Here is a 57,293-nt window from a genome sequence, read left to right as displayed (position 1 = left end):
GACGTATAGCTGGGGTCGAGCGCCGGGATCTGGTTGTCGGCCAACCCTTTCGCGTACGAGCTCTGCGGATTGCCGAACAGGGCGAGCGCCGCGACGTGGGTGGCGTCCTGCGCCGACAGCTGGTGGCTGGTCAGATCGGCCACCCCGGCGCCCTGTGAATACCCACCGATCACCACCTTGGTCTTGGGGCAGTTGGCAATCGTCGCGCGGACGTGGGCGACCTCGTCGGCGGCGCCGGCCTTCGCGCTGTTGGCGTAGTCGGTGGTCGACGGGTAGTCGACCGGGTACAGCGTGATGTTCTTGCCGGGCAGTTGCGCCGTCAGCGAGTCGAAGAAGGCCTGGCCGGGACCACCCGGGCCGACCGGCTCACCGGTGCCGCGGGCGAACACCACTTCGGCGTCCGGGCATCCGTCGGCCGTTGCGACCGGGATGCCCGCTGGAACGGCGAGGAATGCGAAAACCATCAGTGGCGCACCGGCGACGATGCGGGCCATGCTGCGACGTGTCATGGGAGGGAATGTTGCCATCCCCGCTGCGGCGGTGTGTGCGCTACCGGTCTTCGAGCAGGCGGAGCGGATGTAATCCGTCGACCGCCCCGACGAACGGCGGGTGGATGCTGTAGCCGAGCATTCGCTGGATGTCGTCGGACACCGTGCGCGCGATGTCGCGCGAGATCGACAGGGTGAATGCTTCCATCGGACGCAGCCACGGTTGGCAGTACTGCGCGGTGACGGCCAACCGGTCGGCCGCCGTGGTGTTGGCGCCGCCGCCATGCCAGAGCGTGCCGACGAAAAAGACACACGATCCGGCCGGCATCACCACGGGCATCGCCTCGTCGTCCGGGCCCGGCCGGCGTTTGCCCCAGGTGTGGCTGCCCGGGTACAGCACCGTCGCGCCGTTGTCGGCGGTGAAGTCGTCGATCGCCCAGATCGTCGCCGCGGCTAGTGCCTCTCGGGGCCGCGGTACCGGATAGAAACCGTCGTCGTGGTGAGCCAGTTGAGCGGCCTCGCCAGGCTGAATGTTGATGGCCTGCAGTGCCGACAGCAGATAGTTGGGCATCAACAGGTGATCCAGCGCCGCCAGCACGCGGGGATTGTCGACCAGCGGATCGCAGACCCGGGTCCGGCTCAATACGGAGTAGACCCGCTGGGTCCGCCGGCCCTCGAAGGAGTTGCGTCCGGTGTGCCCCAGCCAGGGCGTCACCTCGTCACGGATCTGGCTGCACTGCTCTGGGGTGAGGAGGTTTTCCCAGATGACGTAGCCGTCGCGGGCCAGCGCGGCGGCGTCGGCCTCGACCAGTGCCGGGTCCACCGCGGAGCCGCCGCTGGGCGTCCATCGATAGCGCAGCGCCAGATCGCCGCGTAGGTCTTCCAACGTGGTGACGGACTCGTCGTCGAGGTTCATCTGCGCTCGTCCTTCGCTATTAGCTCACAGTAAGCCGAGCGCGCCTGGTCGTCACGCATTCAGCGGATAGTTCAGTTATTGGCTATAAATAGGAACGTGGCCACCACCTTTGCCGACGTCATCACCTCGAAGTACCTCCTGTTGACCACCTTCACCAAAGACGGTCGCCCGAAGCCGACACCGATCTGGGGTGTGCCGGAAGACGGCAAGCTCCTGGTGATCACCGACGACGGATCGTGGAAGACCAAGCGGATCAAAAACACCCCGCGGGTAACGCTCGCCAAGAGCGGATCGCTCGGCAAGCCCAAGAGCGACGAGGTCGAGGGTGTGGCGCGAATCCTGCCGAAGTCGGAGACGCGGCGCGTCTACAACGCGGTCTGCAAGCGGTACTGGTACCACGCGCCGTGGTTCTACGTGCATTCGATTGTTCGGGGCGGAATCGACAAGGTCCACATCGGCCTCGAGATCTCGCCAGCGGTTGATTAGCCAGGCTTCACAGCCGTTGCGCGCTGCCGTAATCGGAGCGTTATAGTGGCCGCATGCGTCTTTATCGCCTGAGCCTCGCCGTCCGCGCCGGACTCGCAGCACTTGCGTTGGGTGCCGCGGTCTTCGCCGTACCGACCGCGTTCCCGAGGGTGGCTTCGGCCGATCCAGACTTCCAACCGTGCCCCGGCTGCTCGATGAACGATTCGACCGAGGACTTTCCGATTCCGCGTCGGATGATCTCCACGACGTGTGACGCCGAGCAGATCCTCGCCGCCGCCCGCGATTACTCGCCGGTGTACTACCAGCGCTACATGATCGACTTCAACAACCACCCGAACGTCAACCAGTCGGCGATCGATAAGGCGCACTGGTTCTTCGGGCTGTCGCCCGCAGACCGCAGGGCCTACTCCGCCAACTTCTACGCGCCTCAAGCTGACCCGCTGTGGCTGGCCTGGCCGAACCACATGAAGATCTTCTGGAACAACAAGGGCGTCGTTGCGAAGGAAACCGAGAACTGCCAGAACTACCCCAAGGGTGACATGTCCGTCTGGCACTGGTCCTGACGGTTCAGTCCTGATCAGCCTCGGCCAGTAGGCCGACGCACGTTGCTGTGATCAGCCGCGACAGCGCGGTGGTGAAATCGATTTTCCAATCGGGTGGCACATCGCGTCGCTTGGCGTATTCGTCGGCCAGCCGTTTCGGCGGGTTAGCCATTTGCCATAGTGGTGCCGCCAGCGAGTACGAGGCGAGGAGCACGTCGAACGCGCCCGAGCGTCCGAGGCCGGGCAGTGCACCCTCGATCGCGTCAGTCAGCGACAGCACGGCGGCGTTACTCACTTCCTTGAACTCGAGGACCCGGTCGAGTTCGACCTCGTGCTCGAGGTGTAAATGCAGGTTCGCGAGTAGGTCGCAGAACAGCGGATCGGCGGCCAGGCCGTGGGCCAACGCATCGGCCACCCTGGCGGGCGACATCGGACCGGGCTCGCGCAGGCTCTGGCACACGGTGTCGGAGAACCGGGCCCAGCCCTCCGCGGCCAAGTTCAGCAGCACCTCTTTATGTGAGCTGAAGTAGCGCCGCACCGCGGAGTAGTGCACGCCGGCCCGACGCGCGACATCCGTCAGTGTCACCGATGCGACACCGGATTCCACTGCCAACGAACGCGCGGCCTCGACGAGCGCTGCGGCCCTCTGACGCTTCTTGTCGTCGGTGCGGGCACGCTGGAACGTGAGCGGCGGCACGGCGCGAGGATAGCGCACACGAACGTATTGCGGGCTGCTCTGCGACCCGGTACCGTCCGTTTACGCACGTGCCATGCGTTATGCCTGAACCGCAGTTCGGGTGGGGTGAGGAGTCGACAATCCAGGGGGCGGGCGTGGTTTACTCGTCATGGCCTGGCGGTGCCGTGAGGCCCACGCAAGCGCCCTGAGACGCCCCGTCGATCGGTGAGTGCATATCGTCGAGTGGTCGACCAGGTGAGCGGCAGCGGTAAGGGGTTTTCGATTTTCAGGGTGCTGGAGCGGACGTGGATTCCGCTCGTGATCGCTGTCGTGGTCGGAATCGGTGGGTTCACCGTGTTCCGCATCCACGGCCTCTTCGGATCCGAGAAGCGCCCGTCCTACTCCGACAGCGCGACCGACGACAGCAAGCCGTTCAATCCCAAGCGGATCACCTACGAGGTGTTCGGACCGCCGGGAACGACGGCCGACATCAGTTATTTCGACACCAACGCCGACCCGCAACACGTGGACGGCGCCAAGTTGCCCTGGACTCTCAATATGACCACGAAGGCCGCGTCGGTCGTGGGCAACCTTGTGGCGCAAGGCAACAGCAACACGTTGGGCTGCCGCATCATCGTCGACGACGTGGTCAAGGCCGAACGTGTCTCACATGAGGTGAACGCCTTTACCTATTGCGTTCTCAAGGGCGCATGACCAGCCACCAGACGCCCGTCGGAGAAAGCGCGCCGCCGCGGGGCCCACGCCTGATCCGTCGGTTCGCGATCCCCATCATCCTGGCCTGGATCGGCCTGATCGTACTGATGGCCGTCGCCGTTCCGCCGCTGGAAAAGGTTGCCGAAGAACGCCAGGTTTCGCTGAGCCCCAAGGACGCTCCCTCGGTGCAGGCCATGGAGGAAACCGGCAAGAAGTTCAAGGAGTCCGACTCCGACAACTTCGCGATGCTAGTGCTCGAAAGCGACAGCAAGCTCGGCGACGATGCGCACCGCTACTACGACAGCATCGTCCGGCAACTGCGAGCCGACCCCACCCACGTCCAGCACGTGCAGGATTTCTGGGGCGATCCGATCACCGCGCCCGGGGCTCAAAGTCCGGACGGCAAAGCGGTGTACGTGCAACTCAACCTGGCCGGTAACCAGGGCACGACGCTGGCCGAACAGTCGATCAAGGCCGTCCGCGACATCGTCGACCGCACACCGCCACCCAAAGGCGTCACGACCTATGTGACCGGTCCGTCGGCGCTGGTGTCCGACATGCACCACAGCGGCGACAGCACGCTGGTCAAGATCACCATGATCACGATGCTGGTGATCTTCACCATGCTGCTGCTGGTGTACCGCTCGGTATGGACCGTGGTGCTGCTACTCCTCACCGTCTTCGTCGAATTGACCGCTGCCAGAGGGATCGTCGCGTTTCTCGGCTACCACCAACTCATCGGTCTGTCGACGTTCGCGGTGAATCTGTTGGTCTCGCTGGGGATCGCCGCGGGCACCGACTACGCGATCTTCTTCTTCGGCCGTTATCAAGAGGCGCGCCAGCACGGGGCCACCCGTGAAGAGGCGTTCTACACCACGTATCACGGCGTAGCCCATGTGGTGCTCGCGTCCGGCCTGACGATCGCGGGCGCCACTTTCTGCCTGAGCTTCTGCCGGATGCCGTACTTCCAAACCATCGGTGTCCCGTGCGCGGTCGGCATGGTGGTCGCCGTCGCCGTCGCGCTGACGCTGGTGCCGGCCGTCATCGTGGTCGGCGGTCGGTTCGGGCTGTTCGACCCGCAGCGACGGATCTCGACTCGCGGCTGGCGACGGATCGGTACCGCGATCGTCCGCTGGCCGGTGCCCATTTTGATCGCGGCATGTGCCGTCGCCCTGATCGGTCTGCTGACCCTTCCGGGCTACCAGACCAGCTACAACGACCGGCTCTACATCCCGCACAACATCGCCGCCAACCGGGGATACGACGCCGCCGAGCGGCACTTCTCCCAAGCGCGTCTGATGCCCGAGGTGATGATGGTCGAGGCCGATCACGATCTGCGCGATCCGGCCGACTTCTTGGTGCTCGACAAGCTGGCCAAGGGCATCTTCCGCGTGCCGGGAGTCTCACGTGTGCAATCGATTACGCGTCCCGAGGGCACCGCGATGGAGCACACCTCGATCCCGTTCCAGCTCAGCATGCAAAACGCCGGGCAGGTGCAGACGATGAAATTCCAGAAGGCCCGCATGGACGACATGCTCAAGCAGGCCGATGAGCTCGAAGACACCATGAACCGGATGAGGCACATGTACGGCCTCATGCAGAAACTCACCGGCATAACGCACAAGATGATCGGTGAGACCCGTGAAATGCAGGCTGTCACCGAGGAATTACGCGACGACGTGGCGAACTTCGAGGACACCTGGCGGCCTATTCGTAGCTACTTCTACTGGGAGAAGCACTGCTACGACATCCCGGTCTGTTATTCGTTTCGGTCCATCTTCGATGCTGTCGACGGTATCGACGAGATCGACGACAAGTTCCAGATATTGACCAACGACTTCAGCCAGCTCGATGCGCTGATGCCACAGTTGCTCACCGACTTCCCGCCGATGATCGACAGCATGGAGAACATGCGGACGATGATGCTGACGATGCACAGCACCATGTCCGGCATCTTCAACCAGATGGACGACATGAGCTCCAACGCGAACGCGATGGGTCATGCGTTCGATCAGGCGAAGAACGACGATTCGTTCTATCTGCCGCCAGAAGTGTTCCAGAACAAGGACTTCAAGCGTGCGCTGAACAATTTCTTCTCACCAGACGGTAAGGCGGTGCGGTTGATCATCTCGCACCGCGGCGATCCCGCGTCGCCGGAGGGCATCGCGCGCATCGACAAAATCAGGGAAGCCGCGGAGGAAGCTCTGAAGGGCACGCCGCTGGAGGATGCCAAGATCTACCTGGCCGGCACCGCAGCAACTTTCAAGGACTGGAAAGATGGGGCCAAGTACGACCTGATGATCGCCGGAATCGGTTCGCTCTGCCTGATTTTCATCATCATGCTGCTGATCACGAGAAGTCTGGTCGCGTCCATGGTGATCGTGGGCACAGTGGCGATATCGCTGGGTGCGTCGTTCGGTCTCTCCGTGCTGGTCTGGCAGTACCTGCTGGGCATCAAGTTGCACTGGATGGTGCTGGCGATGTCGGTGATCGTGCTCCTCGCCGTGGGATCCGACTACAACCTGCTGCTGGTGTCCCGCTTGAAGGAGGAGATTCCCGCCGGGTTGAAGACGGGCATCATCCGCGCCATGGGCAGCACCGGCAAGGTGGTGACGTCCGCGGGTCTGGTGTTCGCGTTCACCATGGCTTCAATGGTGGTCAGCGATCTTCGCATCATCGGCCAGGTGGGTACCACCATCGGTCTGGGCCTGCTGTTCGACACGTTGGTAGTCCGCTCGTTCATGACGCCGTCGATCGCCGCGATACTCGGGCGCTGGTTCTGGTGGCCGCTCAAGGTCCGGCCGCGACCGGCCAGCAGCATGCTGAGACCCAGCGGACCTCGTCCCGCGGTGCGCTCGCTACTCGGTACCAGCTTCGGTGAACCCGAAGCGGCGCCGACCGGGCCGTTGCCGAAAAGCACTGCCTGACAATCGATTCGCTGCTCTATATTCCGTGCGGGCCGTCCCTGCCGGTGGGGGAACGCAGGGACGGCCCTCGCACGGCAGCTAATCGCTCGGCTCCACCGGCACCCCGTGGGGTACGCCGACAGGGAGCGCGCGGCAGTTCATGAAGGCAATCGGTTGCGACAGGCTTGGCAACGGACCGGAGACTCGATCAGCGTATACCCGTCACGCTCAGCGAACTACCTTTGTGGGGAAACGGTCGAATCGTCGCCCAACCCGGCACCCCTGTGATAACCGGCGCGATCGATCAGCTACGACGAATAGTCAAGTCGCACAGGGCAACTAGACTTTCTCGACCACTCCGGCTTCCTTTTCGTCGGCCATGTCGCGGTGGATGAGCTCGCGCACCGCCGGCCGCGGGCCGTAGGGACGCAGCATGCTGCTGGCCGGCCGCGGCCGGACGTGCTGCGGCCACCAGAACCAGCGCCCGAGCAGCGTCGCCACCGATGGCGTCATGAACGAGCGCACGATCAGGGTGTCGAACAGCAGACCCAGCGCGATCGTCGTACCGACCTGAGCCATCACCTTCAACGGGCTGAACGCGAACGACGCCATGGTCGCGGCGAAGACCAAACCGGCCGAGGTCACCACCGAGCCGGAGCCGGCCATCGCGCGAATGGTGCCCGTCTTGAGCCCGGCGTGGATTTCTTCCTTGAACCGGGATATCAGCAGCAGGTTGTAGTCCGAGCCAACCGCCAGCAGCAGAATGATCGCCATCGCCAGCACCATCCAGTGCAGCTTCAGCCCGAGGATGTACTGCCACAGCAGCACCGAGAGGCCGAACGAGGCGCCCAGCGACAGCAGCACCGTTCCGACGATCACGAACGCCGCCACCACGCTTCGGGTGATCACCAGCATGATCACGAAAATCAAAGTGGCCGCGGCAATTCCAGCGATCAACAGGTCGATGTTGGAGCCGTCGTGCATGTCCTTGTACGTCGCGGCAGTACCGCCGAGGTAGACCTTGGCGCCTTCCCACGGTGTGCCCTTGATCGCCTCGTGCACCGCCTGCTTGATCGGTGCGATGTGGTTGACGCCTTCGGGCGTCGCAGGGTCACCCTCGTGGGAGATGATCAACCGAACCGCATGGCCGTTGGGCGAGATGAACTGCTTGAGACCACGCGCGAAGTCCGGGCTCTTGAATGCTTCCGGCGGGAGGTAGAAGGTGTCGTCGTTCTTCGCCTTGTCGAACGCGTCACCCTGGGCGGTGGCGTTGTCGGACTGCGCCTTCGCCTGTTCGTTGAGACCGTTGGTAGTGGCGTAATTCGACATGATCGTGTCGAGGTTGTGCTGCTGGCTTTCGATCTGCGGCGGGATCAGCGCCACCAGCTTCGGCTGAATCTGATCCAGCTTGTCCAGATTCGCACTGAGGTTCACGATGTTCTCGCTCACCTGGTCGATGCCGTCGAGCGCGTTGAAGATCGACCGCAGCGTCCAGCAAGCCGGGATGTCGAAGCAGTGCTTCTCCCAGTAAAAGTAGCTGCGGAGAGGCCGGAAGAAATCGTCGAAGTTGGCGATGTCGTCACGCAACGCCTCGGTGATCTTCACCGTTTCTTTGGTGAGCTTGGTGGTTTCGTGCGTGGTGTTGCTGAGGTCCTGGGTCACCTGCATCTGCTCGTGCAGTGTCGCCATCGTCTTGCGCAGCTCGTCGGCCTGCTTCAGCAGATTTTTTGCCTGCTCTTCTTGATAGTGCTGGGTCTGGATGCGGCCCGCGGCTTGCGCACCCATCTGGAAACCGAGCGTGCTGTGGTCGAGCGGCGTGCCCAGCGGACGGGTGATGGTCTGCACCCGGCCGATGCCGGGGATGTGGAAGACCGCTTTGGCGACCTTGTCCAGGACCAGGAAGTCGGCCGGATTACGGAGGTCGTGATCGGTCTCGATCATCAACAGCTCGGGATTCAGCCGGGCCTGGTCGAAGTGCCGGTCGGCCGCGGCATAGCCGACGTTGGCCGGGGTGTCCGGCGGCAGGAAGTGACGGCTGTCGTAATCCGTTTCGTAGCCGGGCAGAGCCAGCAGACCGACGAGCGCGATCGCGATCGTCACCGCCAGAACCGGAGCGGGCCAACGGACGATTGCCGTGCCGATCCGGCGCCAGCCCTGGGTCTGCAATTTACGCTTCGGGTCCAGCAGCTTGAAGAAGGACGCCACCGTCAGCACCGCGGGGCCCAGGGTCAACGCGGCGAAGACCGCGACCAGCATGCCGACGGCACACGGCACCCCCAGCGACTGGAAATAGGGCAGGCGGCAAAAGCTCAGGCAGTACATCGCGCCGGCGATGGTCAGCCCGGAACCCAGCACGACGTGCGCCGTGCTGTGGAACATCGTGTAGAACGCTTCCTCACGCGTCTCGCCCAGCCCGCGGGCCTCGTGATAGCGGCCGACGATGAAGATCGCATAGTCCGTACCGGCGGCGATCGCCAACAGCACCAGCATGTTGTTGGCGAAGGTCGACAGACCCATGACGTTGTAGTAACCCATCGTCGCGACCACACCGCGGGCCGCTGCCAGCTCGATGAACACCATCGCCAGCATGATCAGCACCGTGCTGACCGAGCGGTACACAAACAGCAGCATCACCAGGATCACCAGGATGGTGATCAGCGTGACCTTCGCGACGCCCTTCTCACCCGCGTGTGACTGGTCGGCGATCAGCGGACCCGCACCGGTTACATAGGCCTTTATGCCCGGCGGAGCCGGCACCGAGTCCACGATCTTGCGGACGGCCTCGCTGGATTCGGAGCCCAGACCACTGCCCATGTTGCCGGCCAGGTAGACCTGGACGTACGCGGCTTTCTGGTCGTGGCTCTGAGAGCCTGCGGCGGTCAGGGGGTCGCTCCAGAAGTCCTGGATGTGCTGAACGTGCTTTTTGTCCTGCTCGAGTCGCCTGACGATCTCGTCGTAATAGCGGTGGGCCTCCGCTCCCAGCGGCTTGTCGCCCTCCAGCAGGACCATCGCCGAGTTGTCGGTATTGAACTCGTCGAAGGTTTTCCCCACGCGCATCTGCGACTGGAAGGACACCGCGTCGTGGGGACTCTGCGACACCGAGTGGTTTTTGGAGACGACTTCCAGCTGCGGCGCGACGGTGTTGGTGACGAACACAATGGCCAACCACACAAGGACGATCGGCACCGCAAGCCGGTGAATCCATTTCGGCAGGAACGGCGGGATCAGCGGCTGGTCGACACGTGCCGCTGTCTCGTTGGCCTCGCTCATGCGGACTTGTCCAGGCAGTAGACGAACGGGTTCACGCTCTCGTTGGCATCCGAGCGATTCGGGGTTTTGATGACGTCACCGCTTCCGTCGTGCTTGTTCACCACGAACTGGCAGGCAATCCAACTGCCGTCGCCCTGCGCTACCAGGTTGGCCGGGATGCCCGGCTTCGTTGAACTCAAGGTTTTGCTCCAAGGCAAGGGCACATTCAGTGCCTGTTGCGGATGCGAATTCTCGTCGAGGTAGTTGATGGTGGCTGTGCTGCCGGGTGATCCCCAGACCTCCAGCGTGACGGTCTTGGCGTTGAAGCTGTCGAGTACCTCGCCCGACGTACCGCCGCCGAACGAACCTTTGTGCACGCCGAAGATCCCGTGCAGTCGGTGCACCATGAATCCCGACAGCGCAACGACGGCTGCGAGCGTGAGGACGAGCCAGTACCGGGCCAACAGACCTGTCAGACCTTTACGCCTGGGCGTTCGGGCGGCCTGCCTGCCCTCGCTGTCGGTGGAGCCGGAGGTCTTCAAAGGCTCCGTCCTTGGCTCAGTCGTCGTCATGGGCGCTTCAATTCCTAACCAGGGGCGAAGGCTGCGTAATTAATTAGCCTATGCGTAACCTTAGCTACTCTAATCTGAATAGGCGACCAGAAAGAAACCGGGCGCGAAGGTTGTTGGACGACCGTAACGCGAGTCCGGACCGAAGGCTCGCCGGTGCCAAAGGAGAGCGGTGACGATGAGCGGACACAGATCCAGCACAGGTAGGCTTCGGCCCATGAAGTTGACGGGTATTGCGGCCGCCGCCGTCGCCGCGGCGATCGGTCTGTCCGCCCCGGCGTTGGCGGACCCGGACACCGATTTCGACAACCAGATCAGCCACTACGGCATCTACGGGCCACACGATTACAACCCGTACATCGCCAAGATCGTCTGCCACCGGCTCGGGGTGGGAGTAGATCCCGACGCCGCGGCCTCGGCCAAGTTCCTCTCCCATAACCTTCCCCGCGGCACGACTCAGGTGCAGGCCTACCAGTTCCTTGGGAGCGCGATCGCCCAGTACTGCCCCGATCTCCAGGGCAAGCTGCAAAACATTCCCGGCACCTGAGTCCTTTAGGTTCTGACGAAGCCCCGCGGCAGCGTCAGCGGCAGGTCCGCATAGGTTGCGATACCCGGCGCTGCCGCCACGACTGCGGGGATCGCGTTGATCGCGGGCACCGCAGTCATGATGTGCCCGAGGTCCATGAATTCCTCGATCGTGGTGGCCTCGAAATAGGGCGGCGGTAGGAAGCCGACCTTGGTGGTCACGGTGGGTTGTCCGTCGATCTGGATCACCCATCCGTCGCCGTCGATCTTCCAATCCGGTTCCAGCGTCTGGCCTTTGCGCCACCGCACGTTCAGGTCGATCACGGTCTTGCCGTCGAGGATGCCTTGCCAGCTGATGTAGACGCCCGCGACGCAGCCGGCCGGAATGGTCCAGGACGCCATCTCGAGATCCGTTGTGGTCTGGGCGAATTCGGCCTCACAGCGAATGTCGTCGAGTTCGATCCCCAGCGCGTCGCCCACCAGCGCGACGGCCTCGCCGAAGATCGCTGTGCCCTTGGCGGCCATCGCATGCAGATCCGGGTGGTCGATCGGTTGTCCGAATCCGACCGGCTTCTCGGTTTCCGGTGAGTCGTAGAACGTGGTGTCGGCGGCTTCGTTGACGGTCACCTTGTCGACCCGGTTACACACCATCGCCGAGACAACGGCCAGCAGTTCGGCGAAGCCGGGGCTGACGCCGGACCCGAAGATGGTCGAGCCTCCTTTTTCGCAGGCCTCGACGAGTCGGTCGCGGCCGTCGCCGAGGTTCTTACCGGTGATGAAGGACGCGGTGGTGACGACGTTGATCCCTGCGGACAGGATGCGGACCAGCTCGTCGACGTCGATCCACATCGGGTTGTAGACGACGCAATCCGGCTTGCACGCGAGCAGCGCGTCGACGTCATTGGTGGCGGCCAGCCCGAGCGGGGCAATGCCGACCAGCTCACCGGCGTCGCGTCCGACCTTCTCCGGCGACCATGCGAAGCAACCGACCAGTTCCAGCAGCGGGTTGTCCGCGATCGATTTGAGGGAGCTCTTGCCGACGTTTCCGGTGTTCCACTGAACTACGCGATAAGTGTTTGGCACTCGCTCAGCATAGGGACGCGTCAGCGGCCTGGGACAGGATTGCGGAGTTGCCTTACTCGTCCACCGAGACGCCGCCGCGCGAACGCCGGCGGCGGTGGGACACCTTGCCGGACGGCCGCCGGTTGCGAAGTCCGCCGGACTCGGCAGCGACGGTGTCGTCGGACTCTTCGATCGTGGGTGCCTCTTCGGCGGTCGACTCGGGTTCCCCCGCCTCGGCAGCCTCGTCGGCGTCGTCGGCCTGCTCGGTCTCGTCGGAATCCTCGTCGGTGCCCGCGGCCTCGTCGGCCTGCTTGCCGCGGCGCCCCCGAGGCTTCTTTTCCTTCTTAGGCTTCAGCGGCTTCGGCGGTGGCGGCGGCGATTCGGCGACGAACGAGAGGTAGAACGCGGCGATGCCGAGCAGCGCGATCGCCGCGGCGGCGCCGTAGATACCGAACAGCCACTGGCCAACGTTGTCCAGGCTCAACCAGATCTCACTGATCGCGGTGCCGACGATCAGTACGCCGGCGGCGACGTGGGCGACGATCGATACGGTCCGCAGATTCAACGCCAGAGCAGGCGTGCCGAACTCGGGCTTACGCAGCTCCAGCAGTGTGAACACGATCGGCAGCGCAGCCAGAGCGACAAGGATGCCGCCGGCAATGCGCGCCACCGTGCCCAGGCCGTGAGACGTGTCGCCCATCAACTCGGGCCAGCGGGGTAGCACGAAGAAGAAGTAGAGGACGCCGGCGGCGAGCGAGAGCGCCGCGTGCCAAAAAACAGTGGCCCTGCGTCCCATGCCCCTCCTCGAGCTGGTGATCCGGAAGCGACCAGACCCTATCAATTGGGCCTGGTCACATCCGGCGATTAAGTGCGGAGGATGCGGGATTTGAACCCGCGAGGGCTATTAACCCAACCCGCGTTCCAGGCGAGCGCCATAGGCCACTAGGCGAATCCTCCGTCGGCCATGGTAACCGAGCAGTTCAAGCCGAGGGTCAGGGTCGTCGAGCATCGCATGTCGGCCCAAGTACTAGACTCTGGGCGGACCCCGCGCGGCGTCTATCCTGTGAACTCCCCCAGGGCCGGAAGGCAGCAAGGGTCAATGGGCTCTGGCGGGTGCGCGGGGTCCCCTTTGAAGAAATCTGCAGTGGAAACGTCGGAAGGCGGATCGTGTCGTACGGCTCGTTCAGTTCCCTAGGCCGTGACGACCTCGAGGCATTGCATGCCCGCCACCAGCAGGATTATGCCGATCTGCAAGCCAAGAAGCTGTCGCTCGACCTGACCCGCGGAAAGCCCTGTAGCGAGCAACTCGACCTCTCGAACGCGCTGCTGAGCCTGCCTGGGCCCGACTACCGCGACGGGGACGGCACCGACACCCGCAACTACGGCGGCCAGCACGGGCTCCCCGAACTACGCGCAATCTTCGGCGAGTTACTCGGGATCCCGGTGCAGAACCTGATCGCCGGCAACAACGCCAGCCTGGAGCTGATGCACGACGTGATCGTGTTCTCGATGCTCTACGGCGGCGTGGATTCGCCGCGGCCCTGGAAGGACGAAGACGTCGTCAAGTTCCTGTGCCCGGTGCCCGGCTACGACCGCCACTTCGCGATCACCGAGACACTCGGCATCGAGATGATCCCGGTCCCGATGCGTGAGGACGGCCCGGACGTCGACCTGATCGAGGAGCTGGTCGCGGTCGACCCGGCGATCAAAGGCCTCTGGGCGGTCCCGGTGTTCGCCAACCCGACCGGGCTGAGCTACTCGTGGGAAACGGTCCGCCGACTCGTCCAGATGCGCACAGCGGCCGACGATTTCCGGCTGTTCTGGGACAACGCGTACGCGGTACACACGCTGACGTTGGACTTCCCCCGCCCGATCGACGTGTTGGGCCTGGCCGCCACTGCCGGCAACCCCAACCGGCCGTACGTCTTCGCCTCGACGTCGAAGATCACCTTCGCCGGGTCGGGCGTCAGCTTCTTCGGCGGATCGCTGGGCAACATCGCCTGGTATCTGCAGTACGCGGGCAAGAAGTCGATCGGCCCCGACAAGGTCAACCAGCTGCGGCACCTGCGCTTCTTCGGCGACGCCGATGGCGTCCGCCTGCAGATGCTGCGACACCAACAGATCTTGGCGCCGAAATTCGCGCTGGCGCTCGAGATTCTGGACAAGCGACTGAGCGAGTCGAAGATTGCGTCCTGGAATGAGCCCGAGGGCGGCTATTTCATCAGCCTCGACGTGCTACCCGGGACGGCTAAGCGCACGGTCGCGCTGGCCAAGGATGCCGGTATCGCGGTCACCGAGGCCGGGGCGTCCTTCCCGTATCGGAAAGACCCGGAGGACAAGAACATTCGCATCGCACCGACGTTCCCCCCCGAGTCGGACCTACGCGACGCGATCGACGGGCTGGCGTCCTGCGCGCTGTTGTCGGCGACCGAGTCACTGCTGAATCGAGTGTGACGCGCATTCACTCTGCGTCTACGGCGGAAAAGTGAGAGTGGACTGCGCCATGAGCGCAGAATCAACGCATCGTGCCGACTTGGCCCGCCTCCTCAGCGAATCCTTCCGGATTCGCATCGTCGGTCGGGCTAGGTAGCCTCTGAGCGTGGCTCTCTACCGCAAGTACCGGCCGGCGACATTCGCCGAGGTGGTGGGACAGGAACACGTCACCGAGCCGCTGTCGACCGCGCTAAACGCGGGCCGAATCAATCACGCCTACCTGTTCTCCGGCCCACGCGGCTGCGGTAAGACCTCGTCGGCGCGAATCCTGGCCCGCTCGCTGAACTGCGAGCAGGGTCCGACGGCTACCCCATGCGGAGTCTGCGACTCCTGCATCGGCCTGGCGCCTAACGGGTCCGGCAGCATCGACGTCGTCGAACTCGACGCGGCTAGCCACGGCGGGGTCGACGACACCCGCGAACTGCGCGACCGGGCGTTCTACGCGCCGGCCCAGTCGCGGTATCGGGTGTTCATCGTCGACGAGGCGCACATGGTGACCACCGCCGGGTTCAACGCGCTGCTGAAAATCGTCGAGGAGCCGCCTGACCACCTGATCTTCGTGTTCGCCACCACGGAGCCGGAGAAGGTGCTGCCGACCATCCGCTCGCGAACCCACCACTACCCGTTCCGGCTTTTGGCGCCGCGGACCATGCGCGGGCTCGTCGAAAAGATCTGCGCGCAGGAGGACGTGGAAGTCGACGACGCGGTCTTCCCGCTGGTGATCCGGGCCGGCGGCGGCTCACCTCGCGACACGTTGTCCGTGCTCGACCAATTGCTGGCCGGCGCCGAGGGTAACCGGGTCAGCTATCAGCGGGCGCTCGGCCTGCTGGGTGCCACCGACGTGGCCCTGATCGACGAGGCCGTCGACGCGTTGGGCGCCGGGGACGCGGCGGCGTTGTTCGGCGCGGTGGAATCGGTGATCGATGCCGGCCACGACCCACGGCGGTTCGCCACCGATCTGCTGGAGCGGTTCCGTGATTTGCTTGTGCTCCAGGCGGTTCCGGATGCGACGACGCGCGGCGTTGTCGATGCGCCCGAGGACGTCCTGGACCGGATGCGGGAGCAGGCAGCCCGCCTGGGCCCTGCCACGCTGACCCGCTACGCCGAGGTGGTGCATGCCGGCTTGACGGAGATGCGCGGCGCGACGGCGCCGCGCCTGCTGCTCGAGGTGATCTGCGCGCGGTTGTTGTTGCCGTCGGCCAGCGACGCGGAATCGGCTCTGCTGCAACGGGTCGAGCGGATCGAGACCCGGCTGGAGATGTCCATCCCGGCGGCTGAGCAGCAGCCTGTTCCGCAACCCGCGTATGTCCGGCCGTCGGTGGCGGCTGCGGCCGAAGTCGTCGAGGCCGTCGAGCCGGCGCCGGAGCCCGAGCCGGCCCCGCCCCCTGAAAGCCCACCCGAGCAGGTTCCGTCGGCGGCCGTTTCCACCGACGAAGCGCCGACAGCGGTGGGCTCGGCCGAACCGAATGCCGCCACCGTCCGCACCTTGTGGCCGACGGTCCGCGAGAAAGTCAAGCAGCGCAGCCGTAGCACCGAAGCGATGCTGGCCGGCGCGACCGTCCTTGCTGTCGAGGGCAATACGCTGGTGTTGAGCCACGGAGCGGCGCCGCTGGCCAAGCGGCTGAGCGAACAGCACAACGCCGACGTCATCGCCGAGGCGCTCAAGGATTCCCTCGGCGTGAATTGGCGGGTGCGCTGCGAGGCGGGCGGCCCGGCCGCGGCCGCGGCACCCGAAAAGTCGGCACCGCCGCGGTCCGTCGAGCGCCCGCGACGGATGGTTCCGCCGCCGCCCCCTCCGACGCAAGCGGTGGACGACTCGGAGTCCGCTCAGGAGGACGAAGAGGAAAGCATGCTGGCCGAGGCGGGTCAGGACGACGAGCTGACAGCTCGCCGCGATCCCGAAGAGGTCGCGCTCGAGCTGCTGCAGAACGAGTTGGGCGCACGCCGTATCGACAACGGCTAGTTGGCCCTGCCACATCTTCGCGGCAGTGAAACTCAGTTACCGCAGCTAAAGAACGCGCAAACTTGAAGTAAAGTTCTGACTTATGAACCAGTCAAAAGGTATGTAATACTGCTTGAATGACAACAGAGAGTATGCGATGCGCGGAAGTTGCAGCTGGGGCGTCTGTCGTCTACAAGCTCGGCCAGCGCCGCGTTATAGAAACCCGCGACCTCCCGCACCCGCCGTTCCGGGTGCCGTTCCTGGGAGACGTCCTCGGTTTGAACCCCCGCACCCCGTTCCAGTCCTCGCTGCCCCAGACCGCAAAGCTGGGCCCGATCTCGGTGCGCAAGATGCTCGGCACCGAAATGGTTGCGGTCAGCGGGCTGGATTTGGTCGCCGAGGTGCACGACGAGACGCGGTTCGGCAAATACGTCGGCCACCACCTCACGCCGTTGCGCGAGGTGATCGGTGATGCGCTCATCACGGTCGACACCGACAACCCGAATTGGCGAGTCGCACATGACATTCTGAAGCCGGCGTTCAGTCGCGAGGCCATGCAGGGCTACCACGCGATTATGCTGCGGGCAATCCGCGAGATGCTCGACTACTGGGACCGCGCGGCGGTCGCCGGCCGTCGGGTCGACGTCACGGCCGACACGACTCGGCTTGCCCTGGAATCGATCGGGCGGGCCGGATTCGGCTACTCCTTCGGCTCGTTCGAGCGGCGTCGCCCGCATCGATTCATTGCGGCGATGAACCGGATGCTCAAATACGCCAGCTGGTCGACGTTCCCGCCGTTCACCCGCCTGTTGCGGCCCGGCATTCGGCGTTCCGGTGTGGTGATGGGCCGCATCGTCGACGACGTGATCCAAGCACGGCGTAACGGAGCAGGACCCGCAACCCCCGACCTGCTCGACCTGATGCTGACGTCGACGCATCCGGTCACCGGGCGCCGGTTGGATCCGGTCAACATCCGTCAGCAGGTGATCACCTTCATCGTCGCCGGGCACGAGACCACCTCGGGCGCCTTGTCTTTCGCGCTGTATTACCTGACTCAGAATCCCGACGTCCTGGCCCGGGCCAAGGCCGAAGTCGACACCTTGTGGGGAACGTCCGACGACCCGCAACCGGAGTATGGCGACGTCGCGAAGCTACGGTATGTGCGGGCCGTGCTCGACGAGTCACTGCGGCTGTGGCCAACGGCCCCCGGCTATCTGCGGGTCGCCCGCAAGGACACCGTCCTCGGCGGGCGCTACCGGATCAAGAAGGGGCAATGGGTTCTGGTGGTGCTGCCGCTGGTGCAGCGTGACCCGCGGGTGTGGCCGGAGCCGGAGCGCTTCGACCCCGACCGCTTCGCGCCCGGCCAGATGAAGAGCCGCGCGCATGCCTACAAGCCGTTCGGGACGGGCCAGCGGGCCTGCATCGGTCGACAGTTCGCACTCCACGAGGCTGTGCTCACGCTCGCGATGATTTTGCATCGCTACGACCTGACCCCCGACAGCGACTACCGGTTGACGGTTTCCGAGTCGATCACGTTGAAGCCCAGTGGCTTTCACGTCGGAGTTACGAGACGAGCCGCGGCGTCACGGGTGCAGCCGTTGGACATTGAAGGTGGCCGCCTCAGCGCCTAGCGCCCCGGTGGGCAACCTATACGCTGGTCGGCGAGATCACGTCCGCGCAGAGGAGTTAGACCCAATGGGACAAGTCAGTGCAGCCAGCTCGATCCTGATCAACGCTGAGCCCGCCACCGTGCTGTCCGCCGTTGCCGACTATCAAGGTGTGCGGCCCAAGATCCTGTCGTCGCACTACCGCGACTACCAGGTGCTCGAGGGCGGCCAAGGCCAGGGCACGGTCGCCAGCTGGAAGCTGCAGGCCACCGAATCGCGGGTGCGTGACGTCAAGGCCAGCGTCGACGTCGCCGGTCACGCCGTCATCGAAAAAGACGCCAACTCGACTCTGGTCACCAACTGGACGGTGGCTCCCGCGGGACCGGGTTCGAGCGTCACCGTCACGACCTCGTGGAAGGGCGCCGGGGGCATCAAGGGTTTCTTCGAGAAGACGTTCGCGCCGCTCGGCCTGAAGAAGATTCAAGCCGAGGTGCTGGCCAACCTGAAGCGCGAGCTCGAGAACTAGCGGGCTGCGGACTGGTTGCCCAGGAACGCGGCGACACCTCGGACCACCGCGTCGGCGTATTTCTGCCGGCCTTCCGGGCTCTCCATCAATCCCGAGTCGACCGGGTTCTTCATGTTGCCGCATTCGACCAGGACGGACGGGTATTGCGCCAGGTTCAGCCCGGCCAGGTCGGCGCGGCCGTAGAGGCCGTTCTGGCCGATATAGCTGGCCGGCGGAATTCCGGACGCCTGCATCTGGTCGCGCATCACCCGCGCGAACTGCACGGCGGGGCCGGCCTGGGCCTGGTTGAGCGGCGGTGCGGAGTAGTTGACGTGAAATCCCCGTCCGCTCGCGGGGCCGCCATCGGCGTGGATGCTGACGATCGCGTTCGGGTGTAGCGCGTTGGCCATCTCCGCACGCTGGTCCACGCAGGGGCCGACCGTGGAGTCGTCGCCCCGGGACATGGCGGTGCGGGCGCCCAGCGCGTTGAGCGCGGCGCGGATCCGCAGGGTGGTGTCCCAGGTGAAGGTGTGTTCGGGGTAACCGTCGTTGGTGGTGGTGCCGCTGGCTTGGCAGTCCTTGGTGCCGCCGCGCCCGGTGGGCACCTGGCGGCTGATCGACGCGTCGTTGGCGCCGTTGTGACCGGGATCGAGGAACACGATCATGCCCGCGATGCTGCCGGGCGCCGCGATCGCGCTCGGCGGCACCGGCGTGACGACGGCGGCCAGGGTGATCATGCCGACCGCGGCTGACGCCGTCGCGGCTCCGACACGCAGGCGGTGGGATATGCGCACGGCGCCACGGTAGCCCGGCGCCGTCTACGCTTGGAACTCTGAACCGCCCGCACCCGGCAGGCGAAACCAAGTCGATATCAATACGCAAGGGGACTGTCATGCAACCCGGAGGCCAGCCGGACATGTCGGCGTTGCTCGCCCAGGCTCAGCAGATGCAGCAGCAGTTGATGGCCGCGCAGGAGCGGCTGATCAACACCGAGGTACACGGAAGCGCCGGCGGCGGTCTGGTCGAGGTCACCGTCAAGGGCAGCGGCGAGGTCGTTGCGGTGAAGATCGACCCGAAGGTCGTCGACCCCGAGGACGTCGAGACGCTGCAGGACTTGCTTGTCGGCGCGCTCGGCGACGCCGCGCAGCAGGTGGCCGCTTTGGCGCAGCAGCAGCTCGGTCCACTGGCCGGTGGCATGGGCGGCGGCGCACTGGGTGTTTGAGGGACCGGTACAGGATCTGATAGACGAGCTCGGCAAGCTGCCGGGTATCGGGCCGAAGAGCGCCCAGCGCATCGCGTTTCACCTGCTCTCGGTCGAACCTCCGGACATCGACCGGCTCACCGCGGTGCTCGGCAAGGTCCGCAACGGCGTCCGGTTCTGCGCGGTGTGCGGCAACGTCTCCGACGGCGAGCGCTGTCGCATCTGTGCCGATCCGCGTCGCGACGGAACGCAGGTGTGTGTCGTCGAAGAGCCCAAGGATGTGCAGGCCGTCGAGCGCACCCGTGAATTCCGCGGGCGCTACCACGTTCTGGGTGGCGCACTGGATCCGTTGTCCGGCATCGGGCCGGACCAACTGCGAATTCGTGAGCTGCTCAACCGGATTGGCGAGCAGGTCGACGGGGTGGACATCACCGAGGTGATCATCGCGACCGACCCGAACACCGAGGGCGAGGCGACGGCCACCTACCTGGTCCGGATGCTGCGCGACATTCCCGGTTTGACCGTGAGCCGAATCGCGTCCGGGTTGCCGATGGGCGGCGACCTGGAATTCGCCGACGAGCTGACCCTGGGCCGCGCCCTGACCGGTCGCCGTGCCATGGCCTAGGTGATCCGCGAAACGGAAGACATGGTCGTGATTCGGAGCTGTCACAGCCCTGCGTTCTGTTTCGCGACGACTCAGGCGCGCCTACTTCGGCAGCGGCTTGCCGGCGACTTCCGGCATGAACGGAAGGGTGGCCGCCCCTACCAGGCCAGCGAAAATCAGCATGTAGGCAGGCACCATGGCGTTGCCGGTGCTGGATATCAGCGCTTGAGCGATCAGCGGGGTGGTTCCGCCCACCGTCGATAGCGCGATGTTGTAGGAGATGGCCAGCGCTCCGTTGCGCACCCGGGTCGGGAACAGCGCCGGCAAAGCGGCGGGCGCAGTGCTGTCGAAACACAGTTCCATGAGGCCGACCAGCAGCACACCGACGAAGACCAACGGAAGGACGCCGCCGGACCGCATCAGCAAGAACGCCGGGACTGACGCCAAGACGAGTAGTCCGCAGCCGGTCCACATGATCGGTTTGACGCCAATACGGTCGGACAACATGGCGACGAATACCACGGCGGCCATCAGGATCGCCAACGTCGCTACGATCATCACGAGTCCGGCAGTCTTACCAACGTGCACAACCACTTTGAGGTATGTCGGCAAGTACCCGGTGAGCATGAAATCAGCGGCCTGGGAGGTCACCACAAGGGCCGCGCAGATCACCATCGGCCGCCACTGCTCCACCACTGTGCGCCGGAATTGCTGCCAGCCGCGGTCGACGGGCGTGCTGTCGCTCATCCGCTCGTAGGCAGGCGACTCCTCTATCCGCAGTCGCAGGTAGAGGGCGAGCACGCCGAACGGCGCTCCCAGCAAAAGCGGAATGCGCCAGCCCCACGCCAGCATGTCGTGGGGTGACAGCCAGGCTTGTAGTGCGGTCACCAACAATCCCGCCAGAACGAACCCCACCAGGTTGCCCAGCGGCAGGAACCCGACCATCGTGCCGCGCCTGTGGGTCGGGGCCCGCTCGACGAGATAGGTCATCGCTCCGACAAACTCGCCGCCAGTCGAGAAGCCTTGAAAAATCCGGGCGATCAGAAGCAGGATCGGTGCCCACACGCCGATGGTGCGGTAGCCGGGAAGTAGGCCGGTCATGGTCGTCCCCACCGTCATCAGCAGGATCGTGATCACCAAGATCCGCTTGCGTCCGATGCGGTCACCGAGCGGACCAAGGATGAACCCGCCGAGCGGCCGCACCACGTAGGCCGCGGCCAGTGTGCTGAAGGTGGCGATGAGATGGACCGCACTGGCGCTGTCGCCGGGATAAAACACTCGCGCAATGGTGGTCGCGATGTAGCCGTAGATGCCGAAGTCGTACCACTCCATGAAATTGCCGATGGCAGTACCCGCGGTGTCGCGGCGCATCGCCGAATCGGCGTCGCTACGCCGGCGGCGCTGGATGCTCATCGACACGTCGCGTACCCATACTTCGTTGCCCGGAACCGGTCAGGCGCGCAGGCGTTCCCGTCGCAGCAACTCCACTTCGGGCAACTCCAGCGGCACCAAATCGCCCACCACCTTGCCGAGCAGCAGGTCGGCGAATTCCGGGTTGCGGGCCAGGCACGGCCCGTGCATGTAGGTGGCGAACACGCTGCCCTGGACCGCGCCGTCGACGCCGTCGCCCAAGCGGTTGCCCGCTCCTTTCTTCACCGCCCCCAGCGGCGATGCCTGAGAGCCGAGAACCGTTCCGCCGCGGTGGTTTTCGAAGCCGGTCAGCGGTGCGGTCAGTCCGCTCAACAGTGGCGCGGTGACCAGCTCGCCGATCGTGCGGGCGGGTTGCGGCGACGTGGTCAGGTCGAGCAGGCCCACCCCGTCGACGCGTTCACCGGCCGACGTTTCATACCAGTGCCCGAGCACTTGAATGGCGGCGCAGATCGCCAGTACCGGCGCGCCGCGGCCCGCGGCGCGCTGCAGCCCCGGGTACTGGATGAGGTGCTTGGTGGCCAGCCGCTGCGCATAGTCCTCGGCCCCGCCCAGCGTGTACAGGTCCAGGCTGTCGGGCACCGCGTCGGCCAGCGTGATCTCGACGATTTCCGCAGCGATACCCCGCAGCCGGAGTCGCTGCCGCAGCACCGCTGCGTTGCCGCCGTCGCCGTAGGTGCCCATCACGTCGGGCAGGACCAGGCCGATTCGTACCGTCGAGTCAGCCATGGCGGGCCAATCGCCGCTGCAACTGCAGAAACGCGGTGTAGTTGGCGACCACCTCGACGGGCCCGGGCGGGCAGGACGCGATCGCGGCCATCGTGTCGTGCACGAGGCTGTGCTGGACGTCGGCGTAACCCAAGCGCACGGCGAGGTCGGTTCCGCGTTCACCTGCCGCCACGACGGGGGTGTTTTCGAAGTGCTCGAAGCGCACGTCCCATAGCCAGGACAGATCCTCGCCGTCGGGCACCTGGCCGTTGACCGCGATCACCAACCCAGCGGCGTCCTTGTTCACCATCGACAGCGCCTCCTGCCAGCCGGCCGGGTTCTTGGCCAACAACATTCGCACGCTGTGGTCACCGACCTGGATGGTCCGGTAGCGCCCGGCGACCTCGTCCACGCCCGCTACTGCCGACACCGCCGCGGACGGGTCCGCTCCCAGCGCGACCGCCGCGGCTACCGCTTGTGCGGCATTACCTCGGTTCACCGCACCCGGCAGGGCCAGTTGCATGGGCAGCACCAAGCCCTCTGGGCCGTACAGCTTTTCGTCGTCGAACCACCACTGTGGGCTGGGGCGCTTGAAGTCGGCCCCGGTGGAGTGCCAGTGTCCATGGTCGCGGACGATCACCTCGCCGCTGCGCGGGCAGCTCACCGAGTCCGCCGACCAGCTTCCGCCAGCCGCCACCCAGACCACGTGCGGGTGGTCATAGGCCGCCGACGTCATCAGCACGTCGTCACAGTTGGCGACGACGACGGCAGTGGGGTGGGCGGCGAGCCCGGCCCGCAGCTTGCGCTCGATCACGTTGATCTCCCCGACGCGGTCGAGTTGGTCGCGGGACAGATTGAGCAGAACCAATACGGCGGGCTCCACCGCGTCAGCAACATGCGGCACGTGCATCTCGTCGACCTCGAGCACCGCAAGCGGGGCGGCCCGGTCAGCTGCCAGCGCCGCGACCAGCCCGGCGTCCATGTTGGCGCCCTCGGCGTTGGTAGCGACGCCCCCGATCGTGCGGAGCGCTGCCGCGGCCATCCGGGTGGTCGTCGACTTGCCGTTGGTGCCGGTGACGACGACCGTGCGCCGCCCGGTGCCGAGTTGCCGCAGGATCGAGCGGTCCAGGGTCATCGCGACCAGGCCGCCGATCATTGAGCCAGCGCCGCGGCCCGTCACGCGCGACGCCCAGCGCGCGCCGGCTCCGGCGGCCAGGGCGAGTCGTCCGCGGGCGTTGATCACGTGGAGAGGTTAACGTCGCGACACGAGCCGCAGCGACCGGGCGATGTCGGCTCGGCGTGAAATCCTCGCTTCATGCGGGACAGCGCGACGGCGGTGAAGTCAACGCCCTGGGGTCGGCCGGTCACCGAGGCGGGCTCGGGCTGGGCCGTAATCGACGTCGAGACCTCCGGGTTCAAGCCCGGTAGCGCCCGCGTCATCAGCCTCGCGGTGCTCGCTTTGGACGCCGAGGGTCGTGTCGAGCAGTCGGTGGTCAGCCTGCTCAACCCCGGCGTGGACCCGGGGCCGACCCACATCCACGGCCTGACCGCCGAGATGCTGGAAGACCAGCCACAGTTCAGCGAGATCGTCGGAGACGTCGTCGAGCTGGTCCGCGGCCGCACGCTCGTTGCGCACAACGTCGCCTTCGACTACGGCTTCCTGACCGCCGAAGCCGAGCTGGCCGGTGTCGAGCTGCCGATCGACAGCGTGATGTGCACCGTCGAGCTGGCCAGACGACTGGAACTGGGCACCGCCAACCTGCGATTGGAGACTCTGGCCGCACACTGGGGTGTGACGCAGCGGCGCGCCCACGACGCCTTCGACGACGCGGTCGTGCTGACCGACGTTCTGGCTGCCTCGCTGCGCCGAGCACGGGAACGCGACGTCTGGCTCCCCGTCCGGCCGGTCAGCAGGCGGCGCTGGCCCAGCGGCAAAGTCACCCACGAAGAGCTGCGCCCGTTGAAGGTGCTGGCCTCGCGGATGGCCTGCCCGTATCGCAACCCGGGGCTGTACGTCTCTGGTGAGCCGCTGGTGCAGGGCATGCGGGTGGCGTTGGCGGCCGAGGTCGAGCGGACGCACGAGGAACTGGTCGAGCGGATCCTGCACGCCGGGCTGGCCTACGTGCCCGACGTCGACCGGCAGACTTCGCTAGTGGTCTGCAACGAACGCCGTCCGGTGCACGGCAAGGGGTACCTGGCGCACGAGTTGGGTGTGCCGTTGGTATCGGACGCGCTGTTCATGGACTACGTCGGGGCGGTGGTCGGCGGCACCGGTGTGGACGACCTCGTCGACACCTCGTCCGCTGGCGAGCAGTTCGCTCTGTTCTAGGCTTGGCCTCCTCAGCCCGCCGCTTCGCGGCGCGCATCGTCGTCCGAGCGGTTCTGACGCGCATCGTTGCTCGCGCAGTTCTGACCACGGGTGGGCGCCCGCGGTGACGGAACGCCAAATAGGCTTGCCTCCTATGCGACTTACACGGGTGGGGTCGGTCGTGGCGGCTGCAGTTTTGGTGACGGCAGGGTGCTCGCACGAAAACGGCTCGGCGGCAAAGCAATCCGGCGTTCATGTGCCTGACAATTTCTGCAGCCTGCTCAGCGCCGAGGAGATCAGCAAGGTGATGGGCAGCGCGTTCCCGACCGCTGAGGGTAGTCAGTCCCCGAGCGAGGCGCAGTGCACATCCATCCCGACAGCGGGCAACGACGTCAGTTTCAAGATGTACTGGAACAACGAGTACTGCATTGACGGCAAGCCCGTCGACAAGCAGTGCCTGGACTCTCAATCAAAAGGCTTCGCGATCAACAAACAAAGCGCGGGCAATGTCCAAAACGTCTCGGGCCTTGGCGATCAGGCGTTCTGCTTCGTGGCTCCGCCCGCGACCGTCGACGTGCTCAAGGGCTGGATCTACCTGATCGTCGGTGCCGACAGCTGCGCGCACGCCCAGACTCTGGCCGGAATGCTGCTGGCCAAGGTCTCAAAATGAGCGAAGCAGTTTAGTCGCCAGCTCCCTAGCACGCGGCGAAATCGTCAGGTTCTCCGTGATTTCGGCAGGATTGTCCGGGCAGGCCTACATTTGGTCCTCATCGGTCACTGTCCAACTGGGACCGAAAACACGCCCAATCCCATGCATCGGCGCGCTGTGGACGCGTCGCACACCCACAACCACCCGGGGGCACCGAAAACCGCGGAGGTCAATGTGGCGGATCCTCGTTTGGCCATGCTGTCGTGGCTCATAGCGCAGATGAAAAGCGCCAGCGAGTTCTCCGCGGCGCGGCTGTATCACCGTTTGCTCGGTGAGCTGGTTACGCGATTCGACGCCGAGAGCGCCTTCTTACAACACACCGATCCCGCGCTCCGTGCGTCGACTCTGGTCGCTGAATGGCCGGCACCGGATCAAGGCCCGGCAGTGAAACGATCCTTGGCCGACGACGTCATGCTGGCCGGGGACCTGCGTACTCCGGTTGTGGTCGCGCCAACGACGGCGGTCGCACCGCTGCTCTGGGGATCGGTGACGACCGGCGTCATCGGCCTGGCCAAAGCACCGGGTGGCCGGTGGACCGACGGGGAGTTAGAGGCGCTTGGTGTGGTCGGCGCGCTGTTCGCTCAGTTCCAGGCCCGCGTTACGGCCGAGAGCCGTTTACGTCGGCTGGCCGAACGCGACCAACTGACCGACCTCCCCAATCGTCGAATGTTGTTTGGCGAGGTTCGCCGCAGACTGCTAGCGGGCGGCCCGGGTCCCGTGGCGGCGCTGTACATCGATCTGGACCGCCTGAAAACCGTCAATGACCAGCTCGGGCATGCGGCCGGCGACGTCGTCATCAGGACGTGTGCTCAACGACTGACGGACTTTGCGGGTACGCGCGCGATGGTCGCCCGGGTCGGTGGCGACGAGTTTGTGGTGATTCCCCGGACGCCGATGTCCTGTGACGCCGCCAATGCCTTCGCGTGGCAACTTCGGGCAGCGGTGCGCGGCCCGGTCCGCGTTGGCAGGGAGATCGTCAACCCGACCGTCAGCATCGGGGTGGCGGTCGGAATGCCCGGCATCGATATCGGCGAGGATCTTCTGCACCGCGCCGACCACGCCGCGCTGGCAGTAAAGCGCAAGGGCGGCGATGCTGCCGCTGTGTGTGATCACGAGCCGCCGACACCTGCCCCTTTCCTCGCCGGGGCCGACGGTGACGTCGGCCTCGTCGCCGAGTTGCATTACCAACCCGAGGCCGACGTGCCCACCGGTGAATTCGTGGCTGTCGAAGCGCTGACGAAGCGTCCCCCCGTTCGAGCCTTGCCGCGGCAGGCTTGCGAAGGCGGCCGAAGCCGAGGCGCGATCGATCCGAGCGTCAGGTCCGCGAAGCCCGATTGACCGCTGATACCACGGCCCGCAGCGACGCGGTGGTGATCGACGGCGCGATGCCGACGCCCCACACCGTCTGACTGTTTATCGACGCCTCGACGTAGGCCGCGGCCTGGGCGTCCTCACCGCCGCTCATCGCGTGCTCGGAGTAGTCCAGCACGGCCACGTCGAATCCGATGGTGGCCAGCGCGTCGACGAACGCGGCCAGGGGCCCGTTGCCCGACCCGGTGATCTCGGTCTCGACGCCGTCGACCTTGACAGTCGCGGTGATCCTGGTGACGCCGTTGTCCTCCTCGGAGGCGTCGACGCGCTGCTTCATCCGCTCCAGCGGCCGGATCGGCGCGATGTACTCCTCGTTGAACGCGTCCCACATCTCCTTGGGCGAGACCTCGCCGCCCTCGCCGTCGGCGATCTTCTGGATGACCTGGCTGAACTCGATCTGCAACCGCCGCGGCAGCGCCAGCCCGTGGTCGGCCTTCATGATGTAGGCCACCCCGCCCTTACCGGACTGCGAGTTGACCCGGATCACCGCTTCGTAGGTGCGCCCGACATCGCGCGGGTCGATCGGCAGATACGGCACCTGCCACAGCATGTCGTCGACATCGGAGCCGGCGGCATCGGCGTCGACCTTCATCGCGTCCAGGCCCTTGTTGATCGCGTCCTGGTGGCTGCCCGAGAACGCGGTGTACACCAGATCGCCGCCGTAGGGATGGCGTTCGTGAACCGGCAACTGATTGCAGTACTCGACGGTGCGACGGATCTCGTCGATGTTGGAGAAGTCGATCTGGGGGTCGACGCCGCGGGAGAACTGATTGAGCCCCAGCGTCACCAGACAGACGTTGCCGGTTCGCTCGCCGTTGCCGAACAGGCAGCCCTCGATCCGGTCGGCGCCGGCCTGATAACCCAATTCGGCTGCGGCGACACCTGTTCCGCGGTCGTTGTGCGGGTGCAGGCTCAGGATGACCGACTCGCGCCGTTTCAGGTTGCGGCTCATCCACTCGATCGAGTCGGCGTAGACGTTCGGCGTGGCCATTTCCACGGTGGCCGGCAGGTTGAAGATGATCGGGTTGTCCGGCGTCGGCTGGATGACGTCGCCGACCGCGTCACAGACCTGCTTGGCGTACTCCAGCTCGGTGCCGGTGTAGGACTCCGGCGAGTACTCGAAACGCCATTGCGTGCCGGGGTATTTGGCGGCCTCCTCGACGCACATGCGGGCGCCGTCGGTGGCGATCGCCTGAACCGCGGCCCGGTCTGCCCGAAACACCACGCGGCGCTGCAGGATTGACGTCGAGTTGTAGAAGTGCACGATCGCTCGGTGTGCACCCTCGCAAGCCAGGAAGGTCCGTTCGATCAGTTCCGGTCGGCACTGGGTCAGCACCTGGATCGTGACGTCCTCGGGAATCGCGCCCTCGGTGATGATCTCGCGGACGAAGTCGAAGTCGGTCTGGCTGGCCGACGGGAATCCAACCTCGATCTCCTTGTAGCCCATGCGGACCAGCAGGTCGAACATGCGACGCTTGCGCGCCGGGCTCATCGGGTCGATCAGTGCCTGGTTGCCGTCGCGCAGGTCGACCGCGCACCACTGCGGCGCCCGGTCGATGACCTTGTCGGGCCACGTCCGGTCCGGCAGCCGGATGTGCTCGACCTCCTCGGCGAACGGTCGGTACCGATCGATCGGCATCGAGGATCCGCGCTGGGTGTTCCATGCGGGCTGGCCGGGATTGGGGGAGCCGGCGGGCTTGGTGATGGTCCGGGTGGACGTGAAGGCGTCGGGGGATTCGCCGACCTCAGGTGGAGAAAAGCTGAAATTTTCGGTCACGGTGATTGCTCCGGTTTTCGGGGGCGAGGCCTGAGAAAGGTCCTCTCGAGATTCTTAGACCGGCGCATCGCGAACACCCGCGACAGGAAGCCGGTCTGGATCAGGCCCCGTCGCGGCGTCCGAGAAGGAGCACCCGCTGCACGACCCGTACTCTACCGCGCGGGCGCGACGGGCCAAAACCCCGGCGGGCTACTTCGTCGCCGGGACTATCCGCACCGGGATGTCGGTGTTCTCGTCGGTGTAGTAGCTCGCGCACACCCGGTGGTAACCGTCGGCGATCTGCATGGCGACCCCGGAGTCGAGGTTTCCGCGCACGGCCAGGATCGGCGACAGTTTCTTGCCCTTCTTGATCTTCTTCAGGTCACGCTGGACGTGCACGTTGTCCTTCGGCAGCAGCGCCAGCTGCGACGCCCGCAGCAGATCCTTGGCCTTCTTGTGGACCACCGGGGACTGCTTGAGCGCGGCGACGATCTCGCTGATCTGGGCCGACGGGGCGAGCAGGGCGAGGTAGTCGGCTGCCGCCGGGTAATCGTGTTCGTCGGGCTCGTCGCCCCACAGCACTGCAGGACCACTGGCCATGGCCGTTGCCTCTCGTCGGAGTGTCGGCCCTCTGCATATCAGACGCGGCGACGTCGGGGGCGTCGTCTGGCGGCGAGCGGTGGTGTCGGTGCTTTGGTGGTGTCGGTGAGCGTCACCGTGAACTGCATCGCCCGGTACGGCCATCCCGTCGCGGTGTCCCATTGGGAGACCACCAAGCCCACACCGCCGGGGGTATCCAACGTGGACCCCGGCAGTACGTAGCCACCGTAGAGCTGCGCGACCTGGTTGTTCGCCAGATCCTGGGCATCCCAGGTGGACCCCACCAACGGTGTCTGGATCGGGGCTTCGTACAGATTGGCGGTAGGCGAGTCGATCGTGCGGTAGCCCAGCGCGTAACGCGACGACAGGAAGCCGCCCAGGATCCACGTGCCGCTGTCCAGGCGCCGCAGCGTCAGCTCACCCCAGGTCTCGGCGGGCGGGGTGATCGGCGTGGGCGGGTTGTCCCAGCCCCATTGGTTACCGTCCCAGCCCCACCCTGAGTACTTGCTGCCGTCGCCGACGTCACCCGGGCGCACCCGCCGCAAGATAATGCCCTTGTCGCGCTGGAATCCGGTCGAGACGACGTAGACCCATCCGTCGTCGGGGTTGTAGTCCCATGACCACAGCTGCGCGTAACCGTTGTCCATCGACGCGGGGAAGGTGGCCTGCGGGCCCATCTCCTGCCACGTCACGCCGTTGTCGTCCGAACTCCAGATGCCGGTCCAGATCACGTTGCCGAAGCCGCGGTTGACGATCGCGTGCAGGTACATGGTCTGCCCGATCACCAGCAGGTCGGACGGAATCACGGTGCTGATTCCGCCGCGGCTCCAGGGCTCGCAGTCGTGTACGTACGCCCAGAGTTGCTGCGCGTAGTCAGGGTTGGCGCCGGCAGCGGCCTGGTACTGGATCCGGGTGTGCGCATCCCCGGTTCCGATCAATGCGACCGGGGCGCGCCAGTCGCCCTGGCCCACGCTGTCACCGGAGAAGGTGTCGCCGAACACGCTCACCAGCTTTCCGTTGGGAGCCACCGCGCAGACGCCCAGATCCGTTCCGGTGACGCCCCACCCGTCGGTGATCCCGGGACCGGTGATGTCGCCGAGATAGCCGCCGGCGGTGGGGACGACCGCCGCCGCCGGCCTCGCGCGCCTACGGGCCGATGTGGTTGCGCGGGAACGAGTTTCGACGGACGTCGACGAGCGAGCGGCGACGACGCGGGTCTTCTCACCGGCTGCCGGCCGGCTCCGGGCCTGGCTGCGGACCTTGGTGGTATCGGTGGACATGTCCGGTGTTCCCTTCAGTTGAGGTTGGCGATCACGGTCCAGGTGGCAATGGCCGAGCCGATGGTCGTCCAATAGCCATACCGCTTGTAAATCTGGTTGGCCCAACGCCGTTGGGCTTCGATGTCGCCGATGCCCGACGACACCTGTGGGTCGCTCGCGTTGCGAATCGAGCACCACAACGGTGGGTTCGACATATCCGCGAGCGCCAGGGGCAAGGTGGCGTCGTCCATTTCTTCCGTTCGGGCATCGGGGTAGTTGCGGACGATTCCGAACGAGTCAATGGTATTGGCGAAACCGAAATAGTCGACGGTTTCGACGCCGCCCGCAGCTGCACCGAACGTCAGCACCGGCGGCCGTGAGGCGACCGGAAACAGGTGCCCGGCGTTCGGTCCGGTCAGCCTTCCGAACATTGGTGCGTACGTCTCGGCGTGAATCGCGGCTCCGGCGAAGAATTGCTGCGCCCAGGGCTTGGTCTTGAAGTCCTTGGTGCAGTTGAACTTGGCGTTGGTGACGACGAAGACGTCACCAAGCTGAGTGTCGGCTCCGATGCCGCCGGCGGTTCCGGTGGAGATGACCATGCTCGGTCGCGCCTCGTCGATGATCTGCTGCCACAGCGCCACGACCGGCGCCGAGATTCCGTCGGTGGCCAGGTGCAGTTCCGACTTGATCAGCAACACGTCGACATGGCCGATCCTGGTTCGCGCCACGTATCCGAGGCAGCCGGCCCGCCGGGCCGGCGAGCGGCTCGTCAGCTGCGGCGCAAAGTCATTCCAGCGGTGCGCGTAGGGCTTCCAGCTCGTGCTCGGCATGCCAGGTGTCAGCACGTCGGCCAGCGCTTGGCCTTCGGCCACCGTCCACGTCACGACCACGACGTCGGCACGCGGCAGGGGCTGATCGGCAAGGCGGTCGTACGTCGCGGCCCGAGGCGCGAGGCTGACCGGCCAGGGGATTGCGGCCAGCGGCGCGTGTGGCGCGCGATAGATGATGCGTTCGAGGGCGTAGTCGTTGATCGGGAACATGCGGCCCGACGAGATGTCGCCGAGCTTCGGGTCGACGATCTGTGCGCTTGACATGACGGTGGTGCCTTCCGATTGGGGCTTGTGGTGTGCTGCCGTCAGCTTGCGGCTCGGGGCGAACAGCGGCACGCGTAGCGCGCTACTCGTTCTCCAATCCCTTCGTTCGTCGGTACCCGTGGCTGGCCGCCTGGATGTGGCTACCTACTGTGCCGCGCCGGGGCGTCGAGGACTCAAGTAGCCCGATACGCATGCCGTCCGATGGTGGTCGTCCCTACGGTCGACGGACCAGCACAACACCAGGAGGATGAAATGACCGTTCTACAAGATCGGCGTCCCGTCAAAAGCGCTGACAAGCAACAGGATTGGAGTCACGTTCGCGGCTACGGCTGGCGGCCGCAGCTGCCGGACGCCCGCGACCTGATGTATGCGCGCAGGTTGGGCAACCTTCCGCCCGCGCATGACCTGCGGCCGTCGATGCCGCCGGTTTACGACCAAGGCCAGCTCGGGTCGTGCACCGGCAACGCGATCGCCGGCGCGATGGAATACGAGCGGAACCGCCAGGGGCTTTCCGATTTCGTTCCCTCGCGGTTGTTCGTCTACTACAACGAACGCGCGCTGGAGGGCACGGCATCTACCGATTCCGGCGCGGTGATCAGGGACGGCATCAAGGTGGTCAACACCGAAGGTGTCTGCCCGGAGACACTGTGGCCGTACGACATCGGGATGTTCGCGGTGAAACCACCGAGGCGCTGCTACGTCGCCGCGACAAAGGACAGGGCGGTCCGGTACGAGTCGATTCGGACGCTCGGTGATCTCAAAGACGCGATCGCGTCGGACTTCTCGGTGGTATTCGGGTTCACCGTCTACGAGAGCTTCGAATCACAGGCCGTCGCGAAAACCGGCGTGATGCCGATGCCGAACGTGCGCAGTGAGTCCGTCGTCGGCGGCCACGCGGTCCTGGCGGTCGGCTACTCGGACGCCAAAGGCCAACTCATCGTGCGTAACTCGTGGGGACCCGGGTGGGGTGACCAGGGCTACTTCTACATGCCGTACGAGTACCTGACCGGATCCGACGTCAGCTCTGACGGCTCGTCGATCAGCCACGCGAACCTGGCCAGTGACTTCTGGGCGATCCAAGCGGTTACGTCGTAACCGAGGCGCATGCGCCGAAATACCAGGGCCAGTACCGCTAGCCCGGATCCTTCGTCCGGATTAGCGGTACTATCCCTGCTCGTGGACACTCGGTCCTGGCCGATCGTGCGTCGGGAGGTCGAATTCGGCACGATTCGCTCGGCGCTGGCCGGAGCGAAAGACTTTGCTGGGATTGTGCTCTTCGGTGATGCGGGTGTCGGCAAGACCACTCTCGCGCGCGCAGTCACCCAGTCGCTGCCAACACCGGTGCACTGGGTGGCCGGTACCGAGTCGGCCCGGTCGATTCCATTGGGCGTCTTCGCGCATCTGGTCGGGCCGGCCGCCTCGCGCGATCCGATCGCCGGCCTGGCGGCCGCTCGGGAAACCATCCGGGCCGCGGAGCACTCGATCATCGGGGTCGACGATGCCCATCTGTTGGACCACCTCTCGGCGACCCTGGTGCACCAGCTGGCGCTGGACGGTTCGGTGCGCATCGTGGCGGCGGTGCGCGACGGAGAGGCGGTGCCCGACGCGATCACGTCGCTGTGGAAGGACGGCTACCTCAAACGGCTGAGGCTGGCGCCATTCACCAAGAAGCAATGCCTGGGATTGGTGGAGCAGGCGCTCGGCGGACGGCTGGAGGGGCTGTCCGGGGATCTGATGTGGACGGCTTCCTGCGGCAATGCGCTCTATATCCGGCATCTCGTGGAGGGCGCGCTCGAAGCCGGCACGCTCCGGCAAGTGCGGGGGGTGTGGCAGTTGCGCGGCCGCACCGCGGTGACGTCCGAGCTGGCGTCGCTGCTCGACGCGCGGATCGAACAGCTACCGGAGGAGGAGGCGCACACCCTGCAGCTGCTGGCGTTCGCCGAGCCACTCTCGCTGGATACCCTGTCGGCGTTGGTCGGGGCCGAACTCGTCGAGGCTGTCGAGCGTCGCGGGCTGATCCGCGTCGTCGAGGACGGCCCCGCCTTGAACGTCCGCTTCACCCACCCGCTCTACGGTGAGGTGATCCGTCGCGGTCTCGGCCGGGCCGCGACCCGCCGGCTCAAAGGTGAATTATTCACCGCCATGCAGCATCAGCCGATTCACGCACCGGCGCAACGTATTCGGCTGGCGGAGTTGGCGCTCGACAGCGATGCGACCGCCGACACCGAGCTGTTCGCCGCCGCCGCCCAGGACGCGATCGCGCTCACCAACATCACACTGGGCGAACGCTTGGCGCGCGCGGCGGTGCATCGCGGCGGTGATCTCGTCGCCAGCGAACTGCTGGCACGCTCACTGCTGTGGCAGGGCAAGCCTGCCGAAGCCGAGGAGATCCTGACCGCTTTCGATCCCGACGACATGAATGAGCTGGATCTGGTGCGGTGGGGGATGGCGCGAATCGCCAACCTGCACTGGGCGATGGGTGACGCCGCGCGCGCCGACGAGGTGCTGCGTCTGCTGCAAAGCCGCGTCACACACCCTGCGCTGAGATTGGTGGTCGAGGGTGTCGCCTCGACCACCCGGGCTTTCGAAAACCTGCTCGACGAGGCCGCGGTCGCATCGCAGGCGGTGCTGGACGACGCTACCGCCTCGCCACCGGCCGTCGAATGGGCGGTGTTCGGCGGCACGCTGGCCGCCGCGCTCACCGGACGCGTCGACGACGCCGCGGCCATCGTGCAGCGCGGCAGACAGATCGAGAACAAAGTCGACGGCCTGCTGCGCTATCCCACCGCGTACGGCGAAATTCGGGCCCTGACGCTGGTCGGCGACTTCGACGAGGCTGAGGCACGATCCGGGGACATCGGCCAAATCTCCTCGCCCGGCCAGTATCTGGCCTGGGGATTGGCCAATGTGCTGGTCGGCACGGTGGAAGTGGCCCGCGGCCGGTTTGGCTCCGCCGCGCCCCGGATGGAGGAAACGGTGGCCGCGCTGGCTGCGGAATCCGCCGCTTCGTGGAGCTTTCCGGCTGGGATGCTGCTGGCCCAGTCGCAGTGCGTGCTCGGCCATATCGAGGCGGGCAAGAAGATCGTCGGCGAACTGCGCGCCAAAGTCGGCCGCCACGTGGCCGTTTTCGAGCCGCAGTTCCGACTTGTCGAGGCATGGCTTGCCGCCGCCGAAGGGCATGTCAGCGCGGCCGTGACGCGTGCACTGGAAGCCGCGGACTCGGCCAAGGAGTCAGGTCAGCGCGCAGTGGAAATGTCGGCCCTACACGATGCGGCCCGGTTCGGCGACCTCACCTCGCTGCAGCGGCTCGTCGAGGTCGCACACGACATCGGCGGACGGCTCGCGAATCTGTATGCCGCTCACGCCGCCGCGCTGATGGAATCGGACGCCGACGAATTGTATTCTGTGGCACAGCAATTCGAGGATCTTGGTGCGTTGTTGTCGGCTGCCGACGCGATGGCTCAGGCCGCCGCGCTGTTCAGGACGGCCGAGGAGCGTCGCCAGGCCCAGGATGCGGCGGCAGCCGCCGCCCGACTGGCCGAGGCGTGCGGCGGAGTGCAAACCCCCGCCCTGGAGATGGCGTCGCAGCCGCTACCGCTCAGCCCGCGGGAACGCGAGATCGCGAGCTTCGTCGCGCAGGGCTTGAGCAACCGCGAGATCGCCGACCGGCTGGTGGTGTCGACGCGCACCGTCGAGGGCCATATCTACCGGGCGTGCATCAAGCTGGACGTCACCGATCGCGAGGGCTTGGCACTAGTGGTCCGGCGGGGCCGCGGCGGCTGAACCCCAGCCAGGTCGGTCGGCGGTGAAACCGCGGCGCCGTCACACGTATTCTGTCTGTCGACCTATTACTTGCCGGTACTGAACACCTGAGAGAGCAACAGTGGCGCTCGTCGTGCAGAAATACGGCGGATCGTCGGTGGCCGACGCCGACCGGATTCGTCGTGTCGCGGAACGCATCGTCGAGACCAAGAAGCAGGGCAACGACGTCGTCGTGGTGGTTTCCGCGATGGGCGACACCACCGACAACCTGCTCGACCTGGCCCAACAGGTGTGCCCGGCACCGCCGGCCCGCGAGCTGGACATGCTGCTGACCGCCGGCGAGCGGATCTCCAACGCCCTGGTCGCGATGGCCATCGAGTCACTGGGCGCGCAGGCCCGGTCGTTCACCGGATCGCAGGCCGGCGTGATCACCACTGGCGCCCACGGTAAGGCCAAGATCATCGACGTCACCCCGACGCGGCTGCAGGCCGCCCTCGACGAGGGACGGATCGTGCTCGTCGCCGGGTTCCAGGGGGTCAGCCAGGACACCCGCGACGTCACCACCCTGGGCCGCGGCGGATCGGACACCACCGCGGTCGCGCTGGCCGCGGCGCTGCACGCCGACGTCTGCGAGATCTACACCGACGTCGACGGCATCTTCAGCGCCGACCCGCGGATCGTCTCGAACGCCCGCAGGTTGGACACCGTCACGTTCGAGGAAATGCTCGAGATGGCCGCGTGCGGGGCGAAGGTGCTGATGCTCCGCTGCGTGGAGTACGCCCGCCGCTACAACATCCCGGTGCATGTGCGCTCGTCGTACTCGGACAAGCCCGGCACCATCGTCACCGGATCGATCGAGGACATACCCATGGAAGAACCCATCCTGACCGGCGTCGCCCACGACCGCAGCGAGGCCAAGGTCACCGTGACCGGCATCCCCGACTACCCGGGCTATGCCGCGAAGATCTTCCGCGCCGTCGCCGACGCCGACGTCAACATCGACATGGTGCTGCAGAACGTCTCCAAGATCGAGAACGGCAAGACCGACATCACCTTCACCTGCCCCCGCGACGCCGGGCCGGCCGCGGTCGAGAAACTGGATTCGCTGAAGACCGAAATCGGTTTCAGCCAAGTGCTTTACGACGATCACATCGGCAAGGTGTCGTTGATCGGCGCCGGCATGCGCAGCCACCCCGGCGTCACCGCCACCTTCTGCGAGGCGCTGGCACAGGTCGGTGTGAACATCGACCTGATCTCCACCTCCGAGATCCGGATCTCCGTGCTCTGCCGCGACACCGAACTAGACAAGGCCGTTGTTGCGTTACACGAAGCATTCGGTCTCGGCGGCGCCGAGGAAGCCACGGTGTATGCGGGGACAGGACGTTGAATATGGGCGCCAATCGGGTGTCAATAGGCGTAGTGGGTGCCACCGGTCAGGTGGGCCAGGTGATGCGCAGGTTGCTCGACGAGCGGGACTTCCCGGCTGCCGACGTGCGGTTTTTCGCGTCGTCGCGTTCGCAGGGCCGCAAGCTGACCTTCCGCGGCCAGGAGATCGAGGTCGAGGACGCCGCGACGGCCGACCCGACGGGCCTCGACATCGCGTTATTCTCCGCGGGCGCGACGATGTCACGTGTGCAGGCGCCGCGGTTCGCAGCGGCCGGGGTGACCGTGATCGACAACTCGTCGGCGTTCCGCAAGGACGACGAGGTGCCGCTGGTGGTGTCGGAAGTCAACTTCGCCGACGCACAACACCGGCCGAAAGGCATCATCGCCAACCCCAACTGCACGACGATGGCAGCGATGCCAGTGCTCAAGGTGCTGCACGACGAGGCGCAATTGGTTCGCCTGGTGGTGTCGAGCTACCAGGCCGTGTCCGGCAGCGGGCTGGCCGGCGTCTCCGAGCTCGCGGGTCAGGCCCGTGCCGTCATCGACGACGCCGAGCAATTGGTGCATGACGGCGGGGCGCTGTCGTTCCCCGAGCCGAAGACCTACGTCGCGCCGATCGCCTTCAACGTCGTCCCGTTGGCGGGCAAACTGGTCGACGACGAGTCCGGTGAAACCGACGAAGATCAGAAGCTGCGCAACGAGAGCCGCAAAATTCTCGGTATACCGGATCTGCTGGTCAGCGGGACCTGTGTGCGGGTGCCGGTGTTCACCGGTCACTCGCTGTCGATCAATGCCGAGTTCGCGCAACCGCTTTCGCCGCAGCGCGCCCGTGAGATCCTGAGCACCGCGCCCGGGGTCAAGCTGGTCGACGTGCCGACACCGCTGGCCGCCGCCGGTGTCGACGAGTCCCTGGTCGGCCGGATTCGCCAAGACCCCGGCGCGCCGGACGGTCGCGGACTGGCCCTGTTCGTCTCGGGTGACAACCTGCGTAAAGGTGCGGCGCTGAACACCATTCAGATCGCCGAGCTGCTCGCCGCCGAGCTCTGACTTCTGGGGTGAGCCTGACCCGGCGCTCACTGATCGCCGCCGTTCTGCTTGTCTGCCAAAGCTTTTGGCCCGCGCGTGCCGACCCACCCGCTCCGGTGCCGCAGCCGGTACTTCCGTCGCTGGCACCCGGTGAGGTGGTTCGCATCGGCCCCGCCGCGGGCACCGGTACGCCCACCCGCGACTACGGCATCGGCGCCACGGATCTGTGTGTGTTCATGGCATTCCCGACCGATGTCCTGCAGGTCTGCGGCGACAGTTTCGCCGGTCAGGGCGTGGGTTTCGGCGGCTACTACTCACCGGTCGCGCTGCGGGTCGACACGTCGTCGGTCGACGACCCGGACGGCGTGACATACACCGGGGTGGTCGGCATCAACGAGCCGCTGCTTGCCGAGCCGACTCCGCCGGGCGCCTCGCAGCTGCCGGCTGGCGTCGTGCAGATCAATCGGAAGAACTTCATGCTGGTTGCCACCACCAGAGACCTCGTCCCGCAGAGTTCACGGTTGGTCGAAGCCCAACCCGCACAGGGACTTTGGCCGACCGTGCCGGGATCGGTCCGCGACGCCGGCTATGCCGGCGGAGGACAGTCGCAGATCAGCGGCTACTACGACCCGATTCCGACGGCCGACTCGCAGAGCGGCTGGGTGTACATCGTCGCCGACAACTTCGACCGCAGTCAGCCGCTGGTGCTCTACCGCGTCGCGCCGGAGAACTTCGGCGACCGGTCCCGCTGGCAGGGCTGGGCGCCTGGACCGGACGGGGGTTGGGGAAAACCGCCAATACCGTTGTGGGAAGAGCAGATCGGTGAGATCAGCCTGACGCAGATCGACGGAAAGTCCGTGCTGTCGTATTTCAATTCCACGACCGGCAACATGGAGCTGCGGGTAGCTGACGACCCGATTTCACTCGACAGCGCACCGGTCACCACCGTCGTCCGGCACGACGACTGGCCAGAGCCGGCGGAAAGCCTTCCGCCTCCACAGGACAACCGGCTGGCCCAGCCGTATGGCGGCTATATTTCGCCCGGCTCGACGCTCGACGAGGTGCGGGTCTTCGTCAGCCAATGGCACAACTCCGACCCGCGAGCCCGCTCGCCGTACCGGGTCATCCAGTTCGCAGTGAACCCGCTCAAGCCCTAGCCGGAGGGCTGAGGACGCTGCTTCGTAGGCGGACCCACCTTATCGAACATGCACGCAAAATCCTGTGGCGGACAGCCGTACTTCGTGGGGTCCGGGACGCCCATGCATCCCGCTCCGTCGGTCCTTTGAAACTGACCGTCGGGGCATTGAGCAGGGTCCTGTCCAACGGCGATCGGGGTAGTCAGCAGCCCCATCGTCGTTAGCCCAACGGCGGCTGCGAGGACTGCTGGGATCCTGACGCCTGCAGCGACTCGTGTGCGGTTCGTCATCTGTACACCCTTTCGGTGCCCTAACCGGTTCTTCTGGTTGTGCACAAACGCTAGGGCCGCTGATGGGAGCGCGATACAGGGATTTCCCTGGTATTTGCGCGTGACGTCGCGCAGGAACGGACTAAAACTCGCTACGGCCGGGCCTCATAGCTGTTTCATAAGTCGCACCTAGCGGCACCTATTCGCGGCTGCGCATCATTCCAGGTATGAGCGAAACACCTGACACCCCAACAACACCGACCACGGTGGCCACAGAGCCGGCGACCGCGGTTGTCAAACCCTATTGGCTCTACCGATTCGCGGCGTGGGTGGTGATCGTCGCGGGCATCGTCTTCACCGTCACGACCATCTTCTTCGCCGGGTTCAAGGTCGCCCACCTGGGCCATCACCGCTGCCACCACCATGGATGGGGCCATCACCACTCGATGAACCAGGACGGCCCGCAGCACCACGGCCAGGGCGTCGGATTCCAGCACGGCTTCGGGGGGCCCGGGCCGTCGCACCTCCCGGGATCAGTCGCTCCGTCGTTGGCTCCGGCGCACTCGTAGTCCGGATTACCGCCAGCCCGGCGCCCCTGGCGGGGCACCGGGCTGGCTATTTTGGGTACCCCACCCCGGTAACGGACTGGTCGCGGTCGCCCCTGACCTCAGGCATTATGCGGGTATGAGCGAGACTCCCGAGCCGTCCAGCAGTCCGCCGCCGGACGTGCCGGCGCCCATCCTGGCACCCGCACCGCAGTCCGAGCGGCTCTACCAAGTCGCGGCGTGGGTGGCGATTGTCGCCGGAGTGACGCTGATCGGCGTGGTCTTACTCAAGTTTGCGTGGGTGCTCGGTTATTAGGGGGCCCGCCGTTGCGACAGATGTGCGCGCGCTTCCGACTCGCGAGTGCTGCTAGTTGATGGCGGGACCCAGCCTCGGCATGATCGACGGATGACCCAACCACCCGAACGCCCGATCGAGCCGCCGGTGGGTCCGCCCCCGGTCGCGTACACCGCTGCCCCTCCGCCTGCGACTAAACAACCCAGGCTCTATCAAGCCGCCGCATGGGTGGTGATCGTGGCGGGAACCGTGTTCGTGTTGGCCGTCGTCTTTTTCGCCGGGGCGGAGGTCACCGGCCATGGCCCGCAGTACCGCCACCATCACGGCATGTTCGCTCCGGACTCCTCGGGTGTTCCTGACGGCCCGCCGCCGCCCTACGTCGTCTTCCCGGGCGGCCCCTTCCCGCCGGGCTCGGGTGGCCCTTGGGGTCCGTGGGGGCCAGGTATGGGACCCGGTGGCCCCGGCGGTCATGGTGGGCATGGCGGGCACGCCGGTCCGGACACGCCCCCGTCGCCACCGCCCACGTACACGCCGTAGCAACGACGGTGTTCACGCGGATCTCCGTGGCCGCGATGGCATGCGGGGGCATTGCGGCAGCCTGGGTCATCCCCTCGGCTGGGGCACGGCCATCCGATCCCGGGGTGGTGAGCTACGCGGTCCTCGGCAAGGGTTCGGTGGGCAACATCGTCGGCGGACCGATGCGGGACGAGTCGCTGTTCACCCAGCCCTTCCAGAGCTACTTCGTCGACAACCCGGTGTGCAACAACTGGGCCGATATCGGGCTGCCCGAGGTCTACAACGATCCAGACCTGGCGTCGTTCAACGGAGCCAGCACTCAGACGTCACCGACGGACCAGACGCACTTCGTCAAGCAGGCGGTCGGGGTGTTCGCCAGCGGTACCGCTGCCGGGGCCGCGTTCCACCGCGTGGTCGACCGCACGGTCGGTTGCTCCGGTCAGACCACGCCCCTGCATCTAGACAACGGCACCACCCAGGTCTGGTCGTACGACGGCGGTCCGGCGGGCGCCGCCGACGCGGCGTGGAGCAAACAAGAAGCCGGCACCGACCGGCGATGTTTCGTGCAGACCCGGCTGCGGGAAAACGTGCTGCTGCAAGCCAAGGTCTGTCAGTCCGGCAACGGTGGTCCGGCGGTCAACGTGCTGGCCGGTGCGATGCAGAACGCGCTGGGGCAGTAAACCTTGACCGCACCTGCTCCGAACTACCCCCGGGAATATGTCGGTGCGTACTGGTAGATGAAGTCTTGTGACTATCGTGAGATAGCCGCGCGCAACAGATGGCTCGCGACCGACGGTCGGGGCCCGGAGGGGTCGAGGATATGGCGTTCGCCGTCGCGTCGCAGTCGGATTCCGCACGTCTGACGGACAGCGAATTTGCCAGCGCGTCTGCCGCAGCCCAATTCATCGCGGACACCTGCCTGGTCGACGGTCCGCTGGGCCGGATAGGCCTGGAGATCGAGGCGCATTGCTACGACCCGGCTGATCCGCATCGCCGACCTACCTGGGACGAAATCACCGGCGTGCTGGAATCGCTGCCGTCCATGCCTGGCCGAAGCGCGGTCACCGTCGAGCCCGGCGGCGCGGTCGAGCTCTCCGGCCCGCCCGAGCTGGGAGTGACGGCGGCTGTCGGGGCCATCGCCAAAGACCAGGCCGTGCTGAGCAAATCGTTCGAAGCCGCCGGCCTGGGTCTCGTTTCGTTGGGGGCGGACCCGCTGCGGCCGGCCAAGCGGGTCAACCCCGGCGCGCGTTACCGGGCCATGGAGCGGTTCTTCACGGCCAGCAACACCGGCGTCGCGGGCGCGGCGATGATGACCTCGACCGCCTCCGTGCAGGTCAACCTCGACGCGGGTCCGCAGGCCGGTTGGGCCGATCGGGTGCGGCTGGCGCACGCGCTCGGCCCGGTGATGGTCGCGATTTCGGCCAATTCACCGCTGCTCAGCGGGGAGTTCTCCGGCTGGCGGTCGACGCGCCAGCGGGTGTGGAGCCAGCTCGACTCGGCCCGCTGCGGGCCGATTCTGACCGCGAGCGGTGAAGAGCCCGGCATCGATTGGGCGCGCTATGCGCTCAAGGCGCCGGTGATGCTCGTTCACAGCCCCGAGCCCGTGCCCGTCACGCACTACTTGCCGTTCGCGGACTGGGCCGATGGCCGCGAGCTCCTCGGCGGACGTCGACCCACCCGCTACGACCTGGAGTATCACCTGACCACGCTGTTTCCCCCGGTGCGGCCACGGCAGTGGCTGGAGATTCGCTACCTCGACAGCCTCCCGGCCGACATTTGGCCGGCCGTGGTGTTCACGTTGGTCACCCTGCTCGACGACCCGGTGGCAGCCGACCTGGCCGCGGAAGCGGTCGAACCCGTTGCCACCGCCTGGGATATGGCCGCCCGCGTCGGTTTGGCCGACCAGCGGATCTTCGTCGCCGCCAATCGGTGTGTGGCTATCGCCGCCGAACGTGCGCCCGCGGCGCTCGGCGAGGGTGTGCAACGCCTGGCCGAGGCGGTGGCGCAAGGCCGCTGCCCGGCCGACGACTTCTCCGACCGGGTGATCAAGAGCGGCATTCCGGCGACGGTGACCGCCCTGGCGCTAGGGGAGCAGTGACGTCACGCGAAACGCTGGTCCGCGATATGCAGCGGGCACGCGAAAGGACCCTGCGGCTGGTGGATTTCGACGACGCCGAACTGCGTCGTCAGTACGACCCGTTGATGAGTCCGCTGGTCTGGGACTTGGCGCACATCGGGCAGCAAGAAGAGCTCTGGCTGCTGCGCGGTGGCAATCCGGATCGGCCGGGAATCCTGTCCAGCGCCGTGGAGAGCCTTTACGACGCGTTCGTGCACTCCCGCGCCAGCCGGGTCGATCTGCCGCTGTTGTCCCCCGAGCAGGCGCGCAGCTACTGCCGGACCGTGCGGGCGGCGTCGCTGGATGCGCTCGACCGGCTGCCTGACGAGCCCGACCACAACTTCGTGTACGGCTTGGTGGTCAGCCACGAGAACCAACACGACGAGACCATGCTCCAGGCGCTGAACCTGCGCGTCGGACCGGCGTTGCTGTCCGAAGCGGGCACCCTGCCGGCCGGGCGGCCGGAGCTGGCCGGAACGTCGGTCGAAATACCCGGTGGCCCTTTCGTTCTCGGCGTCGACGCGGTCGACGAGCCGTTTTCGCTCGACAACGAACGACCGGCCCATGTGGTCGACGTGCCGACGTTTCGGATCGGGCGGGTACCGGTCACCAACGGTGAGTGGCGGCAGTTCATCGACGACGGCGGCTACGCACAGCCTCGGTGGTGGTCGGCGCGCGGTTGGGAGCACCGCATCGCAGCGGAACTGACCGCGCCGCAGTTCTGGAGCCGCGACGGGCAGACCCGCACCCGGTTCGGCGTCGTCGAGGACATCCCGGCCGACGAGCCGGTCCAACACGTCAGCTACTTCGAGGCTGAGGCGTACGCGTCGTGGGCCGGGGCGCGGCTGCCCACCGAACGCGAATGGGAGAAGGCGTGCGCCTGGGATCCGCAGGCGGGTGCGCGGCGGCGCTATCCATGGGGGGCCGACGAGCCGTCACCGGCGCGAGCCAACCTCGGCGGCGGCGCATTGCGCCCGGCGCCGGTCGGCGCGTATCCGGCCGGCGCATCGGCCTACGGCGTCGAGCAGATGCTCGGCGACGTCTGGGAGTGGACCAGCTCTCAGCTGGAGCCATGGCCGGGGTTCACCCCGATGATCTACCGACGCTATTCGGAGCCGTTCTTCGGTGAGGATTACCGGGTACTGCGAGGGGGCGCGTGGGCCGTGGAGTCGGGCATCGTGCGGCCCAGCTTCCGCAACTGGGACCACCCCTACCGGCGGCAGATCTTCTCCGGCGTCCGCCTTGCGTGGTCGGACGACGCCGATCCAGAGGATGGCCGCTGATGTGCCGTCACCTCGGCTGGCTGGGCCGCGAAGCATCGGTCTCCTCGTTGGTACTCGACCCACCCCAGGGCCTTCGGGTGCAGTCCTACGCGCCGCGCCGGCAAAAACACGGGCTGATGAACGCCGACGGTTGGGGCGTCGGCTTTTTCGACGACACGACGCCGCGGCGCTGGCGCAGCGCCGCCCCGCTCTGGGGAGATGTGTCCTTCGATTCGATCGCACCGGCGCTGCGCAGTCACTGCGTTGTCGCCGCGGTGCGTTCGGCTACCGTCGGGATGCCGATCGAAGCCAGCGCGACCGCGCCGTTCACCGACGGGCGGTGGCTGCTGTCGCACAACGGCGTTGTCGACCGCGATGTGCTGCCGCTCAGTGCAGCGGCCGAATCCACTTGCGACAGCGCGGTTCTCGCTGCATTAATCTTCGCTCACGGCCTCGACGCGCTGGGGCATACGATCGTCGAGGTGGGTGCCGCGGATCCGAACGCGCGACTGAACATTTTGGCGGCCAACGGTTCTCGTCTGTTGGCCACCACGTGGGGCGATACCTTGTCGATTCTGCGTCGAGACGACGGCGTGGTGCTGGCCAGCGAACCGTACGACGACCAGCCCGGCTGGGAAGATCTGCCCGATCGCCACCTCATCGAGGTCACCGCCGAACGGGTGACCATGACCGCGCTGAATCCAACGAAGGGATAGTGATGACGCTGACGTTGTCGAACCATCTGGCCGCGGACTCGGCTTTCGAGGCGCTGTGCCGTGATGTGCGCGACGGACTGCAAAGCACCCCGAAATCTCTGCCGCCCAAGTGGTTCTACGACTCGGTGGGCAGCGACCTGTTCGACCAGATAACCCGCCTGCCGGAGTATTACCCCACCCGCGCCGAGGCCGAGATCTTGCGCACCCACGCCACCGAGATCGCCTCCGTGACAGGTGCGGACACGCTGGTCGAATTGGGCAGTGGGACATCGGAGAAGACCCGGGTTCTGCTGGACGCGCTCCGTCGTGGCGGCGCGCTGCGCAGATTCGTCCCGTTCGACGTCGACGCCAGCATGCTCTCGCTGGCCTCCAAGGCAATCCAGGAGGAATATCCGGGGATCGAGATCGCCGCCGTCTGCGGTGATTTCGAGGAGCACCTGGCCAAGATTCCCAAGGGCGGCCGGCGGTTGTTCGTATTCCTCGGCTCGACGATCGGCAATCTGAAACCCGTTGAGCGCGAGGGTTTCCTGGCCGGGCTGGCCGACGCCTTACAGCCGGGTGACAGCCTGCTGCTGGGCACCGACCTGGTCAAGGACGCCCGCCGCCTCGTCGCAGCCTACGACGATGCCGCCGGTGTGACCGCCCAGTTCAACCGCAACGTACTGACGGTGATCAACCGAGAGCTCGACGCGGACTTCGACGTCGACGCGTTCCGTCACGTCGCCACCTGGAATCCCGCCGAAGAGCGCATGGAGATGTGGCTGCGGTCCGAGCGGGCGCAGCGGGTGCGCATCGCTGCGCTGAACCTCATCGTCGACTTCGAGGCCGGCGAACAGGTCCTCACCGAAGTGTCGTGCAAGTTCCGGCCCGACGCGGTGGCCGACGAACTGGCTCGGGCGGGACTGCGTCTGAGCCGGTGGTGGACCGACGCGGCCGGTGATTTCGGGTTGTCGCTGTCGACCAAGTGAGCGCGAGCCTGGCCGACGCGTGGCGAGCCGCCCGGCCGCCGGTGGCCGGGCTACACCTGGACAGCGCTGCGTGTTCGCGGCAGAGCTTGGCCGCGCTCGATGCGGCCGCACGTCACGCACGACATGAGGCCGAGGTCGGGGGGTACGTCGCGGCCGAGGCGGCCCGCCCCGTGCTCGACGCGGGCCGCTCCGCGGTTGCGGCACTGGTCGGAATGGCTGACGCGCAGGTCGTCTTCACCAGCGGGTCGCAGCACGCGCTGGATCTGTTGTTGTCGAGTTGGCCGTCGACCGAGCGGACACTGGCCTGTCTGCCCGGTGAGTACGGGCCCAACCTGGCGTTGATGGCGGTGCACGGTTTCGAGCGCCAGACGCTGCCGACCGACGCCGACGGCCGGGTCGCGCTGCAGGAGGCGTCGGCCAGTTTGGCCGCCGATCCGCCGGATCTGGTCCATCTGACCGCGGTCGGCAGCCATTGCGGCGTGGTGCAACCGCTGCAGCAGATGGCCACGGTCTGCGCTGAACTGGGTGTTCCGCTGATCGTCGACGCCGCGCAGGCGCTCGGGCAGATCGACTGTGCGGTCGGCGCGGATGCGGTGTACGCGTCGTCGCGCAAATGGCTGGCCGGCCCGCGCGGGGTCGGCGTGCTGGCGGTGCGGTCGGCCTTGATGCGGCGGCTAGAGCCGCGGCTGCCACTGAAGGAGTGGGTGGGGCCTTTGTCGGTCGCCGACCGCCTCGAACTGGGCGAGGCCAATGTGGCGGCGCGAGTGGGGTTTTCAATTGCCGTCGGCGATTACGTAGCGGCCGGCCCGGCGGTCGTGCGCGCTCGACTGGCCGAGTTGGGCCGGCTGAGCAGGACCGCGCTCGCCGACGTACCTGGGTGGCGGGTGGTCGAGGCGGACGACGAGCCCAGCGCCATCACCACCCTGGCTCCGACGAGCGGTGCCGACCCGTGGCGGATCCGCGAGTGGCTGATCGCCCAACGGCGAATCGTCACCACGGCCGTCGTGGTCGCCCGCGCGCCGCTGGAGTTGACCGGTCCTCGGCTACGAATTTCGCCGCACGTAGACGTTGGCGACGACGACCTGTGCACCTTCGCGGCGGCGCTCGCCGACGCGACAGCAGCCATCTGACGGCGGGTCAAAAATAGGGCACGCGCCCGATGTAACTGCGCCTCCGCAGGCGTAGCTTCCGGTCGACGGCTCAATTCCTTCGCAGATGGGGGCAACAATGTCGGCTTATCAGTGGCGCCGTAGAGCGTTGACCACCGCGGTCTTGGCGGTGAGCTTGCCGGCGGCGGCGTACTTGACGATGACAGCGGCCTCCGCGGACGACTACGAGTTCACCCCCGACACAACAACCTTCGTTCCAACTCAGCTCGAGGGATACCCGCCGCTGATCAATGTCGTGACAGGCACTGAAGATTTCAATTGGGTCGACACGACGAACAGCCTCAACACAGCCACAGATTTCTTCAAGGGAGTCGATACCGAGACGACCATGGGGTCTTTCACCAACGACGACTTCCTCGACACCGGTCTGGGTGTCACGTTCGTCGACAGTTCGGGCGCTACCAAGCTCGACATTCCCACCGACACGCAGTTCGACCTGGCAAACTTCGGCGGTGGCTGGGCAAACGAATGGGTGAGCATTCCCACCGGAATCGATGCCGGAACGTCGGATTGGCTGATCACGCCGTTCGGGGACGTGTCGCTGTTCGGTCCGCTATTCGCCGCCCTGTCCGGCGGCTTTTAGCCGCCCTTGTGCGCGGTGAGCAAGTAGGCCGGTAGCTTCATCCGGCCTTTCTCGTCGCGTTCGTGCTCGATCATCGGCACGTCCGAATCTGCAGGCGCAGGTGGGATATTGGCGTGAATGAAGGCCGGCCGGATTTCGTCGACGTGCCAGTGCTTGCTGACCGCGTCGCGTAGCTCGTTCTCGCCGACTTCGTTGGGCTTCTGCTCCCACTCGGCGGGGAAGGCGCCTTTGGCGAACACCAGCACGAAGTAATCGGCGCCGTCGGCGGCCGCGCGGTGAACGGCCCGCAGGTAGTCGTCGCGACCCTCGACGGGCAGCGAGTGGAACAGCGTGCTGTCGACGACGGTGTTGAACCGGCCGTCGTGCCCGCCGAACGTGGTGATGTCGGCCTGCTCGAAAGTCACACTGGTCAGGCCGCGCTCCCGGGCCGCCTTGGTGGCGGCGGCGACGGCCGTGGGCGTGAGGTCGACGCCGTGCACGGTGTAGCCGTCGGCGGCCAGGCTCAGTGACAGCTCCGCGAATCCGCAGCCGGCGTCGAGAACGTCGCTGTGGAATTTCCCGGCAGCGGCCAACGCGGCCAATTCCGGCTGCGGCTCGCCGATGTTCCAAGGCGGTGGGCCGTCGAAGCCGGCCTCCTGGCGATACGCGCTGTCCCAGTCCATTACTTCACTTGCCATGTGCACCAACCTACTGACTCGCGTGGCGCTAGCCGACGGCCCAGCCATGGACCGGCTCGTTGCTGTGCATGTGCGCGCAATACAGCCGCAACATCTCGGCCAGTGCCGCTGGCCGGTCCAGCCCGCGTTGCTCCAACGCACGTGTGGTCGACACCTGCCAGGCCGCCCCGTTCTGCCCGGCACGGACACGGCCTTCGATGACACCGAGCAGCCGGTCGCGGATGTCAGGGGCAACGCCCCAGCGGTCCAGCCCGCCGTAGGCCATGGGCAGCAGCTCACCGAGCACCAATTGCTCGGTGCTGACCGTGTCCAGTCCCGGCCAATACAGTCGCGCCCGCATGCCATGGCGCGCCGCCTCGACGAAGTTGCGTTGTGCCGCGGCGAAATCCATTCGCGTCCAAATTTGGCGGTCTTCGTCGGCGAGCGCTCGCAGCATGCCGTAGTAGAAGGCCGCGTTGGCAAGCATGTCGACGACCGTCGGACCGGCCGGCAGTACCCGGTTCTCCACCCGCAAATGAGGACGGCCGTCCACCACGTCGTAGACCGGCCGATTCCAGCGATAGACCGTCCCGTTGTGCAGTCGCAACTCCGCGAGGTGCGGGGTTCGTCCGGCTTCAAGTTCGGCGACCGGATCTTCCGCAGACACCTCCGGCAACAGCGACGGGAAGTAGCGAACGTTCTCCTCGAACAGGTCGAAGATCGAGGTGATCCAGCGTTCGCCGAACCACACTCGCGGCCGCACCCCCTGGGTTTTCAGCTCGTCGGGCCGGGTGTCGGTGGACTGTGCGAACAGCTCGATGCGTGTTTCCGACCAGAGCTGGTGGCCGAAGAAGAACGGGGAGTTGGCGCCCAGCACCAACTGCGGGCCGGCCAGCACCTGTGCGGCATTCCAGTACGCGGCGAACTCATCCGGCGATACCTGCACATGCAATTGCATGCTGGTGCAAGCGGATTCGGGTGCGATATCGGCTGACACCAGCGCGAGTGGTTCGGGTCCGTCGATGTCGATGTGAATGTCCTCGCCGCGGGCGTCGAAGATCGAGTCGTTGAGCGCGACGTAGCGGGTCGAATCGCTCATCCACCCGTTGGTCAAATGCTCCGGCATCAATGTCGGCAATATGCCGACCATGACGATATGGGCGCCGCCGGCGCTGGCCTTGGTCTCGGCCGCGTTCAAGCTTGCCCGAACTTCGTCTTCCAGCCGCCGATTGGCGTCGCCACCCAACTGCCGCGGCGGTACGTTGAATTCGATGTTGTATTTGCCCAATTCGGTCTGGTAGGCCGGGTCAGCAATGGCGTCCAGGACGGCGGAATTCTTCATCGCCGGCTGATAGGCGTCGTCGACTAGATTGCACTCGATCTCCATGCCGGTCAGCGGATGGTCGAACTCGAAGCTGGACTGCGCAAGCATCCGCTCGAAAACATCCAGGCAGACTTGTACTTTGCGCCGGTACTCCTGTCGGTCGACCCGCGCGTAGGTAGTCCGCTTGACGTCTTCGCCCACGACGCCGATGCAACCGCTTTCCTGCTGGCGGCGCAATAGACCATGCCAAATGAACTGATGTGACCCCGAATTGCCACGGTGTGCCATCTGCGTGAAATCGTCCGCGCGCTATTGACGCGTGCGCAGGATCTTGAAACGATCTCAGCTCAGTCTCACGCGAATCACAGGAACACTGGGGGAACGATGGATCGCACAATTCGCCGTACCGCGGCCGTCGCGGTGGCGACGCTGATCGCGTCACCGGCACTCGCGCTGTGCGCCGCGTCCGTCGCGAGTGCCGACGGCGACTTGGCATCGATCGGACCGATCACGATCGATGGCTACACCGCATCGATCACCTACGACACCGCGTCCGGCGCTTTCGACGACTACCTCGCCGCGCCCGTCGGCGGCTACCCCGCCGACCTCGACCTCTACTACGACCCCGCGGGCTCAGGTAACGGCGAAGTGCTGCTGACGATTCCGTTCCTTTTCCAAGGCGGCTTCGAGGATGTCGACGGCACGATCACGCCGTTTTCGTCGGTCAACCCGGCCGACTTCGTCAACCCAGATATCGGCCTGATCAATCTCGGGGGCACGCCCGACCCGGCTCTGGGTGTGGTGTCGTTCGGCCCGTTCCTTTTGGGCGGGTACGAAGACACGTTCAGCATCAACTCCACCTCGTTCGCGATCGACAACTATGTGACCGGGGTATCGAACTCGCTGCCATTCGACCTCGACTTCTTCACCGGTGCGCCCGGATCGAACACCTCTGAATTCCTGCTGACGGTGCCGCTGCTGTTCCAGGTCGGACTGGAAGATCTCAACGGCGCGATCACGCCGATTTTTGAATTCGGTAGCGTACTGGACCCCGACTTGGGCTTGTCAGCCATCGCCGGTCTGTAGACCAACCGCTTGCCGTGTAGTCCATGATGGACGGTAAGCACGGGAGGAAAGCAGTTGGCGGAGTTCGTCGCTTCGATCGACCAGGGCACCACCAGCACCCGGTGCATCATCTTCGGGCGCGACGGCGGCGAGGTGGGCCGCCACCAGCTCGAACATGAACAGATCCTGCCGCGGGCGGGGTGGGTCGAGCACAACCCCGTCGAGATTTGGGAGCGCACCACATCGGTGCTCATGTCGGTGCTCAATTCGACCAACTTGTCATCGAGTGACCTTGCCGCGCTGGGCATCACAAATCAGCGGGAGACGACCCTGGTGTGGAACCGGCACACCGGCCGGCCCTATCACAACGCGATCGTTTGGCAGGACACCCGCACCGATCGCATCGCGTCGGCACTGGACCGCGACGGCCACGGCGACACCATCCGGCACAAAGCCGGCCTGCCGCCGGCGACGTACTTTTCCGGCGGCAAGCTGCAATGGATCTTGGAGAACGTCGACGGCGTGCGCGCGGCAGCCGAGAACGGTGACGCGATATTCGGTACCACCGACAGCTGGCTGTTGTGGAATCTGACCGGCGGTCCGCGTGGTGGGGTGCACGTCACCGACGTCACCAATGCCAGCCGCACCATGTTGATGAATCTCGAAACGTTGGACTGGGACGACGAACTGCTCTCGTTGTTCGACGTCCCCCGGAGCATGCTCCCGTCGATTGCGGCGTCATCGCCGGTCGAACCGTACGGTGTCACCTCCGCGGACGGTCCGCTCGGCGGCGAAGTCCCGATCACCGGCATCCTCGGGGATCAGCACGCGGCAATGGTGGGGCAGGTCTGCCTAGAGCCCGGAGAAGCCAAAAATACCTATGGCACAGGTAATTTCCTGCTGTTGAACACTGGAGAGAGCATCGTCCGGTCGCAGAATGGCTTGCTGACCACCGTGTGCTATCAGTTCGGCGACGCCAAACCCGTTTACGCCCTTGAAGGTTCGATTGCCGTCACCGGCTCGGCCGTTCAGTGGCTGAGGGATCAGTTGGGCATCATCAGCGGCGCGGCGCAGAGCGAGTCGCTGGCCCGGCAGGTCGACGACAATGGCGGGGTGTATTTCGTGCCTGCGTTTTCGGGTCTCTTCGCCCCCTACTGGCGCTCGGATGCGCGCGGCGCGATCGTCGGGCTGTCGCGGTTCAACACCAACGCTCACCTGGCGCGCGCCACGCTGGAATCCATCTGCTATCAGAGCCGTGACGTCGTCGACGCCATGCAAGCCGATTCTGGTGTGCGACTTGAGGTTTTGAAAGTCGACGGCGGAATCACCGCGAACGACCTGTGTATGCAAATTCAGGCGGACGTGCTGGGCGTCGAGGTGGTGCGTCCGGTGGTTGCCGAGACGACGGCGCTGGGCGCGGCGTATGCCGCGGGGTTGGCCGTCGGTTTCTGGTCAGGCCCGGACGATTTGCGGGCCAACTGGCGCGAGGGTAAACGGTGGACGCCCGCCTGGGGCGAGCGGGAGCGATCGGCGGGGTATGCCGGGTGGCGAAAAGCCGTGCAGCGCACCTTCGACTGGGTCGAGGTCGACTGAGACGGCCAAGGTGGGGACCGGCGTGCGCCGGCCCCCACCGATGTCGGCGACGATCAGTCGTCTTCGCCAAGGATTGTGTAGATCTCGCGGCGAGCGTTGTTGACGATGTCGAGAATGCGTTGCTGCTGCTCGTCACTGGCGGCGTGCGCGGATTGCGCTACAGCGCCGAATAATTGGCCGACAGCAGCTCGCAGGTTGAGGTGGGCGGGGTCTACGCCGTCGGCGATCTCCTCCCATGGCGGGGTGGCGACGTTTCCGGCAGCTTCGGTGCCCGCGTCGGTCAGCGCGAACAGCTTCTTGCTGCCCTCCGATTCCGTGCTGGCGATCAGGCCTTCGTCGACCAGCAACTGCAGGGTCGGGTAGACCGAGCCGGGGCTGGGCTTCCACAGGTCCTGGCTGCGCTCGGCAACCTCTTGGATGATCTCGTAGCCGTGCATCGGCCGCTCGGCGAGCAGCACGAGAATAGCGGCGCGGACATCACCACGCCGGCCGCGCCGGCTGTGACCGCCGCGACGTCCCCCGCGGCCGCCGGGCCCGAATCCGGGACCGAAGCCGAAGCCGGGGCCGAAGCCGCCGGGGCCGAAGCCGCCTCGGCCGAAGCCGCGTCCGAACGGGCCGTCGTGGCCTGCGTCATGACCGCGGATGTAGTCGCGAAACTCTCTGCGGGCCTGCTTGCGCTGTTCGTGAAAGGCGCGGCGATCCTGCGGCGCAAAACCGAAGCCTGGTCCGCCGGCGAATGGGCCGCCTACGCGTGGGCCGCCTGCGTCGAAGTAAGGGTTGTTCATAGATTGATCTCGTTTCTGGAAAGGCAACGCCGGATGCGCTACCGATACGACGACGATATATCGGAATCTATCGGTACGCAACGGCGGATTTTGTTTGGCCGGTCTCGGGGGCGGTTTGCGGTCAGGATTGGCGGGGTAGGACCCACGGATGAGCAAGGACGTTCACGTGGGAAATCACCCCGACATCGAACCGGCTGCCGAGTCGGCCCGTCCGCCCCGCAGCGACCGTGCCCGGCTGTGGCTGAACTGGGCGCTTGCCATCCTGACGGTGATCGGGGCGGGAGTCGCGATGGCGGTTGCCCTGGGTGCGGTGATGAGCACGGCGGCGTGCAGCGACAAGGCCTGCCCGAACCTCGGCCCGCGCGGGATCAGCTTCGACGTGCTTTATTACGGCGCACCCGCGGTGGCGATCGTGACGGTCGTCCTCTCGTTTTTCACCGCTCGACACCGGTGGGGCTTCTGGATCCCGGTCGTCGCGCTGGCGCTGTTAGTCGCCGATGTGGCGATTCTCGCGATCACGGTTGCGCAGTAAAAGCACGCTCTAGCGGTGCGGGAACGGCCGTAACCGGGCGACCTCGCGGCGGTGGCGTTCGGCGAGCACTGCGGCCAGGACCAGTTGCGGCGGGGTGCCGGGCGGGGGTGGCGGGGCCACTCGCGCAAGTACATCGGCGGCAATCCGGTGCGCCATGTGGTCACGTACCTCGGAATCGAGTTGCTTTGCCCGCCAGAGGAATTGGCGCGCAACGTCGGCCTGTTGCGAGGTGAGTCCGGTCAGCTGCAGCGACGCGGCCCACCAGGCCAGTTGTGGCGGCATCATCGGTGGCGGCCCCAGCGTCGGGCCGCGTTCGCTGATCACCATGGTGCCCGCGAAGATGTCGCCGATCCGTTTGGCCCGCGGGGACAGCATGCTGGCAATCACCGCGGGACTGCCCAGTAGCATCCAGATCTCGACGACAGACGCCAGCGCGCGAAACAGAGCCTGCCGGAAGCGCTCTGGGCCACCGTCGTCAGAGACCACGCGCAGACCCATCACCATCTTTCCGACCGTCCGGCCTCGCGTTGCGGTCTCGAGAACCAACGGGTAGCCCACGAACACCAGTACGGTGAAGATGATCATGATCGCGGCGCTCGCCGCGTCGTCGAAATGGCCGAGCGCGCCTGCCCAGAGCATCAGCGACACCAGGTAGCCGATCACGATGACCGTGATGTCGATCAGCGCGCTGAGCGCCCGCACCGGCAGCTGAGCGACCCGCACGTCCAGCACGACGGCATCCCCGGTCACCACCTCAGACATGGTTCGCACGCTACCTGGCCCCCGCGAGCCATTACCCTCGATCCGGTGGACGTCGACGCGTTTGTGCTCGCGCACCGCGATAGTTGGGATCGCCTCGAGCGACTGGTGCGCAACCGCAACCGGCTCGGTGGCGCAGAGATCGACGAACTGGTCGAGCTCTATCAGCGGACGTCGACGCACCTGTCGATGCTGCGATCCGGCTCGTCCGACTCCGCCCTGGTCGGCAGGCTTTCGAGTCTGGTGGCTCGCGCTCGTGCCGCGGTGACGGGTGCGCATGCCCCGCTGTCGAGTGAGTTCACCCGGTTTTGGACGGTGTCGTTCCCGGTGGTGGCATACCGCGCCTGGCGATGGTGGTTGGCTTCGGCAGTAGTGTTCTTCCTCGTCACGGGGGTGATCGCGTCGTGGGTGATGGGCAGCCCGGACGTGCAGTCGACCATCGGAACACCAAGCGAGATCGACGAATTGGTCAACCACGACTTCGCCTCGTACTACAGCGAGCATGCCGCTGCGGCGTTCGGCCTGCACGTTTGGGTGAACAATTCGTGGGTGGCCGCCAAATGCATTGCGTTCTCGGTAGTCCTCGGCGTGCCGATTCCATTCGTATTGTTGAGCAATGCCGCGAATCTCGGTTTGGTCGCCGAGCTGATGCTGCAAGCCGGCAAGGCGGACGTGTTGTTCGGACTGCTGCTGCCGCATAGTCTGCTCGAGCTGACGGCGGTGTTCCTCGCGGGCGCGGTCGGGATGCGGCTGGGCTGGTCGGTGATCGCACCGGGTGATCGTCCCCGCGCACAGGTGCTCGCCGAGCAGGGCCGCGCGGTGGTCTCGGCGGCGGTAGGACTGGTTGTGGTGCTGTTGATTTCGGGCATCATCGAGGCGTTCGTAACGCCTTCTCCGTTACCGACATTCGTCCGGATCGGCATCGGGATCCTGGCCGAGGCCGCTTTCCTGACCTATGTAATCTTTTTCGGCAGGCGCGCAGTGCGCGCGGGCGAAACCGGTGACATCGCCGATGCGCCTGACGTCGTCCCTACTGGATGAGCGGCGTTACAGTCGGCCGCCGGCCTTCATGGCCAGATAGCGGTCGGCCAGCGCGGGCGCGAGATCGGCCGGCGCCGCGTCGACGACCTCGACGCCGTTGCGGCGCAATCGCATAGCGATCGCCGAACGGTCACCGCGGGAACGCTCGGCGGCCGCGGCGTCGTACACCTCGGCGGCGTCGGAGCGACCACCGGCCAACTGCTCGACCCGCGGGTCGGCGACCGCGGCAACGATCACCTGATGTCTGGTCGACAGCAGCGGTAGCACCGGCAGCAGTCCCTCGTCGAGCGCACTGGCGTTGAGGTCGGTCAGCAACACCACCAGTGCCCGGCGTCGAGCACGCCTAATCACCGCGGAAACCATTGCTGTCGAATCAGATTCGACCAGCGCGGGGCTCAGCGGAGCCATCGCCTCGACCAGGCGGCCCAACAGCTCAGTCCGGGCGGCCCCGAAGACCCCGGCCCTGGTGACCCGGTCGTGGGCAAGGAAGTCGACGGTGTCGCCGGCCCGCGATGCGAGCGCCGCGAGCAGTAGCGCGGCGTCCATCGACCAATCGAGCCGGGGCCACCCGCTGGGGTCGCTCGCCGTCGGATCGACCCCGACCCGCCCCGCCGCGGTACGCCCGGTGTCGAGCACGATCATCACCCGACGGTCGCGCTCCGGCCGCCAGGTGCGGACCACGACGTCGGAGCGGCGGGCGGTCGCCCGCCAGTCGATGGAGCGGACGTCGTCGCCGACGACATATTCCCGTAGCGAATCAAATTCGGTGCCCTGACCTCGGGTCAACGTCGGCAGCAGCCCGTCGAGTTCGCGCAGCCTGGCCAGCCGCGACGGCAGGTGCTTGCGCGACAGGAACGGCGGCAACACCCGCAGCTCGCCGAATACCGGACGTGACTTCTGTCGCCCGGCCAGTCCCAGTGGACCGATCGACCGCGCGGTGACGGCGGCAGAGTGCTGGTCACCCCGGCGGATCGGCCGCAGGTGGGAGTCCACCCGGCCGGTGTGGCCGCCGCTGAGGTCGACGGCATGACTCGCCGGCTCGGCACGCGCGCTAGGCGGCCAGGCGTCGCGAACGCGGCCACGTAAGCGGCGGCGACCGGTGTTGTGGATCAGCAGGCCGAGCCTCACCGATTCGCCCAGACGCACTGGGCCGTTGGGCAGCCGACTGTACTGCAGCGCAGAGGGATTGGCGGCCAACAGGACATCAGCCGCTACCGCGATCGCCAGCACCGCAAGCAGTGTGACGAATGTCGCTGCCGGCCAGGGTGACACCGCGATCGGAACCGCGCACAACAGCGCGATCAGTCCGGTGCGCCCGGTCAGAATCACTAGCGCGGCACCGGAACCGACGCCAGGATGCCGTCGAGCACGCCGTCGGTCGTCGCGCCCTCAAGTTCCGCTTCGGGCCGAAGCATCACCCGGTGCCGCAGCGTGGGGCGGGCCATCGCCTTGACGTCGTCGGGCGTCACATAGTTGCGTCCCGACAGCCACGCCCACGACCTGGCCGTCGCCAGCAACGCGGTTGCACCACGTGGTGATACACCGAGCTGCAGGGCGGGCGAATGCCTGGTCGCCCCGACGATGTCGACGATGTATGCGAGCACCTCGTCGGCCACCAGCACCCGGCGCACCGCGTCACGTCCGGCGGTCAGTTCCGCTGGCCCGGCCACCGGCCGGATCGTGGACAGGTCGCGCGGGTCGAAGCCGTGTGCGTGGCGACCGAGGATCGCGATCTCGGCGTCGCGAGGCGGCAGCGGCACCTCCAGCTTCAGCAGGAATCGGTCGAGCTGCGCCTCGGGCAGTTGATAAGTTCCTTCGTATTCGATCGGGTTCTGCGTCGCGGCAACGATGAACGGCTCAGGCAGTGGACGTGCTTCACCGTCAATGCTCACCTGGCGTTCTTCCATCGCTTCCAGCAGCGCTGCCTGCGTCTTGGGCGGGGTTCGGTTGATCTCGTCGGCGAGCAGCAGGTTGGTGAACACCGGTCCGCTGCGGAACGTGAACGCGGCCGTGTGGTTGTCGTAGACCAGCGAGCCGGTGATGTCGCCGGGCATCAAGTCAGGAGTGAACT

At 66.1% G+C, this 57,293-nt stretch carries 53 protein-coding genes, 1 tRNA gene, 1 other RNA gene and 1 pseudogene (2 of these 56 cut by a window edge); 34 read left to right on the top strand and 22 right to left on the bottom strand.

Going from position 1 to position 57,293, the window contains the following annotated elements:
- Both MKK62_RS07345 and MKK62_RS07340 read right to left on the bottom strand, forming a co-directional pair.
- On the bottom strand, positions 1–509 hold the 5' portion of the coding sequence (locus tag MKK62_RS07345) for a cutinase family protein (RefSeq protein ID WP_240261690.1). It extends 130 nt beyond the left edge of the window; 509 of the gene's 639 nt are visible here — the first part of the coding sequence; the start codon lies at positions 507–509; its stop codon lies beyond the left edge, outside the window.
- A 40-nt stretch (positions 510–549) separates the two neighbouring features.
- Entirely contained in the window at positions 550–1,404 is an 855-nt protein-coding gene (locus MKK62_RS07340) for a phytanoyl-CoA dioxygenase family protein (protein WP_240261691.1), read from the bottom strand.
- A gap of 96 nt (positions 1,405–1,500) precedes the next feature.
- Here MKK62_RS07340 and MKK62_RS07335 point away from each other — a divergent pair, with 96 nt between their 5' ends.
- Together MKK62_RS07335 and MKK62_RS07330 are read left to right on the top strand one after the other, a co-directional pair.
- Positions 1,501–1,890 (top strand): PPOX class F420-dependent oxidoreductase, encoded by a 390-nt coding sequence (locus MKK62_RS07335; RefSeq protein WP_240261692.1) that lies wholly within the window; start codon positions 1,501–1,503, stop codon positions 1,888–1,890.
- A 53-nt stretch (positions 1,891–1,943) separates the two neighbouring features.
- A complete protein-coding gene (locus tag MKK62_RS07330) occupies positions 1,944–2,453 on the top strand; it encodes a DUF5078 domain-containing protein (protein ID WP_240261693.1) in 510 nt (169 codons plus the stop codon).
- A 4-nt stretch (positions 2,454–2,457) separates the two neighbouring features.
- Here MKK62_RS07330 and MKK62_RS07325 read toward each other — a convergent pair whose 3' ends face one another.
- Entirely contained in the window at positions 2,458–3,129 is a 672-nt protein-coding gene (locus MKK62_RS07325; RefSeq protein ID WP_240261694.1) for a TetR/AcrR family transcriptional regulator, read from the bottom strand.
- Positions 3,130–3,399: 270 nt separating this feature from the next.
- On the opposite strand from MKK62_RS07325, the gene MKK62_RS07320 reads away from it, so the two are divergent.
- Positions 3,400–3,822 (top strand): MmpS family transport accessory protein, encoded by a 423-nt coding sequence (locus MKK62_RS07320; RefSeq protein ID WP_240264259.1) that lies wholly within the window; start codon positions 3,400–3,402, stop codon positions 3,820–3,822.
- Positions 3,819–6,749, top strand: a complete 2,931-nt coding sequence (locus tag MKK62_RS07315) for an MMPL/RND family transporter (protein WP_240261695.1) — start codon at positions 3,819–3,821, stop codon at positions 6,747–6,749. The genes MKK62_RS07320 and MKK62_RS07315 overlap by 4 nt, the downstream gene beginning before the upstream one ends.
- 318 nt (positions 6,750–7,067) lie before the next feature.
- Here MKK62_RS07315 and MKK62_RS07310 read toward each other — a convergent pair whose 3' ends face one another.
- Together MKK62_RS07310 and MKK62_RS07305 are read right to left on the bottom strand one after the other, a co-directional pair.
- The gene (locus tag MKK62_RS07310; protein WP_240261696.1) at positions 7,068–9,998 is read right to left on the bottom strand and encodes an MMPL/RND family transporter; all 2,931 of its coding nucleotides are present in this window, start codon (positions 9,996–9,998) and stop codon (positions 7,068–7,070) included.
- Complete coding sequence (locus tag MKK62_RS07305; RefSeq protein ID WP_240261697.1) at positions 9,995–10,549, bottom strand: MmpS family transport accessory protein; 555 nt, start codon at positions 10,547–10,549, stop codon at positions 9,995–9,997. The genes MKK62_RS07310 and MKK62_RS07305 overlap by 4 nt, the downstream gene beginning before the upstream one ends.
- 214 nt (positions 10,550–10,763) lie before the next feature.
- On the opposite strand from MKK62_RS07305, the gene MKK62_RS07300 reads away from it, so the two are divergent.
- Complete coding sequence (locus MKK62_RS07300; protein ID WP_240261698.1) at positions 10,764–11,093, top strand: DUF732 domain-containing protein; 330 nt, start codon at positions 10,764–10,766, stop codon at positions 11,091–11,093.
- A 5-nt stretch (positions 11,094–11,098) separates the two neighbouring features.
- Here MKK62_RS07300 and MKK62_RS07295 read toward each other — a convergent pair whose 3' ends face one another.
- The 3 genes from MKK62_RS07295 to MKK62_RS07285 all read right to left on the bottom strand — a co-directional run bounded on the left by MKK62_RS07295 (position 11,099) and on the right by MKK62_RS07285 (position 13,090).
- Positions 11,099–12,154, bottom strand: coding sequence for an NAD(P)H-dependent amine dehydrogenase family protein (locus MKK62_RS07295; RefSeq protein WP_240261699.1), 1,056 nt, complete (start codon positions 12,152–12,154; stop codon positions 11,099–11,101).
- 52 nt (positions 12,155–12,206) lie between these two features.
- Entirely contained in the window at positions 12,207–12,929 is a 723-nt protein-coding gene (gene lucA / locus MKK62_RS07290) for a lipid uptake coordinator LucA (protein ID WP_240261700.1), read from the bottom strand.
- A 75-nt stretch (positions 12,930–13,004) separates the two neighbouring features.
- Positions 13,005–13,090: transfer RNA gene (locus MKK62_RS07285), tRNA-Ser, on the bottom strand.
- Positions 13,091–13,170: 80 nt separating this feature from the next.
- On the opposite strand from MKK62_RS07285, the gene ffs reads away from it, so the two are divergent.
- From ffs to MKK62_RS07260, 5 genes are all read left to right on the top strand, one after another.
- An RNA gene (ffs, locus tag MKK62_RS07280) (signal recognition particle sRNA small type) lies at positions 13,171–13,265 on the top strand.
- A gap of 35 nt (positions 13,266–13,300) precedes the next feature.
- Complete coding sequence (locus MKK62_RS07275) at positions 13,301–14,587, top strand: aspartate aminotransferase type Ic (RefSeq protein ID WP_240261701.1); 1,287 nt, start codon at positions 13,301–13,303, stop codon at positions 14,585–14,587.
- 145 nt (positions 14,588–14,732) lie between these two features.
- Positions 14,733–16,589: a DNA polymerase III subunits gamma/tau gene (locus MKK62_RS07270; protein ID WP_240261702.1), complete on the top strand. Its 1,857-nt coding sequence runs from the start codon at positions 14,733–14,735 to the stop codon at positions 16,587–16,589.
- Positions 16,590–16,705: 116 nt separating this feature from the next.
- Positions 16,706–18,199, top strand: coding sequence for a cytochrome P450 (locus MKK62_RS07265; RefSeq protein ID WP_240261703.1), 1,494 nt, complete (start codon positions 16,706–16,708; stop codon positions 18,197–18,199).
- 64 nt (positions 18,200–18,263) lie between these two features.
- On the top strand, positions 18,264–18,701 hold the full coding sequence (locus MKK62_RS07260) for an SRPBCC family protein (RefSeq protein ID WP_240261704.1): 438 nt from the start codon (positions 18,264–18,266) through the stop codon (positions 18,699–18,701).
- Here the strand turns inward: MKK62_RS07260 and MKK62_RS07255 are convergent.
- Positions 18,698–19,417 (bottom strand): Rv3717 family N-acetylmuramoyl-L-alanine amidase, encoded by a 720-nt coding sequence (locus tag MKK62_RS07255; protein WP_240263780.1) that lies wholly within the window; start codon positions 19,415–19,417, stop codon positions 18,698–18,700. The genes MKK62_RS07260 and MKK62_RS07255 overlap by 4 nt on opposite strands.
- 155 nt (positions 19,418–19,572) lie before the next feature.
- Here MKK62_RS07255 and MKK62_RS07250 point away from each other — a divergent pair, with 155 nt between their 5' ends.
- The gene (locus MKK62_RS07250) at positions 19,573–19,902 is read left to right on the top strand and encodes a YbaB/EbfC family nucleoid-associated protein (protein WP_240261705.1); all 330 of its coding nucleotides are present in this window, start codon (positions 19,573–19,575) and stop codon (positions 19,900–19,902) included.
- Positions 19,895–20,506 (top strand): recombination mediator RecR, encoded by a 612-nt coding sequence (recR, locus tag MKK62_RS07245; RefSeq protein ID WP_240261706.1) that lies wholly within the window; start codon positions 19,895–19,897, stop codon positions 20,504–20,506. Before MKK62_RS07250 ends, recR begins: the two co-directional genes overlap by 8 nt.
- An 81-nt stretch (positions 20,507–20,587) precedes the next feature.
- Here the strand turns inward: recR and MKK62_RS07240 are convergent, their stop codons facing one another.
- The 3 genes from MKK62_RS07240 to MKK62_RS07230 all read right to left on the bottom strand — a co-directional run bounded on the left by MKK62_RS07240 (position 20,588) and on the right by MKK62_RS07230 (position 23,864).
- Positions 20,588–21,856, bottom strand: a complete 1,269-nt coding sequence (locus tag MKK62_RS07240) for an MFS transporter (protein WP_240263781.1) — start codon at positions 21,854–21,856, stop codon at positions 20,588–20,590.
- An 81-nt stretch (positions 21,857–21,937) separates the two neighbouring features.
- Positions 21,938–22,642 (bottom strand): type 1 glutamine amidotransferase, encoded by a 705-nt coding sequence (locus tag MKK62_RS07235; RefSeq protein WP_240261707.1) that lies wholly within the window; start codon positions 22,640–22,642, stop codon positions 21,938–21,940.
- On the bottom strand, positions 22,635–23,864 hold the full coding sequence (locus tag MKK62_RS07230) for a Mur ligase family protein (protein ID WP_240261708.1): 1,230 nt from the start codon (positions 23,862–23,864) through the stop codon (positions 22,635–22,637). The genes MKK62_RS07235 and MKK62_RS07230 overlap by 8 nt, the downstream gene beginning before the upstream one ends.
- A 72-nt stretch (positions 23,865–23,936) precedes the next feature.
- On the opposite strand from MKK62_RS07230, the gene MKK62_RS07225 reads away from it, so the two are divergent.
- The 3 genes from MKK62_RS07225 to MKK62_RS07215 all read left to right on the top strand — a co-directional run bounded on the left by MKK62_RS07225 (position 23,937) and on the right by MKK62_RS07215 (position 26,976).
- Positions 23,937–24,950 carry a DEDDh family exonuclease gene (locus MKK62_RS07225; RefSeq protein WP_434085035.1) on the top strand — a complete coding sequence of 338 codons (1,014 nt, stop codon included), beginning with the start codon at positions 23,937–23,939 and terminating at the stop codon, positions 24,948–24,950.
- A 160-nt stretch (positions 24,951–25,110) separates the two neighbouring features.
- Entirely contained in the window at positions 25,111–25,599 is a 489-nt protein-coding gene (locus MKK62_RS07220; RefSeq protein ID WP_240261709.1) for a hypothetical protein, read from the top strand.
- Positions 25,600–25,812: 213 nt separating this feature from the next.
- On the top strand, positions 25,813–26,976 hold the full coding sequence (locus MKK62_RS07215) for a GGDEF domain-containing protein (protein WP_240261710.1): 1,164 nt from the start codon (positions 25,813–25,815) through the stop codon (positions 26,974–26,976).
- Here the strand turns inward: MKK62_RS07215 and leuA are convergent.
- The 4 genes from leuA to MKK62_RS07195 form a co-directional block, all read right to left on the bottom strand.
- Entirely contained in the window at positions 26,954–28,786 is a 1,833-nt protein-coding gene (gene leuA / locus MKK62_RS07210) for a 2-isopropylmalate synthase (RefSeq protein WP_240261711.1), read from the bottom strand. The genes MKK62_RS07215 and leuA overlap by 23 nt on opposite strands.
- A gap of 189 nt (positions 28,787–28,975) precedes the next feature.
- The gene (locus MKK62_RS07205) at positions 28,976–29,365 is read right to left on the bottom strand and encodes a hypothetical protein (RefSeq protein ID WP_240261712.1); all 390 of its coding nucleotides are present in this window, start codon (positions 29,363–29,365) and stop codon (positions 28,976–28,978) included.
- Between the two features lie 38 nt (positions 29,366–29,403).
- A complete protein-coding gene (locus MKK62_RS07200) occupies positions 29,404–30,645 on the bottom strand; it encodes a glycoside hydrolase family 183 protein (RefSeq protein ID WP_240261713.1) in 1,242 nt (413 codons plus the stop codon).
- Positions 30,646–30,659: 14 nt separating this feature from the next.
- Positions 30,660–31,718, bottom strand: coding sequence for a hypothetical protein (locus MKK62_RS07195; RefSeq protein ID WP_240261714.1), 1,059 nt, complete (start codon positions 31,716–31,718; stop codon positions 30,660–30,662).
- 252 nt (positions 31,719–31,970) lie between these two features.
- Between MKK62_RS07195 and MKK62_RS07190 the strand changes: the two genes are divergently transcribed.
- From MKK62_RS07190 to MKK62_RS07120, 15 genes are all read left to right on the top strand, one after another.
- On the top strand, positions 31,971–32,813 hold the full coding sequence (locus MKK62_RS07190; RefSeq protein ID WP_240261715.1) for a C1 family peptidase: 843 nt from the start codon (positions 31,971–31,973) through the stop codon (positions 32,811–32,813).
- An 81-nt stretch (positions 32,814–32,894) separates the two neighbouring features.
- Positions 32,895–35,501, top strand: a complete 2,607-nt coding sequence (locus MKK62_RS07185) for a helix-turn-helix transcriptional regulator (protein ID WP_240261716.1) — start codon at positions 32,895–32,897, stop codon at positions 35,499–35,501.
- A gap of 100 nt (positions 35,502–35,601) precedes the next feature.
- Positions 35,602–36,867 (top strand): aspartate kinase, encoded by a 1,266-nt coding sequence (locus MKK62_RS07180; protein WP_240261717.1) that lies wholly within the window; start codon positions 35,602–35,604, stop codon positions 36,865–36,867.
- A gap of 2 nt (positions 36,868–36,869) precedes the next feature.
- Positions 36,870–37,913 carry an aspartate-semialdehyde dehydrogenase gene (locus MKK62_RS07175; RefSeq protein WP_240261718.1) on the top strand — a complete coding sequence of 348 codons (1,044 nt, stop codon included), beginning with the start codon at positions 36,870–36,872 and terminating at the stop codon, positions 37,911–37,913.
- An 8-nt stretch (positions 37,914–37,921) separates the two neighbouring features.
- Positions 37,922–39,049: a DUF4185 domain-containing protein gene (locus MKK62_RS07170; RefSeq protein ID WP_434085034.1), complete on the top strand. Its 1,128-nt coding sequence runs from the start codon at positions 37,922–37,924 to the stop codon at positions 39,047–39,049.
- A gap of 475 nt (positions 39,050–39,524) precedes the next feature.
- Positions 39,525–39,866, top strand: coding sequence for a hypothetical protein (locus MKK62_RS07165; protein WP_240261719.1), 342 nt, complete (start codon positions 39,525–39,527; stop codon positions 39,864–39,866).
- Between the two features lie 115 nt (positions 39,867–39,981).
- Positions 39,982–40,158: a hypothetical protein gene (locus tag MKK62_RS07160; protein ID WP_240261720.1), complete on the top strand. Its 177-nt coding sequence runs from the start codon at positions 39,982–39,984 to the stop codon at positions 40,156–40,158.
- Between the two features lie 90 nt (positions 40,159–40,248).
- Positions 40,249–40,674 (top strand): hypothetical protein, encoded by a 426-nt coding sequence (locus MKK62_RS07155; protein ID WP_240261721.1) that lies wholly within the window; start codon positions 40,249–40,251, stop codon positions 40,672–40,674.
- A 35-nt stretch (positions 40,675–40,709) separates the two neighbouring features.
- Entirely contained in the window at positions 40,710–41,333 is a 624-nt protein-coding gene (locus tag MKK62_RS07150) for a sensor domain-containing protein (RefSeq protein ID WP_240263784.1), read from the top strand.
- 140 nt (positions 41,334–41,473) lie between these two features.
- Entirely contained in the window at positions 41,474–42,751 is a 1,278-nt protein-coding gene (gene egtA, locus MKK62_RS07145) for an ergothioneine biosynthesis glutamate--cysteine ligase EgtA (protein WP_240261722.1), read from the top strand.
- Positions 42,748–44,052 (top strand): ergothioneine biosynthesis protein EgtB, encoded by a 1,305-nt coding sequence (gene egtB / locus MKK62_RS07140; RefSeq protein WP_240261723.1) that lies wholly within the window; start codon positions 42,748–42,750, stop codon positions 44,050–44,052. Before egtA ends, egtB begins: the two co-directional genes overlap by 4 nt.
- Positions 44,052–44,747 carry an ergothioneine biosynthesis protein EgtC gene (gene egtC, locus MKK62_RS07135; protein ID WP_240261724.1) on the top strand — a complete coding sequence of 232 codons (696 nt, stop codon included), beginning with the start codon at positions 44,052–44,054 and terminating at the stop codon, positions 44,745–44,747. Before egtB ends, egtC begins: the two co-directional genes overlap by 1 nt.
- A gap of 2 nt (positions 44,748–44,749) precedes the next feature.
- On the top strand, positions 44,750–45,715 hold the full coding sequence (gene egtD / locus MKK62_RS07130; protein ID WP_240261725.1) for an L-histidine N(alpha)-methyltransferase: 966 nt from the start codon (positions 44,750–44,752) through the stop codon (positions 45,713–45,715).
- A complete protein-coding gene (gene egtE / locus MKK62_RS07125; protein ID WP_240261726.1) occupies positions 45,712–46,845 on the top strand; it encodes an ergothioneine biosynthesis PLP-dependent enzyme EgtE in 1,134 nt (377 codons plus the stop codon). The genes egtD and egtE overlap by 4 nt, the downstream gene beginning before the upstream one ends.
- 97 nt (positions 46,846–46,942) lie before the next feature.
- Positions 46,943–47,467, top strand: a complete 525-nt coding sequence (locus MKK62_RS07120) for a hypothetical protein (RefSeq protein ID WP_240261727.1) — start codon at positions 46,943–46,945, stop codon at positions 47,465–47,467.
- On the opposite strand, the gene MKK62_RS07115 is transcribed toward MKK62_RS07120, so the two are convergent.
- Together MKK62_RS07115 and MKK62_RS07110 are read right to left on the bottom strand one after the other, a co-directional pair.
- On the bottom strand, positions 47,464–48,144 hold the full coding sequence (locus MKK62_RS07115) for a class I SAM-dependent methyltransferase (protein WP_240261728.1): 681 nt from the start codon (positions 48,142–48,144) through the stop codon (positions 47,464–47,466). The genes MKK62_RS07120 and MKK62_RS07115 overlap by 4 nt on opposite strands.
- 28 nt (positions 48,145–48,172) lie before the next feature.
- Positions 48,173–49,648: a glutamate-cysteine ligase family protein gene (locus MKK62_RS07110; RefSeq protein WP_240261729.1), complete on the bottom strand. Its 1,476-nt coding sequence runs from the start codon at positions 49,646–49,648 to the stop codon at positions 48,173–48,175.
- 183 nt (positions 49,649–49,831) lie between these two features.
- Between MKK62_RS07110 and MKK62_RS07105 the strand changes: the two genes are divergently transcribed.
- Positions 49,832–50,533: a hypothetical protein gene (locus MKK62_RS07105; protein WP_240261730.1), complete on the top strand. Its 702-nt coding sequence runs from the start codon at positions 49,832–49,834 to the stop codon at positions 50,531–50,533.
- Positions 50,534–50,587: 54 nt separating this feature from the next.
- On the top strand, positions 50,588–52,105 hold the full coding sequence (glpK, locus tag MKK62_RS07100; protein WP_240261731.1) for a glycerol kinase GlpK: 1,518 nt from the start codon (positions 50,588–50,590) through the stop codon (positions 52,103–52,105).
- A 53-nt stretch (positions 52,106–52,158) separates the two neighbouring features.
- Here the strand turns inward: glpK and MKK62_RS07095 are convergent, their stop codons facing one another.
- Positions 52,159–52,890, bottom strand: coding sequence for a PadR family transcriptional regulator (locus tag MKK62_RS07095; protein ID WP_240261732.1), 732 nt, complete (start codon positions 52,888–52,890; stop codon positions 52,159–52,161).
- A gap of 148 nt (positions 52,891–53,038) precedes the next feature.
- Between MKK62_RS07095 and MKK62_RS07090 the strand changes: the two genes are divergently transcribed.
- Positions 53,039–53,422 (top strand): hypothetical protein, encoded by a 384-nt coding sequence (locus MKK62_RS07090; RefSeq protein WP_240261733.1) that lies wholly within the window; start codon positions 53,039–53,041, stop codon positions 53,420–53,422.
- 24 nt (positions 53,423–53,446) lie between these two features.
- Here MKK62_RS07090 and MKK62_RS07085 read toward each other — a convergent pair.
- Positions 53,447–54,184 (bottom strand): annotated as a pseudogene (locus MKK62_RS07085) (RDD family protein); the annotation flags it as partial.
- Positions 54,185–54,229: 45 nt separating this feature from the next.
- Here MKK62_RS07085 and MKK62_RS07080 point away from each other — a divergent pair.
- Entirely contained in the window at positions 54,230–55,222 is a 993-nt protein-coding gene (locus MKK62_RS07080; RefSeq protein ID WP_240261734.1) for a stage II sporulation protein M, read from the top strand.
- Positions 55,223–55,228: 6 nt separating this feature from the next.
- Here MKK62_RS07080 and MKK62_RS07075 read toward each other — a convergent pair whose 3' ends face one another.
- Positions 55,229–56,551: a DUF58 domain-containing protein gene (locus MKK62_RS07075; RefSeq protein WP_240261735.1), complete on the bottom strand. Its 1,323-nt coding sequence runs from the start codon at positions 56,549–56,551 to the stop codon at positions 55,229–55,231.
- Positions 56,551–57,293: the 3' portion of an AAA family ATPase gene (locus MKK62_RS07070; RefSeq protein WP_240261736.1), read on the bottom strand. The gene runs 238 nt beyond the window's last position; only the last 743 of its 981 coding nucleotides appear in the window; the start codon falls outside the window, past its right edge; it ends in the stop codon at positions 56,551–56,553. Before MKK62_RS07070 ends, MKK62_RS07075 begins: the two co-directional genes overlap by 1 nt.

The sequence above is a fragment of the Mycobacterium paraterrae genome (assembly GCF_022430545.2).
Lineage (GTDB): Bacteria > Actinomycetota > Actinomycetes > Mycobacteriales > Mycobacteriaceae > Mycobacterium > Mycobacterium paraterrae.
Note: the sequence above shows the minus strand (reverse complement) of the source record. Positions and strands in the feature narration are given on the sequence as shown.

Coding starts and splice junctions, on each gene's coding strand:
- MKK62_RS07340 (WP_240261691.1), bottom strand. CDS start 1,404: ATGAACCTCGACGACGAGTCCGTCACCACGTTGGAAGACCTACGCGGC.
- MKK62_RS07330 (WP_240261693.1), top strand. CDS start 1,944: ATGCGTCTTTATCGCCTGAGCCTCGCCGTCCGCGCCGGACTCGCAGCA.
- MKK62_RS07315 (WP_240261695.1), top strand. CDS start 3,819: ATGACCAGCCACCAGACGCCCGTCGGAGAAAGCGCGCCGCCGCGGGGC.
- MKK62_RS07310 (WP_240261696.1), bottom strand. CDS start 9,998: ATGAGCGAGGCCAACGAGACAGCGGCACGTGTCGACCAGCCGCTGATC.
- MKK62_RS07305 (WP_240261697.1), bottom strand. CDS start 10,549: ATGACGACGACTGAGCCAAGGACGGAGCCTTTGAAGACCTCCGGCTCC.
- MKK62_RS07300 (WP_240261698.1), top strand. CDS start 10,764: ATGAAGTTGACGGGTATTGCGGCCGCCGCCGTCGCCGCGGCGATCGGT.
- lucA (WP_240261700.1), bottom strand. CDS start 12,929: ATGGGACGCAGGGCCACTGTTTTTTGGCACGCGGCGCTCTCGCTCGCC.
- MKK62_RS07265 (WP_240261703.1), top strand. CDS start 16,706: ATGACAACAGAGAGTATGCGATGCGCGGAAGTTGCAGCTGGGGCGTCT.
- MKK62_RS07260 (WP_240261704.1), top strand. CDS start 18,264: ATGGGACAAGTCAGTGCAGCCAGCTCGATCCTGATCAACGCTGAGCCC.
- MKK62_RS07255 (WP_240263780.1), bottom strand. CDS start 19,417: ATGATCACCCTGGCCGCCGTCGTCACGCCGGTGCCGCCGAGCGCGATC.
- MKK62_RS07250 (WP_240261705.1), top strand. CDS start 19,573: ATGCAACCCGGAGGCCAGCCGGACATGTCGGCGTTGCTCGCCCAGGCT.
- MKK62_RS07240 (WP_240263781.1), bottom strand. CDS start 21,856: ATGCGCCGCGACACCGCGGGTACTGCCATCGGCAATTTCATGGAGTGG.
- MKK62_RS07235 (WP_240261707.1), bottom strand. CDS start 22,642: ATGGCTGACTCGACGGTACGAATCGGCCTGGTCCTGCCCGACGTGATG.
- MKK62_RS07225 (WP_434085035.1), top strand. CDS start 23,937: ATGCGGGACAGCGCGACGGCGGTGAAGTCAACGCCCTGGGGTCGGCCG.
- MKK62_RS07205 (WP_240261712.1), bottom strand. CDS start 29,365: ATGGCCAGTGGTCCTGCAGTGCTGTGGGGCGACGAGCCCGACGAACAC.
- MKK62_RS07200 (WP_240261713.1), bottom strand. CDS start 30,645: ATGTCCACCGATACCACCAAGGTCCGCAGCCAGGCCCGGAGCCGGCCG.
- MKK62_RS07195 (WP_240261714.1), bottom strand. CDS start 31,718: ATGTCAAGCGCACAGATCGTCGACCCGAAGCTCGGCGACATCTCGTCG.
- MKK62_RS07190 (WP_240261715.1), top strand. CDS start 31,971: ATGACCGTTCTACAAGATCGGCGTCCCGTCAAAAGCGCTGACAAGCAA.
- MKK62_RS07175 (WP_240261718.1), top strand. CDS start 36,870: ATGGGCGCCAATCGGGTGTCAATAGGCGTAGTGGGTGCCACCGGTCAG.
- MKK62_RS07165 (WP_240261719.1), top strand. CDS start 39,525: ATGAGCGAAACACCTGACACCCCAACAACACCGACCACGGTGGCCACA.
- MKK62_RS07160 (WP_240261720.1), top strand. CDS start 39,982: ATGAGCGAGACTCCCGAGCCGTCCAGCAGTCCGCCGCCGGACGTGCCG.
- MKK62_RS07155 (WP_240261721.1), top strand. CDS start 40,249: ATGACCCAACCACCCGAACGCCCGATCGAGCCGCCGGTGGGTCCGCCC.
- MKK62_RS07150 (WP_240263784.1), top strand. CDS start 40,710: ATGGCATGCGGGGGCATTGCGGCAGCCTGGGTCATCCCCTCGGCTGGG.
- egtA (WP_240261722.1), top strand. CDS start 41,474: ATGGCGTTCGCCGTCGCGTCGCAGTCGGATTCCGCACGTCTGACGGAC.
- egtC (WP_240261724.1), top strand. CDS start 44,052: ATGTGCCGTCACCTCGGCTGGCTGGGCCGCGAAGCATCGGTCTCCTCG.
- egtD (WP_240261725.1), top strand. CDS start 44,750: ATGACGCTGACGTTGTCGAACCATCTGGCCGCGGACTCGGCTTTCGAG.
- MKK62_RS07120 (WP_240261727.1), top strand. CDS start 46,943: ATGTCGGCTTATCAGTGGCGCCGTAGAGCGTTGACCACCGCGGTCTTG.
- MKK62_RS07115 (WP_240261728.1), bottom strand. CDS start 48,144: ATGGCAAGTGAAGTAATGGACTGGGACAGCGCGTATCGCCAGGAGGCC.
- MKK62_RS07105 (WP_240261730.1), top strand. CDS start 49,832: ATGGATCGCACAATTCGCCGTACCGCGGCCGTCGCGGTGGCGACGCTG.
- MKK62_RS07095 (WP_240261732.1), bottom strand. CDS start 52,890: ATGAACAACCCTTACTTCGACGCAGGCGGCCCACGCGTAGGCGGCCCA.
- MKK62_RS07090 (WP_240261733.1), top strand. CDS start 53,039: ATGAGCAAGGACGTTCACGTGGGAAATCACCCCGACATCGAACCGGCT.